This window comes from Actinomyces marseillensis, assembly GCF_900155605.1.
GTDB classification, from domain to species: domain Bacteria; phylum Actinomycetota; class Actinomycetes; order Actinomycetales; family Actinomycetaceae; genus Pauljensenia; species Pauljensenia marseillensis.
Genome location: NZ_LT707420.1, coordinates 1,019,683 through 1,076,207, shown reverse-complemented (window position 1 = coordinate 1,076,207; position 56,525 = coordinate 1,019,683). Strand labels below are relative to the sequence as shown.

Genomic DNA, 56,525 nt, shown 5'->3' with positions numbered 1-56,525 from the left:
CTGAGTGCTCCTGACAATCCCTGGGCACTCGCGGTCATCGACGAGGATTCCCCCACACCCCACTTCCTGGGATGGGTGACCCAGCAGGGCCTCGTGAAGGAAATTGCCGCGCAGCAGGGGCGCGCGATTGCCGCCGGACACCTCTCGTCTTGGGGATCTCGCTGGCAAGATCGCCACCCTCGCGCCTCTCGACACGTAAACTAAAACCATGTCCGACGAAGATCCTGAGCTGCTGGCCTTGCCCGCTGACGAAACCTCCGTTTCCATTTCCTCCCCCGAGTCCGGAGAATCGCTTGAAATTGACGGCGAAACTCAGGCACTTGAGTGGCACGCACCCATTTTGGTGCGAATCGACGAAAACACAACAATCCCCCATCTTCTTGCACGCCGCGTCCAGCGTTCGGCGCGCCGCCCTTTGATTGCCCGCAAACTCGAAATGGGCGATACCTGGCAGAACATGACCGCCGCGGAGTTCTACGAAGACGTTCAGGCAACGGCAGCGGGATTAATCGGGCTAGGCCTCGAACAAGGCGATGCGCTCGCGATCATGTCGCGCACCCGCTACGAATGGACGCTTCTGGATTACGCCTCGTGGTGCGCGGGGCTCCTTCCAGTGCCGATCTACGAAACTTCCTCAGGCGAGCAGATTGAATACATCATTCAAGACGCAAACGTCCGGGCAGTGATCACCGAAACCGTGACTCAACGCGAGCTCGCAGAATCAGCGTGCCGCCGCCTCGGACGCAGCGACATCACACTGCTTTCCCTTGATGCCGAGGCGATGCAAACCATCCGTGATGCGGGCGTGACGATCCCGCGCACAATGGTTGCCCAGCGCACTCAAGCACTGACGACCGATGATCTGGCGACAATCGTCTACACATCGGGAACAACCGGACGCCCCAAGGGCACAGAAATCACGCATGGGAATTTCACCGAGCTCGCGCTCAACGCCCACGCGTGGATGCCTGAGGTCGCGATGGGCAAAGACTCACGTCTCTTGCTTTTCCTCCCCCTTGCCCACGTATTCGCGCGCTTCCTCCAGGTTTTCCAGCTCAGCGGCGAAGGGATTTTGGGACACACTCCCGACACAAAGAATCTCCTTCCTGATCTTGCGACTTTCAGACCCTCATACCTCCTGGTGGTTCCTCGAGTTCTTGAGAAGATCTACAACTCAGCCGACGCGAAGGCCGGCCGTGGCGGTAAACAGAAGATCTTCCGATGGGCAGCCAATGTGGCGGTTCAGTATTCTCAGGCACTTGAAACCCCTGAAGGCCCCTCAAGGCGTTTGAAGATGCAGCACGCTGCAGCATCGCACTTGGTTTACTCGAAGATCATTCAGTTGGTTGGCGGAAACGCGCGCTTCATCATTTCAGGTGGTGCGCCCCTTTCGACCAGGCTGGCACATTTCTACACGGGACTTGGACTCCCCGTTCTCGAAGGTTATGGCTTGACCGAAACGGTTGGCCCGCTTTCGGTTAACACTCCCCGGCTGTCCAAGATTGGAACCGTTGGTCCACCTCTTCCCCCTCTCTCGGTGAGGATCTCCGACGAAGGTGAAATTCTCATTCAAGGCCCCTCGGTTTTCCGCGGTTATCACAACAATCCCGAGGCCACTGCCACCTCCTTCACTGAAGACGGCTGGTTCAAGACCGGAGACTTGGGTTCTCTGGACCGCGACGGATACGTCCGCATTACTGGTCGCGCAAAGGACATTATTGTCACCGCGGGCGGAAAGAATGTTGCGCCCGCTTCCTTGGAAGACCCCTTGCGTGGCCATCCCCTGATCTCGCAGGTCGTCGTCGTTGGCGATAAGCGTCCCTTCATCTCCGCGCTGATCACTTTGGATGCAGAGATGCTGCAACTGTGGCTGAAGAACCACGGTCTACCGCCGATGTCGATTGGTGAGGCCGCGACTAATATCGAGGTCCTCTCAGCTTTGGAGCGTGCGGTCGATCGCGCAAATGAGCATGTTTCGCGCGCAGAATCGATCCGAAAGATTCGCGTGTTAACCACCGACTTCACGGAAGCCAATGGTTTGTTAACGCCTTCACTCAAGGTCAAGCGAAAGGCTGTGCTTGAGCGCTACGCCGACGTTATCGATGACATCTACGGAGGTCCCGTTCAAAACGGCTAAGCAAGACTATTTGCCAAGAAAACCCGGTACATCGCTCACCACGACGATGCACCGGGTTTTCTTTTATTGCGAGGCCAATGCAGCAGTTGGCGGCGTATGTGCCGCCCGCAGGGCCGGGTAGAGCCCTGCAATTGCTCCAATGACCAAGGGAGCCCCGAGGCCAGCGGCGATGACGTACCACGCGATAGTGACGGGCCATCCGTATGCGAGACACATTCCCCATGTGACCGCCGCGCCAATAACACATCCCACGCATCCGCCAAGGAAGGAGAGGAGCAGAGCCTCAGCAAGGAATTGCATGCAGATATGTCCCCGTTTGGCTCCCAGGGAACGCCTCAGTCCGATCTCACGGCGACGTTCAAGGACGGAGATGATCATCGTATTTGCGACTCCGATCCCGCCGACCAACAGGGCGATAGAGCCAACGCCTGCCAGAAGGGTTGTCAGAGTCTGATCAGCCGCGTTCTTTGCAGCCAGTGCATCCGATGGACGTGAAACTTTCAGACCGGTTGCTCCCTGAGGAGCCAGGGTTGGACCAATGAGTTCTCGAACGTTTTCGACCTCAGAATCCAAAGATCGTTCATAAATCGTCGTTGGTGCTTGTCCTGCCCCGAAAAGCTGAGAAGCTACCGGGATTCCGATGAGAGCTGCGTTATCGAGTTCTTCGGCAAGAGGTGAGGGCTCAAGGATGCCGAGCACGGTGAAGGAGGTATTCCCCAGCCATACTTGGGTTCCCGGAGTGGTAATCCCCAAAAGATCCGCAGCTTTCGATCCCAATACGACACCCGGATACCGTGATGTCGCCTCGTTCAGCCAGGTTCCACGCGCAACTTTCGCCGAAACAACATCCAGCAGATTCGTTGGCGCAGCCATCGTCAAAATGCCACCCGTTGCATTTGGATCAATCAAACGCGAGCGGTACACCGAAACTCCTGACAAAGTGGACGTCGAGGAAGCATCGGTTACTCCCGGGATCATCCGCATGCGTCCCACTGAGTCTTCGGGAAGGATCAGGTTTGCACCGGAAAGATCAGCACCTGAGCGAGCCGTGAGCATGTTGGTTCCCAGCGCTTGGAGCTGTTCATGAAGACGTGCCTGGGACGAGGCCGACACACCGACGACGCCGACCATGGCGGCGATACCAATCGCGATCCCCAAGGCCGAAAGGATTGCGCGCATCGGCCTCGCGCGAAGGCCACTTACCCCCAAGCGCGCGACGTCACTGCCGCGCAGGCACGAGGCGTGGGTAATTGTGTCCCTATCAAGGCTCATTGGCTCACCTCGCCTGCAGAGTCAGAAACCACTTTCCCATCACGAATCATGACTTGGCGCGGAAGCGAGGCCGCGAGATCGTTGTCGTGCGTGATGACGATGATCGTCGTGCCCGAATCATTGAGTTCGCGTAACAGGGATACGATCGCTTCTCCTGAGCGCGAGTCGAGGTTACCAGTGGGTTCGTCAGCGAGGAGCAGCGCCGGCGAACCGACCAACGCACGAGCAATAGCCACGCGTTGGCGTTCACCGCCGGACATTTGGTGCGGACGGTGCTCGATTCGGTGTCCGAGCCCGACCTTTTCAAGAGCTTCTCGCGCTTTCTCGCGCCGTTTCGCGCGCGGGACACCCCGGTAGAGCAGTCCGTCGGCGACATTGTCCAAGGCAGTAACTCCCGGCGAGAGGTGGAATTGCTGGAAGACAAAGCCGATAAGGGATGCACGCACCCCGGACAGTTCTGCGTCACCTAGAGCACTGACGTCCATTCCTTCAATGATGACCGCCCCCGAATCTGGGCGATCCAGAGTGCCAATCAGGTTGAGGAGAGTTGACTTCCCTGATCCAGATGGACCGACGATGGCGACGAATTCTCCTTGTTCAACACTCAAACTCACTCCATCGCAGGCAGTGACGGGCGGAGAACCGTAGCTGCGACGAACCTCGCGAAGTTCAAGTAGTGGGCTCATCGGTTCGGCACCGCCACAAGTTGTCCCTCGTGGAGTTCATCGGAGGAGATCTCCACCCTGTCTCCAGCAAAGAGGCCGGTTTGCACCGGAACTCGCGTGACTTTCCCATCTTCACCAAGGAGCTCCACACCGAATTGGTCGGGAGTGATCGCCACGAGGGCCCCCAGAGGCACTGAAAGAACATTCGTTTTCGTCTGGGAGGTAATACCCAGCGAAACAGATGCCTCTTGAAGTTTCTCTGTTGCGGCAGCGTCATCAGGGGTGACGGTGATGGGGATGATGCGATCCTTGGTTGCCTGTGAGTCGCTTGCGCCTTCAGCACCTGCTTTTTCCTTGGGAGGCTCGACGGACGAGATCGTGCCCTTCGTTGTTTGCGCACCGGGGAGCCGGATGGTCACCTTGGTACCGACGACTCCCAAAGATTGGTCGGAAAGCTTAAGGTTTGCGGAAATGATCTGGCGCGACGACGAGGCGGAGAAGAGATCGCCCCCTTGGGAAACAGCGTCGCCAACTCGGGCTTTGAGACTACCGATACGCAAGTCTTCGGGAGCAAAGAGCACACGTCCAAGCGGAAGCGTACCGTCTTGGCTCAGCCCCCGTTCTTTTTGCCATTTGTTGATGGCAGCCTGGGTTCGCCAGTCGAAGTGAGCATCCGCTTGCCCATCAAAATAGCCAAGTTGAGACAGTGCCTCTTCGAGTTGGTGGATGTCTTCTCCATTGCTCATCCCCGCTTCGAAGCTGCGCCATGCGGGAGTGGAGCCGTGGAGAAGATAGCTGCTTTCGCCGCCCACCGTGTAGATCTTCTCTCCCTGTTTCAGGGTAGAACCGGGAGTTGGAAGAGCTGTGATGACACCATCGAAGCTCGATTTCTGAGTGTAGGAGTCGGCGTAGTGCAAGGTTCCTTGGACGGTTGTCTCACCGACAAGGTCTCCGCGAGTAATCTCTGCGCTTGCACCGCTAAATTCCTTGGCGTCATTTGATTCTGCGCTGTTGCTTGAGCACGCTGCAAGAGAGCAGACGATCATCCCCATCGATGCAGCCAGCGCACCTATACGACGGTATGTGCTGCGTTCACGAGTGGTCACTTGTTGCCTCCGACGCTTCCGAAGCATTTATTGACTGCTTCAGAGGGGACATTCCGAACGTCGACAACGCCATTTTGTCCCGGATCAGGAACGTCATAGCCCAGGTCGCGCAGGCATTGAGTCCCCTTTGTTAAAAGCTCACGTGCGTGCGGATCGTTTGTCAGGTCGTTCTCTTCTCCAACGAGTGAGGAAACCTCTTCCATACACGCGTTGACAGCGGAATTGAAGGCGTCGGTAGCATTGGCAAATTGGTCGGGAGTCAGACCCGTATCGGGCACGTCGAAGCCCTTGTTTCGCATGCACTGTCCGAAGGCGATGTTGGGGTCTTTTGATCCCTTGGCCTGGGCTGCGCTCTTCGAAGTGGTGGCTTTTGACCGTGCCGATGCTGACGATGAGGATGACGTTCCCTGCGAGCAAGCGCTAAGCGCAAAGACCAGCGTGAGTGCGCCGACTACGAGGGTGCGTGACGAGCGATTCTTCATCGAATCTCCTGGGAGAGTTTATAACAATTCGATATCTTTTGATAACGACTTGATAACATTCTATACCCAGAAGTTATCGATAATCAATCCCATTAATGTGATTCAGGCACACCTTCCGCCTGATCATAGGCGGCCTTAATATCCTCGTGGTGACGAATCACTTCGCGCACCATGAAGTTCAAGAATTTCTCAGCAAAATCAGGATCCAAACCAGACTCTGTAGCTAGTGAGCGAAGACGCGCAATCTGCACGCTCTCGCGAGCAGGATCCGCAGGGGGAAGCTCATGGACAGCCTTGATGAGCCCAACCTTTTGAGTGCAGCGAAAACGCTCGGCAAGGATGTGAATCAGGGCAGCATCAATGTTGTCGATTGTTTTGCGCGCTTCGATCAGTTCTTGAGGCAAAGACGTGTCCGACATGACTCCCCCTAGGCGCTCTGAACGCTTGCAGGATCGACCTCGTACAACTCGGCGCTCCCTTGCCCAAGCACAGCCTCACGAGTGACAACGACACGGGAGACGTCATCACGCGAGGGAAGGTCAAACATCAAATCTGACAAAGTTGCTTCCATAACGGAAGAAAGGCCTCGTGCCCCTGTCTTACGCTTGTTCGCCAGCTCCGCAATGGCAAGCAAGGCCTCGTGAGTGAACTCCAAGGTAATGCCATCAAGCTCAAAGAGGTGCTGGTACTGAGCAACCAAGCAATTCGTGGGCTCGGTCAGCACTCGAACCAGATCTTCCTCAGAAAGTTCCTTAGTCGAGGTCAGCACGGGAAGACGACCAATAAATTCCGGAATCATACCGAATTTGTGAAGGTCTTCAGCGGTAACGGACTCGTAGAGGTCGCCCATCTCAGCGGAAGACTTCAATTCCGAACCGAAACCGGTGGAACGCTGACCAAGACGAGCCTTGACGATTTCTTCAATTCCCGCGAATGCGCCGGCAGCAATGAAGAGAATTCCCGAGGTATCGATCTCAAGGAACTGCTGATGCGGGTGCTTGCGGCCACCCTGCGGAGGCACCGAGGCCACCGTTCCTTCGATAATCTTCAGAAGAGCCTGCTGCACGCCTTCACCTGAAACATCACGAGTAATCGACGCGTTTTCACCCTTGCGGCCAATCTTGTCAATTTCGTCAACGTAGATGATTCCGCGCTCGGCCTTCTTGATATCTCCGCCGGCTTCTTGGATCAAGCGGAGCAAGATGTTCTCAACGTCTTCACCCACGTAGCCGGCCTCGGTCAATGCTGTCGCATCCACGATCGCGAAAGGAACATCCAAAAGTCGAGCCAAGCAGCGCGCCAAGTGCGTTTTACCGGTTCCCGTGGGCCCTAAAAGCAAGATATTCGACTTGGTGCCGTACATATCTTCTTCGTTGCCAGCTTCGCGCGAACGCACGCGCTTGTAGTGGTTGTAGACGGCGACAGAAAGCGCACGCTTGGCGCGGTCCTGGCCGATCACCCAAGAATCGAGGAATTCGAAGATTTCACGAGGCTTTGGGAGAGGAAGACCCGAGGGCGCGCTCTGCGGTTCAGTGTCTTCGGCAATGATTTCGTTGCACAGGTCGACACACTCGTTGCAAATGTAAACGCCGGATCCCCCAATGAGCTTGCGGACCTGCTTCTGGCTCTTTCCGCAGAAAGAGCACTTGAGGGCCTCAGCTCCGTCGGTCAATCGACTCACGTATGCCTCCTGAAAAACTTCACCCAAATCGGGTCTTTTACTGAAATCTAGCCTAATTCACCCGGTGGTATACAGCGAATTGACGCGCGGGATGCACAATGTAAGACCGGTCATTCAATAGGAACGGGAGAGAGCGCCAAAACGCTCTCCCCCGCACTTCCTTAACAGCGACTCGCGTCGCATAGCTGTTAACTAGTTTTGAGCCTTACGTGAAGCCAAAACCTGGTCAATCAGACCGTATTCTTCAGCCTGAGCGGCGGTGAGGATCTTATCGCGCTCGATATCGCGACGAACCTCTTCGACCGGCTTGCCTGAGTGAGCAGCAAGGGTCTCCTCGAGCCACAGACGCATGCGGTCGATCTCGTCGGCGATGATCTGGATATCCGAGGCCTGGCCTTGCATTCCCTCCATTGCAGGCTGGTGAATGAGGACTCGAGCGTTGGGCAGTGCCAAACGCTTTCCGGGAGAGCCCGCGGCCAGCAGAACGGCGGCAGCTGAAGCAGCCTGGCCCAAGCACACGGTCTGAACCTGGGGCTTGATGTACTGCATGGTGTCGTAGATCGCCGTCATTGCGGTAAAGGAACCACCGGGCGAGTTGATGTACATGGTGATCAGCGAATCCGGATCCTGTGACTCAAGGACGAGGAGCTGAGCCATGATGTCATCGGCACTTGCATCGTCAACTTGCACGCCCAAGAAGACAATGCGGTCTTCAAAGAGCTTTGCGTAAGGATCTTGACGCTTGAAACCATAGGCGGTGCGCTCTTCGAAGTTCGGAAGAACGTAGCGCGCCTGAGGCATTTGACGGGCAACTGCGTCGAAATAGGGCTGAGTGCTCATCAGTTTTCTCCTCCACGGTTGCCAATTTCCTGCGGGCTATCAATCACACGGTCCACGAAGCCATATTCCAGAGCCTCTTGAGCGGTGAACCAGTGATCGCGATCGCCATCCGCCTCAACCTGCTCGACAGACTTACCGGTACGCGATGCGGTGATCTGTGCCAGCTCCTTCTTCATGCCCAAGATCAAATCCGCATTAATGCGAATATCCGTTGCGCTACCTCCGGCGCCACCTAGGGGCTGGTGCAACAGAACGCGGGTGTGAGGAGTGATGTAACGCTTTCCGGGAGCGCCAGCGGTGAGCAGGAATTGACCCATCGATGCGGCAAGCCCCATACCGACGGTCACAACATCGGGCTTGACGTACTGCATGGTGTCATAGATGGCCATGCCCGCGGTGACCGATCCACCCGGAGAGTTGATGTACAGGTAGATATCACGATCGGGGTCTTCAGCAGCCAGCAAGAGGAGCTGTGCGCAGATCGCATTTGCGTTGTCATCTCGCACTTCGCCGCCAAGCCAAATGATGCGCTCTTTGAGCAGGCGCTGGTAGACCGAATCTCCCAGTCCCATGGGCGTTTCATTTCCGCCCGAGGCTTGAATAGCCATTCACGCTCTCCTTCAATTTCAGGGTCCGGTTCCCGTTATGGAACCTCACTGAATCCAAACTTATCGGTTCTGACACCAGTTGGCGCTCTAAAAAAGCGCTTTTCGCTCACGGCGCATGGAAAGATCGCGGCAATCTCGCGCAGATATGACGTGTGGGCCGAACCCCTCAGGTTTCGGCCCACACCAAGTCATGAGCTTTACACAGCGGAAAGCTCAGTTGCGCTTAAACCAGCAGCTCACTTTTCCTCTGCGAGTTCTTCGCCGGCCTTCTCGACCTCGGCGACGGTCTCGGCTGCGGCTTCTTCAGCAGCAGCTTCATCCTCAAGGCCAAGGAATTCGCTCAGGTCAACGGGGTTGCCCTCGGTGTCCTTCACGGTCACCTCACGCAGAACCTCAATGAGGGCCTTTGCGCGGCCCAGATCGGCGACCACTGCGGAGATCTGCTGGGGATCAGAGAACAGGCGGTTGATGTCCATGCCGTAGTTCTGGGACATCTGGATGGCGTAGTCGAAGAGTTCCTGCTGGCCAACCTGAACCTCGTTCTTCTTGGCGAGCTCTTCGGCGAGGATCTCGGTGCGGTATTCCTTCTCGATGGCCGCGCGAGCTTCCTTCTTTTCCTTCGCGGAAGCGTCAGCGCCCAGTCGGTGGTTGAGCTCGAGCTCGATCACGGACTCGGGGAGGAGGATCTCGGTGCGGGAGAGCAGCTCATCAACGAGGCGATCACGTGCCTGAAGTGCCTGCTGCGAAGTCTTGGTCTGTGCGGCCTGCTTCTTGAGGTCTTCCATGAGCTCATCGATGGTGTCGAATTCGGAAACCATCTGCGCAAAATCGTCGTCGGCCTCGGGAAGCTCGCGCTCCTTGACGGACTTGACGGTGATGGTCACCTCGGCCTCTTCACCTTCGTGCTCGCCGCCCTTGAGGGTGGAGGTGAAGGTGACAACATCGCCCGCGTGGGTCTTACGAAGCGCAGTGTCCTGGCCGTCGAGCATGGTACCCGAACCGATTTCGTAGGAGACGTCGGAAACGGAGTCGACCTCTTCACCGTTGATGGTGGCAACCAGGTCAATGGTGGTGAAGTCGCCGGTCTTTGCCTGACGCTTGATGGGCTTGAGGGAAGCGAAACGACCACGCAGAGCATCCAACTCAGCCTGAACGTCTTCATCGGTAACCTCAACGGAGTCAACCTCGATGACGGTGTCCTTGCCGTACTCGGGTAGTTCGAAGGAAGGAACAACGTCGACCTCAGCGGTGAAAACGACCTGACCGGTCAGTTCGCCACTGGTCGAGGGGATCTCGGTGACCTCAACATCGGGCTGGGACATGGGGCGCAGTTCGTGCTCGGACACGGCAGCGGAGTACTGGCCGGGAAGAACCTCATTGACAACCTGCTCGATGACGGCTGCACGGCCGAAACGCTGGTCGATGATGCGAGCGGGAACGTGACCCTTACGGAAGCCGGGGATGGACACCTGATTGGCGATGCTCTTGTACGCCTTGTCCATTTCTGACTTCAGTTCCTCAACGGGGATTTCAACAGTCAGACGAACCTTGGTGGGCTCGAGGGTCTCTACAGTGCTCTTCACGTGGATTCTCCAGGTCTTTTCTTGGGACGCCAAAACGGCGTATTTCAACTGAACTAGTCTACGACAGCACCCGCCAAAGCTGCTAGCTGGCTGTGGGCTTCACAATTTTCGCCCGCGAGAAGCTGGCCAATTGACGAGGCCGTGGCCGGGCTGGCAATAAAAAGTCGGGGTGACAGGATTTGAACCTGCGACCCTCTGCTCCCAAAGCAGATGCGCTACCAAGCTGCGCTACACCCCGTGAGACTCTCGTCTGCGGATCCCATAATACGGGACTTCACCCTAAATTTCGCAATCGCGCAAACAATCAGGTAATATCGATCCGCACGCGGATGTAGTTCAATGGTAGAACCTCAGCCTTCCAAGCTGATGGTGCGGGTTCGATTCCCGTCATCCGCTCTGAAAAAGGAGCCCCGGTTTTCCGGGGCTCCTTTTGTTTTGCCGCGCATTCTTGACCAGAGGATCGCTAGGCCAAGATGCGCGCTAGAACGTCGAGGTATCAATGACGAAGCGGTAGCGCACTTTCGAGGCCACAACTTTGTCGTAGGCCTCGGTAATGGAATCACCGTCGATGATCTCAATCACGGGACGCACGCCGTGCTGGGCGCAGAACTCCAGCATTTCCTGAGTTTCAGCAATGCCACCGATCTGGGATCCCGCAACAACCTTGTTTCCGTTAACAACGGCGCGCATGGGGATCACCATCGGGTTCTCGGGCAGGCCCACGTCAACGAAGACACCGAAGGGCTTGAGTGCACGGACAAGTCCCGGGTAATCCAAATCGTCCGCGCTCACCGTGCAGATAATGATGTCAAAGGACGAGGCCAAAGATTCGATGGTGCCCTCTTCCGAGGTTGCGTGGAAGGCAGTGGCGCCAAAACGACGTGCATCTTCTTCCTTGGAACGCCCATGAGAGATCACCGAAACTTCCGCACCCATCGCAGCCGCGATCTGAACACCCATATGTCCGAGGCCACCCATGCCAACGATGGCGACCTTCTTTCCCGGTCCGGCCCCCCATCGGCGCAGCGGCGAATACATGGTGATTCCTGCGCACATCAAAGGAGCGGCATCACTGAGCTCCATTTCGTCGGGAACATGGCAGCCAAAATCTGCACGTACCGTCATTGCCTGGGCATAGCCTCCAGCGGTCGGCTTCCCATCAGGACCTGCGCGGAAAGTCCAGTAGGCATGAGGATTATTGCAGAACTGCTCGTGCCCGTCGGTGCAGTACTCGCATTGCCTGCACGAGCCCTGCAAACAACCGACACCGATCCTGTCCCCTACCTTGAAATTCGTGACTCCTTCACCGACCTTGGCCACCACGCCGGCAATCTCATGTCCACCCACAAAGGGGTACGGAATAGGCCCCCACTCGCTGCGCGCAGTGTGGATATCCGAGTGGCAGATTCCGGCATATTTAATGTCGAAGAGTACTTCTCCGGGGCCGGGCTCGCGGATATCAATGATGGTTGGGTGATAAATCGAGCGAGGATCATCGCAGGCATATGCGCGAACCTTGGGCATCGTGAACTCCTTCGTCAACGCTACGTGTGCCAACTGCGCATCAACGCATTGCCGAAACTTTAGCACCGCAACATGAGAAAAGTCCCGAAACCAAAGGTTTCGGGACTTTTCTATCCGGGTGGCTGACGGGACTCGAACCCGCGACGTCCTGGACCACAACCAGGTGCTCTACCAACTGAACTACAGCCACCATTGAGCGCTGCGAAAAACGCAACGGGGAAACTTTAACATCAGTGCACGCAAAGTGAGAAATCAGAAACGATAAGCGTGGCACTTACCACGAAGTTCACTCTCTCAATACGTAAAACCGGCTCCCCCATTGCAAAGGCAGGAGAGCCGGAATTCACGTTGAACGCGTCCTTACCGCGCTCTCACTCACCAGAAGGCGCGAGTCGAAATCGCGTCGGCGAAGTTATCCAGAGCGTCAGGCGTGGCAGAAAGGTACAGATCAGCATCGGTCGCTGAAACTTCCATGACTCGGAAGGAGCCTTCGCCGTCGGGGACCAAGTCCACGCGGTTGTACAGAAGAAGCTCGTCGCGTCCTAGGCGTGCACGCATGTACTTGTGTAGAACTTGACGAATCTGCTCGCCCCATTGCCATGACTCAGCATCTGCGGGGCGCGCGGTAACCACGGCCTCGTGCATAGAAGGATCCGTGACGGAGGAAGGATGGAGTACCGCACGCTTTTCGACCGCGTGCGAAAGCAAGCCGTTGAAGAACACCAGGGAAATTTCGCCGTGCACGTCGATGTCCTCCAAGTAACGCTGGAGCATGACGGAACGCCCCTCGTTCAAGAGGTCGATCGTCTGCGCCAAAGCAGCCTGACGCTGGAGAGTATCAATCGCTGTGTAGCGACCGATATCGCGGACACCAGAAGACACAGCAGGCTTGACAACGAAGTCACCGAGAGCAGGGAAACGTGAGTGCACCTGGTGCTTGGAGAATCCATGCGAAGGCTCAAGCCACGTCGTCGGAATGACGGGGAGGCCGAGTTCTTCCATGTCCTTCAAGTAGTGCTTATCGGTGTTCCACTCGACAATATCGGCGTTGTTGAGCAGGCGCGGAACCGACTGCGCCCACGTAATAAACTCCTGGCGCTGCGTCGCATAGTCAGAAACCGAACGAAGGACGCACAATCCAGCTTTTTCCCAATCAACGGTGGGGTCATTCCACACCGCGATCTGGGGATCCATTCCGCGGTCAGCTAACGCGTCGGGAAGCCCAGCTTCATCGGAGAAGAGTCCCGGCATGCTCGCGGAAGTAACAAGGGTGACCTTGGGTGTTTTCGTCATGAAGATATCCTACCTTAGTCCCAGGGGACGACTAAGAGCCTCTTCAAGCAGCGAGGTCACCAGTTCCGTGTAGCTCATCCCAGCCTCGGCCCACACTCGCGGGTACAGGGACAAGCGAGTGAATCCAGGCATGGTATTCACTTCGTTGACGATGATTTCGTGAGTTGAATCGTCGTAGAAGAAGTCGACGCGCGCCAACCCCTCACATTCCAAGGCCTCGAAAGCCTTCAGGGCAATGCTCTGGATCCTCTGCGCGTCCTCGGCGGGAATGTCAGCCGGACACATCAAGGAGATCGCATCGGTGTCGACGTACTTGAGTGCGTAGTCGTAGAACTCCCCTTCGGGAACCCCAATCTCACCCAAGGGCGCAGCCATTGCCTCGCCACCGGCGGGCACGCGTACACCGCACTCAATCTCGCGACCATGAGCCATGGCCTCGACAATGATGCGCGGGTCGTTCGCGGCTGCTTCCTTAATCGCAAGGTCCAGCTGATCGGGCGAATCAACGCGAGAAATACCCACTGAGGAGCCTGCACGCGTGGGCTTAACAAAGACGGGGTATCCCAAGGCATCAATGCGCGCACGCACGTCCTGCGGATCCTTCGACCATTGTTTTTCGGTGACCAATTCCCAACGACCAACCGAAATCCCGGCCTCGGCAAGGACAGTCTTGGTCAGGTGCTTATCCATCGAGGCCGAACTTGAAGTTACGCCACAACCAACGTAGCGCACATCGGACATCTCGAAGAGGCCCTGGATTGTTCCGTCTTCGCCGTAAGGACCATGCAAGAGAGGCAGAACGACATCGATCACACCCAAATCTTCAACTCCGGCAATTTGGGCATTGTGATCTTCAGGAGAGCGGTCATACGTGGTTTCAACAAGACGAGCAAGGCCAGGAAGCAGACTCACGCGGCTCAATCCCGGCACAATCGTCGTATCCGAGGCCGTGCGAAGATCCACCAACTCCGGGTTATCATCCACACGCACCCACTGCCCATCGCGCGTAATTCCAACGGCAAGGACATCAAAGCGCTCACGGTCAAGAGCATGAAGAACACCGGCAGCCGTCGCACAAGAGACCAAGTGTTCGCTGGAGCGTCCACCAAAAACAACAAGGACGCGAGGACGTTTGACTTCACTCATGGGGTCAAGATTACCGCGAGAATCGACCTTGCCCGCACTGTGCGCGCCTTCAGACCAGCTCAATTTTCCATCCATCCATCTTTCGTGGACGCGAGAGCAACATGTTCCCCATGTCGTTAATTCCCGCGCGTCCCTCAACAACTTCAACAACTGCTGTCGTAATCGGCATGTCTACGCCGATCGATTGGGCAAGCTGCAGAATTGGAATCGCCGAGGCCACGCCTTCCACGACGCCAGCAGAAGCAGCAAGAGCATCCTCAACGCTCATGCCCGTCCCAACTCGATGTCCGAAAGCAAAATTTCTGGACAGCGTGGTCGAACAGGTTGCGATTAAGTCGCCAATTCCTGCGAGCCCCGCAAAGGTTGCCGGATCTGCGCCCAGGGCTGTGCCCAGACGCGTCATTTCTGCGAGGCCACGCGTCATCAAGGTCGAGCGAGTGTTAATTCCTAAGCCAAGCCCTTCCGCCGCGCCAATCGCAACGGCGATAACGTTCTTGGTCGCACCGGCGATTTCTGTGCCAATCACATCCGAGGACAGATAGGGGCGGAAATAAGAGTTGTGGCAGACTCCCGCAATTTCTTTGGCCAATTCAAGATTGATCGATGCGATAACGGTTGCTGTCGGTTGGTGCACCGCAATTTCACGAGAGAGGTTAGGCCCGGAAAGAACCGCAATCCGATCGTGCCCCACGCCAGAAGCTTCACTCAAGACCTCATCTACTCGCTTAAGCGAGCCCAACTCAAGGCCCTTAGCCAGGGAAAGCAGAGCAGTTTCATTTCCGAGGCTGGGGCGCGCTGCCTCGAGAGTTGCGCGTACCGCTTTGACGGGGATTGCAACGATGAGAAGATCCGCGCCATCAACGGCCTGGCGAAGATCACAGGTCGCGGTAATTGACTCGGAGAGAAGCAGGTCGGGAACATAGCGAGGATTTTCATGCGAGTTGATCGCGGAGACGATCTCTGGATTGCGTCCCCACATAGTGACGGCGTGTCCAGCATCTGCAAGAACCTGGGCAAAAGTGGTTCCCCACGCGCCTGTGCCCAGCACGCTCATTCGTGTCATCATTGTCATTCCTCTCCCATCCGCCTCAACCCTACTAGGATAAAGACACGCGACGTGCCCAAGGAGGAGCTCATGTCTAAACGCACAGCCCTATCTGTCCTCGTTCTTGTGACGACAGCTGCATTGTGCGGGTGCTCCCCTACCCCATCGCGGAGCGACGCATCAAACACGCCCACGGCCTCGGCAAGCAGCCAAGCCTCCTCGCCTGCTCCTAGTGCCAGCGCACGTACATCGGCGACCCCCAGTACGTGGGAGAGCATTGAACCCCGCTTCCCACAGCAATCCCTTGGCAAAGAAGACGCCAACCACGCACCGGTCTTCCACGACATGCGCGTAGGAGACCACGATGGCTTCTACCGCGTTGTCGTTGAGTTCACTGGAAGTGACGACGTGGGATGGCTCGGAGGGTGGACCACTTCCCCACTCACCCAGGGCAAGGGAGATCCCATCGATTTGGGAACGCCCGTGTATCTTGATCTCAATCTTCAAGGCGGGGCTATGCCCGTGAGCGAGGAGCTAGCAGCCAACTACTACAAGGGCTCCAAAACCCTTGATATCGGGCCGATACGCGTACTTGAGGACGGAACTTTTGAGGCCGATACTCACATCGTCATCGGAATGGACCGAAAGCGTGAGGTCACCTTGAGTGCGCTCACCAATCCCTCGCGAGTCGTCATCGACATCGCGAAGTAACAAGGGCTCGCGCGCTAGTAGTCGACGCGTTCCTTGAGCTTGCGATCCCACACGCCGGCAGGGGCTTCTTCCCCGCGAAGCTGTGCAACGCTCTCGATCATGGCGCGCTGAATCCGTTTAGTTGCTTCTTCGACGGCCTCGTGGTCGGCCGAACCAGATTCGCGGCACAGGTCCTCAAGGGGAATCGGATCACCGATACGCACCGATACGCGCCTGCGAGGACGAAAATCAATGAGTGCAGAACCCGAGCGCATGATCTTCTGCTCTCCCCAGTGAATAAAGGGGATCACCGGCGCGCCCGTGTCCAAGGCAAGTCGCGCAGCGCCTGTCTTGATCCGCATCGGCCACAAATCAGGATCTAAAGTCAACGTACCTTCGGGATAAATGGCCACGCATTCGCCCTCGCGAAGGGCCTGAGCTGCCGAGGCAAGAATAGCGCCGGGATCCTTGGCGCGTCGGTTTACCGGGAGAAGCTTCATCTGGCGCATCGCACCGCCCAAGAGGGGCACTTTGAAGAGCTCTGACTTCGCCATGATACGAACGGGAATATCGGCTTTCATCATGACCCACAGCAGGCAGACCGGATCAATGTTTGACAGGTGGTTGCACACCAGAAGAAAACCGCCCTCGCGTGGAAGCTTATCGAGGCCTTCCACGTCGATTTTCGTCCACGGAACCATGAAGGTACGGAAGACGCCTCGCGCGAAACGGTAGAAACCTGTGAGCCGGTGAGTCATGTGTGTAGTCTAACGAAGCGGACACGCGGGTAAAAACGCTGTTCCTCACGCGCGAGTATTTTTCTAGGCAAAAACTCGAAAAACCCCAGGTTGGACCGAAATCTCAACGGACCCGCACGCAACTTGATCGCCGTCTCCCATTGCGATCAGTCCGGCGCTATCAAGGATTTTTACTCGGCTGACTGTTTCCACGTGCACGATCGGGTCATCGACGCGCCGGGTTGCAAGCACTCGCGTCAAAACGCGGATCGCTCGGTGTTTTGGCACCGGGTCGACGGTGAGAAGCTCAAGCTTGCCGTCGCTGGGATTGGACGTGGGAACGATGTTGATCCCACCGCCGAACCATCCCGAGTTTGAGACGGAGACCAACCACCCGCGGATACGCCGCACCTGGCCGTCGACCTCGATTTCCATGGTCCGAGGCTTGAACCTGGCCAGCGCGCATACCGCTCCCCACGCGTATGCAATAGTCCCGGAGCTAAAAGGCGATTCATTCGCAATCTGATTGGCAAGTGCATCAAGACCAAAAGAAACTAAGCCAAGAACCTGCGATGCCTCACCGGAGCGAGTGCCCTGTGCGTCTAAATTCTGCGCCTCGCGTGGAGGAACACAAGGCGTGACCCTCATGGCATCCACATCGCGAAAACGCTCAATGGTGCCTGCCTCCGACGAAACGATCTCCGAGGCCTGGGGAAGGTTACGGATATGCGCCAGTGCATCCGTCCCAATCCCTAGACAACGGCACAGGTCATTGCCCCGCCCACCGGGAAGAGGGATCACTGTCCCGCCTCGTTTCCCAACCTCAGAGGCGATGTGAGCGATATACCCATCGCCACCAAAGACTCCGACCCACTGGTGCGTCGACGCGGCAGCAAGCTGGCCTGGATCGTCCTCACGATGAGTAACAACCACCTCAACTTCCCATCCGCGTTCACGCAGGAGCGCAGCAGCTTGGGGTGCGAGGCGCAGCGCTCGGCCTCGGCCAGAAAGAGCAGAGACGAAGAGCTGTAAGGATGGCGCTGAAAGGTCCACGAAAGGCTCTTAGGAAAAACTCAGCGGTCCGTGTATTCGACGCGTGCGTCCAGCTCGCGCAGTTTGCGGATGAAATGCTCGTATCCGCGCGAAATCACGTCGATACCCGAAACGGTTGAGGTTCCCGAGGCGGCCAGGGCGGCAATCAAGTGCGAGAATCCACCGCGAAGGTCAGGAACAACGATGTCTGCAGCATGAAGAGGCGTCGGCCCCGAGATAACGGCTGAGTGATAGTAGTTCTTCTGGCCAAAACGACACGGTGTTCCGCCCAAGCACTCACGGTAAACCTGAATATTTGCACCCATTTGGCGCAGCGCAGAGGTGAAACCGAAGCGGTTTTCATACACGGTTTCATGAACGATGGACAAGCCTTCGGCCTGAGTAAGAGCAACGACAAGAGGCTGCTGCCAGTCAGTCATGAAACCGGGGTGAACGGCGGTTTCCAAAGCAATGGAATGCAATTCGCCGCCGGGATGATAGAAGCGGATACCTTCCGAATCGATGTCGAAAGCACCGCCAACCTTACGGAAGGTGTTGAGGAAGGTCGTCATATCCGGCTGGTGTGCGCCTCGAACGTAAATGTCACCGTGTGTGGCCAGGGCTGCCGCGCCCCAAGATGCGGCCTCGATGCGGTCAGGAAGTGCGGTGTGGCGGTATCCGCTGAGGGTTTGCACGCCTTCGATGCGGATGGTGCGGTCAGTATCGACGGAAATGATGGCGCCCATCTTCTGAAGAACGTTGATGAGGTCCATAATTTCGGGCTCGATTGCCGCGCCCTTCAAGGTCGTGATGCCATCGTTGCGCACTGCCGTCAGCAGGGTTTGTTCAGTCGCGCCAACGGAGGGGAAGGGAAGTTCAATGATTGCGCCGTGAAGCCCGGAGGAAGGGCGCTTGATGTGAACACCATCGGGCTGTTTTTCAACGATCGCGCCGAACTTACGTAAGGTCTCCAAGTGGAAGTCGATGGGACGGCCACCGATCGCGCATCCTCCCAGTTCCGGAATGAATGCTTCGCCGAGCTGGTGGAGAAGAGGCCCGCAGAACAGGATCGGAATGCGCGAAGCTCCCGCAAGAGTGTCAATATCAGAGCGCGAGGCCACGCGAACATTCGCGGGATCCATGCGCAATTTGCCGCGCTCTTGGTCGTAGTCAACCTTGACCCCGTGGAGGGACAATAGGTCAGACACCACGTCAACATCACGAATCAGAGGGACGTTGTAGAGCTCCGAGGGTGTGTCGGCCAGCAGCGATGCAACCATCGCTTTGGGAACAAAGTTCTTTGCTCCGCGCACGGTAATGGTGCCCTGAAGCGGGTGGCCACCTTCAACTCGCAGAATCGAGGACATCTTGCTGGTCTCCTAGCTGTCGACTTTCTGTGACCACTTTAGAGCAGCTCGCCCTCATCTGCGTGCGCTTCGGGCACCTTTTGCGGGTGGCGAACTACTCAGAGGCGACGGGACGTGCAGAAACAACCAGTTGCAGGGGAAGAGCCTTCGCAGGAAGTGTCTTCGGTTTGAAGGACGGCCTGCGCTCTTCGTAGGCGGTAATTTCTGCCTCGTGACGCAAGGTCAAGGCGATATCGTCTAGGCCTTCCATCAGTGTCCAGCGCACGTAGTCATCGATCTCAAAAGTGCAGGTGAAATCGCCGAGGCGCGCCGTCTTATCTTCCAAAGAAACCGTGATTTGTGCGCCGGGCTCAGCTTCGAGCAGTTCCCAGAGCTTCTCGCAGTCCTCCTGGCTGATAATTCCGGTAACGAGGCCTTGCTTGCCCGCGTTTCCGCGGAAAATGTCGGCAAACTTGGGGGCAAGGACCACCTTAAAGCCGTAGTCGCGAAGTGCCCACACGGCATGCTCGCGCGATGAACCGGTTCCAAAATCAGGCCCAGCGACCAAGACCGATCCTTGGTTGTAGGGTTCGCGATTCAAAATGAAGTCAGGCTCACGGCGCCATGCGTAAAACAGCGCGTCATCGAAGCCGGTCTTTGTGACGCGCTTCAAGAAGACCGCCGGAATGATCTGGTCGGTGTCGACATTTGAGCGGCGGAGCGGGACACCAATACCTGTGTGCGAAATGAACTTTTCCATGAGTTTTCCTTCGGTGTGTATCAGCGCTGAGCCGGTTCATCCAGGTCGGCGGGCGAGGACAGGGTTCCACGAATCGCGGTTGCTGCTGCAACCAGTGGGGAAACCAAGTGTGTGCGTGAGAGCTTTCCTTGGCGACCTTCAAAGTTACGATTTGAGGTCGACGCGGAGCGTTCTTGAGGCGCCAGCTGGTCGGGATTCATTCCCAGGCACATTGAACAGCCAGCATTGCGCCATTCCGCGCCGAAATTCGTGAAGACTTTATCTAGGCCTTCGGCCTCGGCCTGAAGACGAACACGTGCTGAACCGGGGACGACCAACATGCGCACTCCCGGGGCTTTTTCGCGGCCACGGATGATTTCGGCGGCGGCTCGAAGGTCTTCAATGCGGCCATTCGTGCATGAACCTAGGAAGACGGTGTCGACCTTGATATCGCGCATCGGGGTGCCGGCTTCGAGGCCCATGTAGTCCAGAGCCTTCTTTGCGGCCGCACGCAAGGTCTCATCGGTGAAGTCCTCGGGGTTGGGAACTCGTCCAGACAGAGGAACGCCCTGTCCGGGGTTGGTTCCCCAAGTCACGAAGGGTTCGAGGTCTTCGGCATTCAAAATAATCTCGGCGTCGAAAACCGCATCTTCATCGGAGTGGAGTGTCTTCCAGTATTCGACGGCGCGATCCCAGTCTTCGCCTTGAGGAGCGTGGGGACGTCCCTTGAGGTAGGCGAAGGTCGTCTCATCGGGAGCGACCATCCCGGCGCGAGCACCGGCCTCGATGGACATATTGCACACGGTCATGCGGCCTTCCATTGAAAGCTCGCGAATTGCCTGACCGCGATACTCGAGGACGTACCCCTGTCCCCCACCGGTTCCGATCTTCGAAATCACAGCCAAGATGATGTCTTTTGCGGTCGCGCCCTTGGGCAGAGAACCGTTCACAGTAATAGCCATCGTCTTGAAAGGAGCCATGGGGAGCGTCTGAGTGGCAAGAACATGCTCGACCTGGCTGGTTCCAATTCCCATTGCCAGGGCTCCAAAAGCACCGTGCGTCGAGGTGTGCGAGTCACCGCAGACGATTGTCATGCCGGGCTGAGTAAGTCCAAGCTGTGGGCCGACGACGTGAACGATGCCCTGATCGGCGTCACCCAGGGAGTGCAAGCGGATACCAAATTCCTTCGCGTTCTTGCGCAGGGTCTCGATCTGCGTGCGGCTGGTGATATCTGCGATCGGGAGATCAATATCGACGGTGGGGGTGTTGTGGTCTTCGGTTGCGATTGTCAGATCGGGGCGACGCACCTTGCGCCCAGCCATACGCAGACCGTCAAATGCCTGGGGGCTGGTCACTTCGTGAACAAGATGCAAGTCGATGTAGAGCAGGTCCGGGGCCCCGTCTTCCCCATGTACAACTACGTGATCAGCCCAGACCTTTTCGGCCAGCGTTCCACTCATTTCCCGCTCCTTCTTCGACTTCTTTCTTCCCATGATTGACACTTACAGTGGAGTTGGACTTGATATCTCATTTACTGAGATGTGAAAATAGCATCATGGAGGACTCAGAAGCCTTTGGAAGTGGAGTTGGCGTTCTAGATAAAGCCGCGTTGGTTTTGAGCGCCCTCGAAGCAGGTCCGGCCCCCCTTGCACAGTTGGTCGCAACAACGGGTCTTGCACGCCCAACAGCACACCGCCTGGCCGTCGCGTTGGAGTATCACCGCTTCGTTGCACGCGACATGCAGGGACGTTTCGTTTTGGGGCCACGTCTCCAAGAACTCGCCTCCTCTGCTGGCGAGGACCGTCTGCTTGCGGCCGCGATGCCTGTTCTGATTGCCTTGCGCAATCACACCAAGGAATCAACACAGCTTTTCCGTCGTCAAGGCGACTTCCGCGTATGCGTTGCCGCTTCTGAACGCGAAATGGGTCTTCGCGATTCCATTCCCGTTGGCGCGACCCTCACCATGAAGGCAGGTTCTGCCGCGCAGGTTCTTCTTGCATGGGAAGAACCCGACCGCTTGCACCGAGGCCTGTACGGCGCCACCTTCAACGCAACAATGCTTGCGCAAGTTCGTCGCCGAGGCTGGGCACAGTCGGTTGCAGAACGCGAGCCTGGCGTCGCATCGGTTTCCGCCCCCGTTCGAGGCCCATCCGGCCGAGTGCTGGCCGCGATCTCAATTTCTGGTCCCGTCGAGCGCATGGGACGCCAACCGGGACGCCAGCACGGCCCCTCCGCGGTTGCGGCAGCCAATAGGCTCTCTGATTTCCTCCGCTCCGCCGAGGGAATGGAAGACTAAGACACGGCAGCAATCGCGCGCCGGTAATACTCCTCCGTTGAGTCAATGACCTTCTCCCACGAGAAGGGGAAACTGGCGCTCATGTTGTGCGCACGAATGTCGCTGAGGCATTCGGGACGGTCGAGTACGCCCACGAGCGTTTCAATCATGTCCTCGTCGCTGTCAAGACTCCACCCATTCACGCCGTTCTCAACCACTTCGGCAAGTCCAGATTGTGAACGCGTCATCACTGCGAGTCCAGAGGCTAGGGCTTCACGTCCCGCGATCGAGGCAGATTCTTTGATCGAGGGGGCAAGGAAAATATCCGCTCGCGAATACAGGTCCTGTAGCTGACCGGCGCTCATACGTCCCGGAAGAAGAACCCACTCCCCCAGGTCATACTTGTCAACCTTGCGCACAGTGGCATTGAAAAGCGGTCCCTCACCCGCGATGACCGCACGCAAGGGGAAAACGGAAGCGTCGCCTCGGCGATAGTAGGAATTCCAGCGGCGAGAGGTCTCTGCGAGGATATCGATGAGCGCATCCACGCGCTTTCGAGGCGCAAAGCGGGTTGCCGTGACAGCAAGGATTCCCTCGTGAGCAAGGGGTGGACGCTGCCATGGAGACAGATCAACGCCGTTGTGCAAAGTACCGATCTGAACGCCCTCCCCCATGACCGCTCGAATCTGGTCATTGACGAGCTGTGAAACACCCGTCCAGATGATCGGAGCCGTGTTGAGCCCCGATCTACGCGCGATGGCAGTGAAGCTCGGAATTGTCAGGCGTCGATCCCACAGCGAGTGCACGGTGACGACCTGAGGGATCCCAGAGTCTTTGAGGCGCAGCACAAGGGATTGAACGACCGGCGTAAGTTCACCCATGTGGTAGTGGACGACATCGGGGCGAAAACGCGTAATGAAGTCACGGAAGCGCCGAGGCGCCTTCGGATCAACGGGGGCACCAAATGGATTCGACCATGTCGAGCGCAGAACCGTATAGGGGCAAGGCTCGACCTGCGTGCCCTCAGGCGTGCAGGTGAGAACAACTATTTCGTGGCCTCGGGCGTGGAGGTGGTCAGCAAGGGCACCCACCTGCGTTTCAATTCCGCCCATGGTGGGACGGAAAGTATCGGAGACCAAAATAATGCGCATGGTGTCATTCTTACATGCTTGACGGGCAGCACTTGGGTAGCAATCTTTGGATAACAAAAAAGCAGGGCCGAAGCCCTGCGAAGAGTTGTACCCCCAACCGGATTTGAACCGGTGTTAACGCCGTGAGAGGGCGTCGTCCTAGGCCGCTAGACGATGGGGGCGGCGCGCCACAACGTGCGCTGTTCTTTCACACAACAAAGCGTGGAAAAGAATCGTACCCCCAACCGGATTTGAACCGGTGTTAACGCCGTGAGAGGGCGTCGTCCTAGGCCGCTAGACGATGGGGGCCTTCTCGCAAATTTCTTTGCGATGGCTGGGGTACCAGGACTCGAACCTAGACTAAATGAACCAGAATCACTCGTGCTGCCAATTACACCATACCCCATGGCGCAATCCGTTCGGTCAGACCGAAGCGGCGACAAGAGAAAAGAATAGCGAACTGCGCTCTACTTGCCAAATCGCAGGAACGTGGCACTGATCATAGTGCGGCATATATGGAGAACCGCAGGAAGTGAGTCCTCCACCGGAGCCCTTAGGCTCCAGCTCCATCCCACTTCCTGCGGCCGATTATGGTGCTGGCGCGCGGCGTCAGCCATCTCAGGTGATGACCAGTTTAGCCCAGTCGGTTGCGCAATGAATGCAGACGATTGAGCACACTCTCACGACCCAAGATTTCCATGGATTCAAACAGCGGCGGTGACACCTGGCGTCCCGTCACTGCCACACGAATCGGGCCAAAAGCAATACGCGGCTTGATATCCATGCCCTCAACAATCAGCTCGCGCAACGCATGCTCAAGAGCTTCAGTTTCGAAGGGGCCGTCATAGTTCTCGATGAAGCGGATCGTTGTATCCAGAACCTCAGGAGCGTTCTCCTTGAGCTTCGATACGGACTTCTCGTCCAGTTCAAGCGCGTCATCCTCAGTGAAGAGGAAGCCCAGCATTCCGGGGGCCTCGCCCAGCAGCTGAATACGCGTCTGAATGAGCGGAGAAGCGTGCTGCATAATCTTCTGTTCGCCAGCGGTCAGCTCGTCGTAGGAATCAGCCGACACCAAACCTTCGCGGTGAAGGAAGGGGACGATGCGACCTCGGAAATCATCGGGCTCAAGCAGGCGGATGTGCTCAGCATTGATCGCAATGCACTTCTTGGGGTCGAAACGCGCGGGGTTCGGGTTCACGTCGGAAATATCGAAGGCCGCGGCCATCTCTTCCATGGAGAAGACATCATTATCGGGGCTGATCGACCATCCCAGCAGCGCGAGGTAGTTGTTCAGGCCCTCAGGGATCATTCCGGCTTCGCGATGCAGGAGCAGGTTCGATTCAGGATCGCGCTTGGAGAGTTTCTTATTGCCTTCGCCCATCACGTAGGGCAGGTGGCCGAAGCGAGGCATGAACTTGGCAATACCCAGTTCTTCCAGCGCTCGGTAGAGGACGATCTGGCGAGGCGTCGAAGAGAGCAGGTCTTCACCACGCAGGACGTGCGTGATTTCCATGAGCGCGTCATCAACGGGGTTGACCAGCGTGTACAGCGGGTGACCATTGGCGCGGACAATGACGTAGTCCGGAACCGAACCGGGCTTGAAGGTGATCTCGCCGCGAATCAGGTCGGTGAAGGTAATGTCCTCATCGGGCATGCGTAGGCGCAGAACCGGCTTGCGTCCCTCGGCGCGGTAGGCGGCAATCTGTTCTTCGGTCAGATCACGATCAAAGCCGTCGTAACCAAGCTTGGGATCCTCACCCTTTGCGATGTGGCGAGCTTCGACCTCTTCGGGAGTCGAGTAGGACTCGTAGGCATAGCCGGCTTCGAGGAGCTTTGCCGCGACATCACGGTAGATGTCCATGCGCTCGCTCTGGCGGTACGGCGGGTGCGGGCCTCCCTTACCGACGCCTTCATCCCAATCCAGGCCCAGCCAACGCAGCGAATCAAGAATCTGATCGAAAGATTCCTGGGAATCGCGAGCAGCATCGGTGTCTTCAATACGGAAGACGAAGGTGCCTCCGGTGTGGCGCGCGTATGCCCAGTTGAAGAGGCAGGTGCGGACCATTCCCACGTGAGGAGTTCCAGTTGGCGAAGGGCAGAATCGGACGCGAACATCGGCGCCACTTGCGGTAGTCACACTCATAATTTCTAAGTTTAGCTCCCAGAATTTGCCCCCGTGCACATTCTTTCCACCGGCGAGGCTGGTGGCGGGATAGGTGCGTCACTTTCCTTTGAGCGACAAGGCGAATTCCGAATATGAATCCAAAGCCATACAATGGGAGCCAGCTCACATTCCCGGCCTCGTCTGGAGGCCACCTCGAACGATCGTGAAAGAAGCTATGGCATGGAATTTCGTAGCGCTGAAGAGCTATGTCGCATCGGCTCGTTGAAGTGGACAGGCATTAAGCCCGCCGATGGCAGCGATGTTTTGGGTGCTTGGGTTGCTGAAATGGATTTCGGCACCGCTCCTTGCGTTGAGAAGGTCATGGTTTCGGCGATTCAGGACGGGCTTTTGGGCTACAACCCGACGTGGCTCGCCCCCGCAGTTTCCGAGGCGACCGCCGCTTTCCAGAAGAAGCGTTTTGGTTGGGATCTGGATCCGAAAGCGGTGAGGGTTGCTCCTGCGGTTCTTCCAGCCCTGGAGGCGATGATTCAGTACCTGGTTCGCCCAGGATCCCCGGTCATTGTCCCGACTCCCGCCTACATGCCTTTCTTGACGATCCCACCTGCACTGGGGCACTCCGTCATCGAAGTTCCTTCCCTCCACGGCGATGCCTACCCCGGCGGGTGGACGCTGGATCTTGATGGAATTAAGGCGGGCCTCGAGGCCGGCGCTGGCTTGGTCATCTTGTGCAACCCATGGAACCCAGTGGGGCGCGTCCTCACCGAGGCGGAAATGCGAGCCTTACAAGAGCTCGTGTCGCGCTACGACGCGCTGGTGTTTTCTGACGAGATCCACTCCCCCTTGGTTTTGAGTGGTCGCGATTTTGTTTCTTATGCGCGGATGGGCGCAGAGTTTGCTTCCCATACAATTACCGCAACCGCGGCGACAAAAGGCTGGAACATTGCGGGCTTGCCCAATGCGCAGGTCATCATTCCAGATGAGGGACTTCGCGAGCGCTGGGACTGCATCTGTCAAGAGAAACTCCCCCATTCAATGTCGACGATTGGTGCCTTGGGTTCGATCGAGGCCTACACGAACGGTGACGAGTGGCAGCGTGAGATTTTTGAGGTCATCGAAGGCAATATTCGCACTGTGGGCGAGGCACTTGCTTCCACGAAGATTGATTTCCATCCCCCGCAGGCAACCTACCTGACGTGGTGGGGATTCGAGGCCTATCCGCAATTTGGGGACTCCCCCGCGAGTGTGCTGCTTGAACGCGCACATATTGCGGTTAATGCGGGAATCACACTGGGCGCGAATTACTCGAAGTGGGCACGAATGAACCTCGCGTGCCCACCAAAGGTGGCCGAAGAGATGCTTTCGCGGGTTCTGGGAGTTCTTTAGCCCTTCAGTCCACGGCGAGCGCGGCCTCGATACCGGCAACGACCGTTGTGGATGCCTTTCGCGCGGCATCCACAACGTCTTGCGGGTCGGTTTCTGCCTGGGCGAAAGACAGGTCTGAGACAACTGACATACCGGCAACACGGACTCCGAGTGCATGAGCGGTTATCGCCTCAAGAACGGTCGACATTCCAACGCAATCGGCACCCAATTGCACTAAGGCTCGACTTTCTGCACCTGTTTGATACTCAGGCCCACGAAGGAAGGCGTAAGTCCCCTCTCGACCACAGTGCTCACGCATCCCCTTGCTCATCTCACTGTCCCAAACCTGTGAGATATCGACAAACAGTGGCCCATCAAATGGCGAGGAACCGCTGAGATTCATGTGATCCGTAATGATCATGACATCACCCAAGGACCAGTCGCGCAGGCATCCATTCGCATTGGTCACAATTGCGCGTTGGATACCCGCGCACGCAGCCGCACGGATCAGCGCGGTGACAGTAAGAGGCCCGTGTCCCTCATACAGATGAGTTCGTCCGGTTGCGACCAGAACGGGGCCGCATTCGCGCATGTAGACACGAAGTTCATTGCGGTGTCCATCCGCAACCGGGGCGCTCACACCGGGAAGTGACCCCAAAGGCTGCGAGGCCGATGGCACTCCCCACTGGTCATTAAGAGCATCCGCTAAGCCCGACCCCAAGACGACCAATGCGAAGGGAGCTCCCCCGCAAAGGGCGCGAATCTGCTCCGCGGCGGCAGTGGCCTCGGGGTCGAAAAGAACAGAAGAAAAACGGGGATCAGCTGTCAAAGCACACCTTCCTCAACTTTTAGCCGAGCGTGTGGGAAGGCGTGGCTTCCTGCGTACGAACGCGACGCGCACTGGTCAGCCAATATCCGCAGAAGCCTACGAGAAGGGCAAGAAGGATTCCGATGTTTGAACCGGCCCAATCTCCCTCTCGACCTCCGATCGGACCAAGGAGATAGCCCTGCCACGCGAGCCACGAGGCATTCGCATTGACAACAAAGCCCCAGCCAACGAAGGAACCGACAGCCAGTGTGACGATTGCTCCCCAGTTAACGGAACCGTAGCGTCCCGTTGATGTGAAGAGTGAGGGCTCGTCGTAGTCCTGATGACGGAGCGCGATGTCAGCAAGCATGACACCGCCCCAGGTGGCAATGACCACGCCAAGGGTTGTGAGGAAGGCAGTGAAAGGAGTGAGGAAAGAATCAGCGAAGAAGACAACGATGATCGTTCCGATGGTCATGATGGTGCCGTCGATTGCGGTGGCTACGGGGCGGGTAACCGGCACGCCAGTTGCCAACAGCGAAAGGCCAGAGGAATAGATATCCATAACAATTCCACCAACAAGACCAAGAATTGCAACGATCGCAAAGGGGATCAGGAACCAGGTTGGAAGAATTGTTGTCAGCGCGCCAATCGGATCGTTGCCGATGGCTTCAGAGAGAGTGTCATAGTTGGAGCCAACCAACAGCACACCGAAGATCACCAAGATAATGACAGGTAGCGCAGCACCTGCGGTCGTCCAGCCGACGACACCGGCGGTTGAGGCCTTACGAGGAAGGTAGCGCGAATAGTCCGCTGCTGCGTTAATCCATCCAAAACCAAAACCAACCATGAGCATGCACATCGCACCCAGGAGCATTGCGAAGGGCGCCGCGGGACGTGCAGAAAGGACCGCGAAGTTGATTGTCGAGGCCGAGAGCAGAAGGTAGACGATCGTGAGGATTGCCGTCGCCCAGGTGATCCACGTTTGGACCTTCATGATCGCTTCAAATCCGAGGATGCCCGCTCCTGCTGCAAGGACAACAACAACGACCAAGGCGATGATCTGTGCAAGCAGGTGGTTGCTGAAACCAAGCGCTCCCATGACGGTCGCGGTTGCCTGAACCGCCATGATGGCAAGGAAGGTCTCCCACCCAACAGTGAGGATCCAGGAGATTGCTGCGGAGATACGGTTTCCGTTATATCCGAATGCCGCGCGAGAGAGCACTAGGGTTGGTGCAGATCCTCGCTTGCCGGCGATAGCGATCAGTCCACACAGAAGGAATGAGAGTGCAACGCCAACAACGCTCACAAGGATCGCCTGCGTGAGCGAAAGGCCAAAGCCCAGCACCCACGAACCCCAGGAAATACCGAGGACAGAGATATTAGCGGCAAACCAAGGCATGAATAAGGACGATGGTGTGCCTTTTCTTTCGGATTCGGGGATCACATCTAGGCCGGCCATCTCGATGTTTAGACCAGACGAAACCTGAGTGGTCTCACTCATGAACAATGCTCCTCTGCATTCGTGTTGCCGCAGTTCATGTGGCTCTCAATCCACACTATGAACTATAGGGAAAGCGAGCAGACCAAGGTCAGATACTCACGAAACTGATTCGAGGGATTGCCCACACCTTCGCAGGAGGAAAAAGCCGCCGGATGAACTCAACACGCCCACCCGGCTGCCTCGGCCTCGAAAATCAAACAACTAACTACGACGAACCCAGTTCCGCAGAATTCCACCATCTTCAGACATATACGCGTCAAGAAGCGTCTGCGAATCAAGGGTCGCAATATGCGCAAACGCAGTGAGTTCTCGATGGGTGGGGAACACTGTGCGGACGGTCAAAGGCAGGACTTTTCCATCCAACTCAAGCCCTCCAACCCACGGAAAGAACTGCGAATACACGTAAGGATGAGCAACGGGATCAGAATCAACCTGCGGAATGATGATCGGATCCCAACCTCGATAACTACGTGCGAACTCGCCCACGTGGATAATCGCGCCCTTCGCCGTCCAATCCTCGAAGGGCGAAGCAACGAAAGTCGAGCGATCCTCCCAACGCTCACTGGGACCATACTTGTACAGCAAAGTGCCCTGATCATCGCTTTCGGTCCACAAATTATGCCAGTAAATACCGCTATCCCACGTCAGCGCGATACCAGTGCCGCGATTCATCCAGAAAGCGCCAGAAGATTTAGCGAATTCAATCAGTTGACTGGTAGTACTCATGACAGAGACCGTCCCTTCAAGATACCCAGTTCAACGCACTCGGCGACTGTGAGAAGCTCACCACCGTAGATAAAACGTACCTCCCGCGCGCCGCCTTTCGCACCGAAGTTCGGTGCAGTCACTCCGGTCACGATCAACGCATATACGGGAAGCTTCGCAATCGTATACGCGTAGTAGGGCGAGTGGACATCGGTGATTGCCAGGCAGCGCTGCTGGAAAGAATAGGGCTTACCATTCGGGTCGACCTGCCACACGCGCGAAAGATAGGGGTAGCCGATCATATCGACCATGTCGCCGTACTTAGAGGTGTAGGCCTCCAAGCTGGTGAACTGCTCAATGCTGGAACGCAGCAGTGAAGAACTCACCTCTTCACTGTCCATCAACCAACGCCAAGGACCCTGCGGTTCCTTAGGCTCTGGTGTCGTTGAATCCATGTATTTCACCTTTCCGCGAGCTATTCCCCATCATATGCCACGAAACAGGTCATCCTGCGGGCTTCAAAAGCCACTGCGATAAAAGCGGCGCAGCATCCTCACGCAAGTAACAGTCCAACACGTCGAGCGGCGAATACTCAACCACGTGAGAAAGACCTGCAAGCAGGCGAAAATCGCTCGTTTCGCACGGATAGAAGGTCCCGTCGTCTGAGCGAATCCCCAGGTAATCATGTCGAAGCGAAGAACCCGTGTGATCCATTGTCCACCCCGAACGGATCGAAGCAGTGTCTCCCAGTGTCAATTTGGGAAAACCGTATCGACTGCGCAGAGGATTTCCATAGTACTGAAGTAGACAGTGGTCGAAAACGTTCCGATTAGTCGTCTGGAACAGGGCAGCACCTCTGGAGCTACGCTCGCAGTAGTAGAAGGAATAGACACCCTCTTGGTAATCGGCCTCTTCGTGGGGAGCAGCAAAAACGCCTGCATTGAAGACAAGCTCGCCGGCAGCGGCGAAGCTCCCAGTGACCTTCATACCCCAGGCATCATAAAGCACCTCGGCGAGACGATCAGCAAAGTCCATTAGGCACCTCCTCAGGCATCCTTGTCTTCACCGAAACGTAGCGTCTTTTAAATGTGCTCAAACCCGACAAAGCTGCCATGCTTTTACGCTACATCCACAGAGCGACTCTCTACCAAATTTCAAGAGATTTGACGTCACAATGTGGCCATCAAAAACCTTGGGGTGACCGTGTTAAGCGGCCACCCCAAAGAAAACTACGAGTAGAAATAATTGCTACATCGCCAGGTTTGTCAGCGATCCAATGCCCTCAATCTCAACTTCAACGCGTTCACCGGAATTCAGGCGGCCTCCGGCAGGAGTGCCCGTCAAGATCACATCACCGGGCAGAAGAGTGAAAATTCCCGACACATAGGACACGATCTGAGCGATTGAATATCCCATCTGCGAGGTGCTCCCGCTCCCCCGCTCTTCCCCGTTAATACGCAACGTAATCTGGGCATTATCGGGGTCGAAAGAAGAACCGACCGTGATCCATGGCCCCAGAGGGCACGCGGTATCCCAGCTCTTGGCACGACCAAGTGCGCCACCGTCCTCGCGTGCAGCATCCGCCGCGGTCAAGTCGTTTGCGCAGGTATAACCCAGCACCACCGAGGGAGCATCCTCAACGCTCACGTCCTTGGCCAAGGTTTTAATGACCACCGCAAGCTCGGCCTCGTAAAAAACTTCCTGTCCCCAGGAAGGAAAGACGATCGGGTCATCGGGGCCAATCACCGTAGTATTCGGCTTCAAGAAAACGCTGGGGCGCGCAGGCGGATCGCTCGGAAGCGCACCCGGAGCCGGGTAATTCCCGCCCAAGCCAATAACCTTGGAACGAGGAATAACAGGCGAGAGAAGTCGCACTTCGTCCAGCTCGAAAATCTGGCCCGAGGGCTCAGCAGGCGAAAACAGTGGGTCACCCTTCAAGCCAACGATTCGAGTCGATTCATCCTCCAAAGCTCCGTAGTAAATCGAGCTTCCTTGAGAAAAACGAGCGATACGCATGACGACCTCCTTTGTGTCGCAAGTAGCCTATCGCGAAGTAGTCTCCCCATCCCACACATCGCCGGGAAGGTCGCCAGGAAGGAGCGGATTGTCCTTCGCGACAAACACTGGATCGGCAATTCCGCGCTTGCGCTGGGCCTCGTAATCGCGTAGGGCACCCAAGCCCCAGGGGGCGAGGACGATCAAGGCGACCAGGTTCGTCAGGGTCATAATGGCCATGGCAATATCAACCGCGTTCCAGACCAGATCAAGGGTGGTCAGCGAACCGATGACGACCGAGGCCACGGAAATGATGCGTACTGCCCAGGTTGCAGCCTTGGACTTGACAACGAACGACAGGTTGATTTCGGAGTAGACGTAAGCCGCAATGACGGACGAGTAAGCAAGAACGAAGATCAGGATCGACATGGGCATGATGGTCCATTGTCCCAGTTGATCGGCAACCGCAAGGGTTGTCAGGTTTGCCGGATTTGCCTCGGGGTTGGACCAAACCTTCTCGCCGGCAATCAAGATGACGAAAGCGGTTGCAGTACAGACGATGATCGTGTCAACGAAAACGCCCAGAGACTGGATGAGACCCTGGCGAACGGGGTGCGATACGGTCGCGGTTGCCGCGGCGTTGGGGGCGGTACCCTGACCGGCCTCGTTCGAGAAGAGGCCGCGCTTCGTACCGTTGATGACCGCGGCGAGGATTCCACCACCTAATCCCGCAAGGGTCGGTTGCGGGGCGAAAGCTGCGGCAAAGATCTGACCGATGACAGCGCCGAACTTGGGCAGGTTCAGCACACAGATCACGGCAACCATGATGACGTAGACGGTGGCCATGATCGGTGCCATCCACTCAGTCACGCGAGCAACGGTCTTAATTCCGCCGAAGATCACCATTGCGGAGAACACAAAGAGAAGAGCAGCGATGACTAGGTGTGCGCTGGACAGGCCTCCCAATCCCGCGATCGGTTCACGGGCCGAGGGGCTCAAAGCGGACAGAAGAGTCGAAGCGATCGCGTTGGATTGCACCGACGTAATGACGAATGCGCAGGTCACAACGGTGATGATGGCGAAAACGCTGGCCAGAATCTTGTTCTTCATACCGCGGGCAATGTAGTACGCGGGACCGCCGCGGAAGGTTCCGTCAGCGGAGCGAACCTTAAAGACCTGGGCAAGCGTGGCCTCGAAGAAGGCGGTCGCCATGCCGACGAGGGCAACGACCCACATCCAGAAGATTGCACCCGGGCCACCCACGAGAAGAGCGACGGCCACGCCGAAAACGTTACCGACACCCACGCGCGCGGCCAGAGAGATCGTGAAGGCTTGGAAGGAAGAAATCCCTCCCTTTGCACCGCCGCGGGATCCCGAGATCGACCGGATCATCTCGGGGAATTGGCGAATTTGCATGAATCGCGAGCGCAGAGTCAAGTACAGACCGGTTCCGATGAGGACCCACACTGTGATGTGCAGGGTGATCCAGTCAGCAATGTTTTGGATGGACTGTGCGAGGTTCGCCATTCGTTTCTCCAATACGTACGAGGCCGTGGTGCGCAAGCGCCGGTGCGCGGTGGCCGATCGGGTGGTGTGTGCCCAGCAGTTTACAGGTCTTGACGTATTTTCTTTGAACGCGGCCGGAAACTGGACGCAAATGAGGGGACGTCTGGGAAGATAGAAACATGAGCGCGCCATTGAATGAACTCCTCGATGATCTGGAAGATCGCGGTGTATTGACCGACGACGATGCCCTGTATGAGGCATTTTCATCGTGGGCATCATCAACGGGGCGTCCCCTGTACCGTCACCAAGATGAGTCTCTCATTGAAATTTTGTCGGGAAACCACGTCATTGCGGCAACGCCCACGGGCTCTGGCAAGTCAATGATTGCTTTGGCTGCGCATTTTGTGTCGATGGCTCATGGTGGTCGCTCGTACTACACGGCGCCTTTGAAAGCACTGGTGTCAGAGAAGTTCTTTGATCTGGTGGCGCTTTTTGGCGCTGAAAACGTTGGCATGGTGACAGGCGACGTGTCTTTGAATGCGGACGCTCCGATTATTTGTTGCACCGCGGAAATCTTGGCGAATCAGTCCTTGCGTGAGGGATCGACTTTAGACGCGGACATGATTGTTATGGATGAGTTCCATTTCTATGCCGATCCCCAGCGAGGCTGGGCATGGCAGGTTCCACTCCTTGAGCTCACGCGCCCGCAGTTCATCGCAATGAGCGCGACGCTTGGGGATACCACTGTTTTCCGCAAGCAATGGACAGATCGTACGGGACGGCCGACGGTAGAAATTACCGATGCGCAGCGGCCTGTTCCCTTGGAATACGACTATGTTGTGGATACTCTTCAGGACACGGTCGAGCGCCTGCTTTCAGAGGGACGCCACCCGATCTACATCGTCCATTTCTCCCAAAAAGATGCGGTTGATACGGCCTCTGCTCTGACCGATCGCAAGCTCATTTCTCCTGAAATTCGTTCCCAGATTTCGCGTGAGATTTCTACAGTGTCGTTTACGAAGGGTTTTGGGCAGACTTTGCGTGGCCTTCTTTCTCACGGGATTGGGGTTCACCACGCGGGAATGCTGCCCAGGTATCGCCGACTTGTTGAGCGCCTGACCCAGCAGGGACTGCTTCCGGTTATTTGTGGAACTGACACCCTTGGAGTCGGTATCAATGTCCCAATTCGCACGGTTTTGCTCACCTCCTTGGTGAAGTTTGACGGAAGCAAGATGCGTCATCTGCGTTCACGTGAATTCCATCAGATTGCTGGGCGCGCGGGGCGCGCTGGTTTCGATACCGTTGGTTTTGTTCGTGTTCTAGCCCCCGAGCATGAAGTGGAAACGGCGCGCGAAAGAGCTCGTTTAACTGCCGTTCAGGAGGCGGCTCGTGATGAGCGCGAGGCGAAGCGGGCTAAGAAGAAGGCGTCGAAGAAGCGCAGCGGTCCGAAGGAAGGCCAGATCACCTGGTCGCGTTCAACTTTTGAGCGTCTACGCGATGCTGACCCCGAGGCATTGCAGTCTCACTTCGAGATGACTCACGCGACGGTTCTGAACGTGTTGGGCGGCGCAGCGGATGCTGGGCGAGATCCTGCAGAGCATCTCGTTCATTTGGCCCTTCACAACGATGATCCGCAGCTCCCTGCAAACCCTCATATTCGTCATCTTGCAGATATCTATACTTCTCTTCTCCAAGCCGGGGTTGTCGAGCATCTCTCCAGTGCTCAGGCTCGGGAGTTGGGTGTCTCTAGGCTGCAGTTGGTTGCGGATCTGCCGGATGATTTTGCGCTCAATCAGCCGCTTTCTCCCTTTGCTTTGGCTGCCTTCGAGCTGCTCGACCCGGATTCACCGTCTTTTGCCCTTGACGTGATTTCCATTGTCGAGGCCGTGCTTGAGGATCCCCGGCCCCTGCTGTATGCACAGGAAAACCAGGCGAAAGCTGCAGCGGTTGCCTCGATGAAAGCGCAGGGGATGGAGTATGACGAGCGTATGGCTGCCCTAGAAAAGATCTCGTGGCCAAAGCCTTTGGAAGAACTCCTCTCCCCCGCATTCAGTGTCTATGCGCGTTCAAACCCGTGGGTGGGAGATCTTGAACTCTCACCGAAGTCGGTGATCCGCGAAATGATTGAAAACGCCATGACCTTCACCGAGCTCATTTCCCGTTACGACGTGGGGCGCTCAGAGGGAGTCATTTTGCGCTATCTCAGTGATGCCTATCGGATGATGCGTCAAGTGATCCCAGTAGAAATCATGACCGAGGAACTTGAGTCGATGATTTCGTGGTTGGCTGATCTGATCCGCAGCGTTGATTCTTCTCTTCTGGACGAGTGGGAAGCAATGATGAACGGCAAAGAATTGGTCGAGGCCGAAGGGGTTCCTTCTGCCGTCGGAGCTGAGCGCGCATTTGGAGCCGATGAGTCCGGCGCAATCGCTTTCACGGCAAATCGTCATGCGTTCCGCAATGCCGTACGTCGAGCGCTCTTCACATTTGTTGAGTTGATGAGTCGCGATGATGTTGATGGAGTTGAGCGAGCAACTGCGCAGGCCACGGATGCCAATGGATTCTTCGCTGAGGCGGCGCCGTGGACTGGTGAGGATTGGGATCACGCCCTGGAACGCTACTGGGCCGAACATGATTGGATCGATATCAATCAAAGTGCGCGTTCCCAGGCGCTCTGCGCTTTGGAGGAAGAGATCAGCGGCGAAGATATCTTGGCTCTGATGCCCTTCTCCGCCAGAGATAATGCCAATCAGCGCAGTCGTTTCGAGGCCCTTGCGCGGGCCGTCGATGACGTTCCCACCGGTTCGGTCTGGCTGGCGACTCAGACCATCACGGATCCGGAAGGCAATATGGACTGGCGAATTGCCGCACTCGTGGATCTGGCTGCCTCGGACAAGGAAAAGCGGGTGGTTCTGACAGTGCTCACGGTCGACGCGCGGTAGGGGCCTACTTCGATACCTGCACGGCCTCTGGTTTCGGCATAGCTCTCAGTTGTTACCGCGACTGCTTCATAGATTGCTGCGAGCACTCTCCCCCGCAGAGCGCTCGCCAATCTCCTGCTGAAGACGCAGGAGATAGCCGTCGGGATCCTGAACCAAGAACTGGCGGACGCCGATCTCAATATCGCCTGCCCGATACCACTTCTCTTCAGGCTCAACGAAGATTGGCCAGCCTGCGTTCGTGATACGCCACAATGCGGTATCCAGGTTCTCGACCTGCACCTCGAAGTTGATCCCCCGACCAAGCGGCGGCTCAAGGGCGCCGGTCTCCCACGTCCTCCCCCGGTTGATCTGATCAAGCATCAGGTGCGCATTACCCAAGACAAGGTAGCCAAATCCCTCTTCGGGTCGCTCATAGCGGATAGAAAAACCGACCAAATCGCACCAGAAATGCCGGGAGGCCTCGTAATCGGTGACAGAAAGTTCAGGAACAAGCCCGGGTTCGCAGGTCATGGCCACACTCTAGCAGGCAGCCCAGATACAGAAGGTGAACTCGATCGCATCAGTCAGAGAGCGCAATGAAAATATACAAGTGCGCCACTCCGGACGATTAGGCCTGGGCTGCAAGGTCGACGACCTCGGCACCAACAATTTCTGCTAGGTCAAGCGGGCTCAGCTCTACACTCACTCCCCTGCGACCTCCCGATACCAGCATCGTTTCATGATCCAAACATGAGGAATCAATAAAGATTCGATGCTTTGTTGTTTGCCCCAAAGGGCTAATCCCGCCAACGACATATCCCGTACGGCGCTGCGCAACGGCAGGATCAGCCATCGCAGCGTTCTTCGCCCCGGCAGCTTTGGCAATGAGCTTCATTGACAGGTGCGCAAGCGCGGGAACACACCCCACCACGAACTCCCCTGTTGGCTCAAGCTTGACCATCAAGGTCTTGAAAGCAATCGCAGGATCAATCCCCAATTTCTCAACGGTTTCTTCACCGTAGGCACGCGCGGAAGGATCATGCTCGTACTCGTGAACAACGAAAGGAACCCCGGCCTCGTTTAATTCCTCAATTGCGTGAGTGGGTCCTGAAGCGTGATCTTTAGAGTGTTTGCGAGCCATACCCCCCAGTGTAAGTCCCACGCAGGCACTCTCTTGGCTTCAGTGACATAGAAAGCGACCGGGCTGATGGAAATCAGCCCGGCCCTGAGTTTCACCGCAAATAGCGGAGCGAGACTTTAGACGAAGGTCGCCTGCGGGTCATCGATGACCATCTTGCCGAAGGGGAAGCAAGTGATCGGAATGAGCTTGAGATTGGCAATCGCCAAGGGAATACCGATGATGGTAATGGCCTGGAAGAAAGCAGTGATGACATGTCCGATTGCCAACCAAATACCGGCAACGAAGAACCAAATCAGGTTCATCAGCGCCGAACCGGCACCCGCTCCGGGCATCGGGACAACTCGCTTACCGAAGGGCCACAGCACGTAGGACGCGATGCGGAACGAGGCGATACCCGCCGGGATCGTCACAATGAAAATGCACGCGAGCAATCCGAAAAAGATGTAGTCCAAAAACAGTGCGAAACCGCCGAAAACCAGCCAAATAATATTGAGCCAGAAGCGCATCTCTTTCCTTCCATCAACTTGTGTTCAACAAGTTTCGCACAGCCGTCCCTCAATTCGCGCTCGTTTTCCCCTGATTCTCCCCTGATTTCCCCCTGAGTCGTGTGGCTACACTGAGAGTATGACTATTCCTTCAGCGATTGCCGAGGCCATTGACCGTATTGACCGCGCGCGCCAAGCCTGCGGTCGCACCGATCGCGTGGACCTGGAACTCGCAGTGAAGACTCGCACTCCCGAGGAATGTCGCGAGGCTGCCCAGGCCCTGAGTGACCTAGGTCAGCCAATCCTGTTGGGGCATAATCGCGTCCAGGAAGCCACGGCAACAGTCGAAGCGATAAGGCAAGTGCCCGGAACACAGGTCCACTTGATTGGCCCGCTCCAATCGAACAAGATCAATCAGGCCTTGGCCTGCGTCGACGCAATTGAATCGATTGATTCCATCCCACTTGTCCAAAAAATCGATTCACGCCTCGACCGCGAACTCCCCGTCTTCATTGAAGTGAACATCTCTGGAGAAGAGACCAAACACGGCTGCAGTCCCACCGATGTCCCTGCCCTCATCGAGGCCGTCTCCACCTCGGCACACCTGAGCCTCGCAGGCTTCATGACCGTCGGTCTCAACTCCTCCGCCGAAACAGATGTGCGCCGCGGATACTCCCAGCTGCGCCAGCTACGTGACCGCAGCGCCGAAGAGCTTGACCTCCCCACAGGCACCCTCGAGCTGTCGATGGGGATGAGTAATGACCTCGAATGGGCGATCGCAGAAGGGGCAACAATCGTCCGCGTCGGAACCGCGGTTTTTGGCGCCCGGCGCCTAGCTACGCGCGGATAGAGCCTTCCCAGCCACCCAGTCGATCCCAACGATCGCACCGAGAAATACCAGCGCCCCGCACAAAATTGCGACGATATTGATGCATACCTGCTGGTATCCCAAGACCGTCACATTGACGAAATCGTAAGGGTACTGGTGGACGAAAGCGCCGCGAACCAGCGTGTAGATCATCCACACAATCGGAATGACCAGAGCCTTAAGGACGACTCCGCCACTCACTCCTCCGCGCGGCCCGCATGCCAATGCAACGACGACCATCAGAAGTGGAACAACGACGTGCTGGAGCGGATTCGTCAAGACAGACCAACCGCTTAGGACCTCAGTTGGACGAATCAAGAAGTGGTAGACGATCGCCGTCACCGTGATCATCATGAGCGCGCACAGTTGAAGTGCGCGTCCCCACGAGCCGATCTCACTGCCACGAAACGCGATGAGCGTTGCGACAATCGCAACCAGAATATTCGACCACTCCGTGAAGTAAGACAGACATTCAATCATTCTCTGGCCGAAGCCGGCCCAGCCAAAGGGAGCTCCACCGAACATCCCAGGCCGGGCCACGGCCTCGCGAGAATACCCGTCGACAGCGGTAATAATCAGCGTCAGTACGACACCAAGCCACGCGGCGATTGCCACAAGCGCATAGCCCCAACGGCCAGCGGTCGCCAGAGTCATCTGCTTTCCTCTCACTGGTCCTATGCCCAGTCGGGAAGAATACGCACGCCACCCTTATCTGCAGACGCGGCAAGCATTCCGTAGACCTTCAAGGCGTCAGAGACGTGACGCGAACGAGGCTTGGACGGCTTCCACGGAGTGGCCCCCTTCTCAGCGCGACGACGCTCAAGTTCCTCATCACTGACATTCACGCGAAGCAGACGCTTGTTGACGTCGATCTCGATCTCATCGCCCGTGCGAACCAAGCCGATTGCACCGCCGGCAGCGGCCTCGGGAGAGATGTGACCGATCGAGATACCAGAAGTGCCGCCGGAGAAACGACCATCGGTGATCAGCGCGCACTTCTTACCCAAGCCCAGTCCCTTGAGGTACGAGGTCGGGTAGAGCATTTCCTGCATGCCCGGCCCTCCCTTGGGGCCCTCGTAAGTGATGACGACGACGTCGCCTTCCTGAACCTTCTTGCTCAGAATCGATTCAACTGCCTCTTCTTGAGACTCCACGACGAAGGCGCGACCCACGAAGTGGAAGAGCGACTCATCAATACCCGCGCTCTTAATGACCGCGCCCTTCTCGGCGATGTTGCCGTAAAGGACCGCAAGTCCACCGTCCTTTGTGTATGCGTGCTCGACGTCGCGAATGCACCCGTTCTCGGAATCCGTTTCCAAGGACTCGAAGAGGTTCGCAGTCGAGAAAGCATGGGTCGTGCGCACGCCACCGGGCGCGGCGAGGTAGCGATGCTTGGCCTCGTCGCTCGCACTGCCACTGCGGATATCCCACTTGGCAAGCCATTCCTCCAAGGAAGGAGCATGGACGGAGTGAACATCACGCTGCAGCAGACCCGCACGGTTAAGCTCGCCGAGGAGAGCGGGGATACCACCGGCACGATGCACGTGCTCGATGTGGTACGTCGTCGAGTTCGGGGCCACCTTGCACAGGCAAGGGACCCGGCGCGAAATCGCATCAATGTCGTCCAGATTGAAATCAACCCCGGCCTCGTGAGCGATCGCAAGAATGTGAAGAACGGTGTTAGTGGAGCCGCCCATCGCAACGTCCAAGCTCATTGCGTTCTCAAAGGCGTGCTTGGTGGCGATGGAACGGGGCAGAACCGAATCATCATCGTTGTCGTAGTACGCGCGGCACATATCGACAATGCGGTGGCCAGCTTCCAAGAAGAGCTTCTTGCGCTCGACCTGCGTGGCCAGGGTCGTTCCGTTTCCGGGCAGTGCCAAGCCAATTGCCTCGTTCAAGCAGTTCATCGAGTTTGCAGTGAACATGCCCGCACAGGACCCACAGGTAGGGCAGGCATTGGCCTCAACCTGAGCAAGCTGGGTATCCGAAACCGAATCATCCACGGCCATGACCATTGCGTCGATCAGGTCGAGGCGGTGCTCGACAACGCCTTCAATGGAGGCACCAGACTCCATCGGGCCGCCCGAAACAAAGATCGTCGGGATGTTCAAGCGCATGGCAGCGATGAGCATACCGGGAGTGATCTTGTCACAGTTCGAGATGCACACAAGAGCGTCCGCGCGATGAGCGTTCACCATGTACTCCACCGAGTCCGCGATCACCTCGCGCGAAGGCAGCGAGTAGAGCATGCCGTCGTGGCCCATGGCAATGCCGTCATCAACGGCAATGGTATTGAATTCCTTTGCGACGCCGCCCGCCTCGCGGATTGCGCCAGCGACAAGCTCGCCCATGTCCTTGAGGTGAACGTGGCCGGGAACAAACTGGGTGAAAGAGTTCGCGATCGCGATGATCGGCTTGCCGAAATCTCCGTCCTCCATACCGGTTGCGCGCCAGAGCGCACGTGCTCCGGCCATGTTGCGGCCTTGAGTTGATGTTGCTGAACGCAAGGGCTTACTCATCGTTTACTCCCCCAATGACATTTTCGTAACTGTTTCAACCCTAGTTCCGCATGGGGGCTAGTTCTCGCTCAGATCAGGAAATGGACGAGGTCTTGCGTACGCTTTTCGTCATGTGGCGCGGTTTTGCGGTGCTTACTAAGGCTTTGCGAGCTGTCCACTTTTTGACCGCCCACACCACAAGCGCGACTCCTGCGAGGGCAAAAACGATAAGCTGATATCGCGAAATCCATTCTTCGACGAGTGCCCAATTCGCGCCGAGCGCATATCCGGCACCAATGAGGATCGAATTCCACACCGCTGAGCCAATTGCCGTGTACACAGTGAAGGGCAGGAGTTTCATTCGTTCAATACCTGCCGGAATCGAAATCAAGGAACGCACGACGGGAACGATGCGCCCCACGAGAACTGCCAGCGGGCCTCGGCGCACAAACCACGCTTCAGCGCGCTTGATGTCAGCTTCCTTAACAAAAGGAATCTTCGCAGCCAGGAAGTAAAAGCGCGCCCGGCCAAACCACGCGCCCAAGGCATACAGGGCGAGCGCACCAGCAAGCGAACCGAGCGTCGCCCACACGATTGCGCTGATCAGCCCCATACTTCCCGAGGCCGCAGCAAAGCCCGCGGAAGGCAGGATCACTTCGCTGGGGATGGGCGGGAAGAGGTTCTCTGCAGCAACAGCAATACCGACGCCGGGGGCACCAAGGGCACCAACAAGCGTAACAACGGCTTGGACAATAGGTTCAAGAAGATTACTCATGCCTGTAGCATCGCGGTGCTAGGCATGGAAGAGTTTTGCTCACCCTTAGCGCGGGCTGTGAAACCTGATCACGGGGCGGAGCACTGAACGAGCTCGCCCTCGCCCGCGATACGCAGGTGGTGCTCCGCGGCAGAGATGAAGACGGCCTCGCCCTGGCCCAGGGTGCACTCCCCCGCTTCGGTCGACAAACTCAGGCGGCCGCGGGTGACAAGGGCAATGCGCGGACCCTCGCCCGGGACACGCAAGGCGGTCAGGTCGGGAGTGCAGGTCGTGACGGTCAGCTCGAATTCCTGCGCGGGAGCGAGGAAGCGATCCGAGTGTGGGCTAGGGTGCTCGGGAGCGAGGCGAATCGGCGGGAGCGCCGAAAATTCAGCGATTTCCACCAATTGCGCGCTGTCGACGTGCTTGTGGGTCAGCCCCGCGCGAATAACGTTATCCGAGGCCGCCATGACCTCAACGCCCAGACCCCGCTGGTAGGCATGGATTTGGCGCGGCGGAATGTAGGCCGCTTCGCCTGCACGCAAAGACACAGGATTCATGAGGAATGCCAGAATGATTCCCGCGTCACCACCGTGCGCGGCCTCAAGTTCACACACCAGTTGGTCGGCACGAAGCGAGGGCGATTCCCCCGCTTCGAGACGGCTCCGGCAGGCGGCGACAAATTCTTCCACCAAGGGCGGAGTCACTGGTGAATCGATATCGAAGACCCACGAGGCCAAGGAACGCAGGCCCCCGCGGACCGTGGAGAGGTTCAGGCGACGGCGGAGCAATTCGGCCAGTTCCCCGTCCAGTCCTTCGAGGAGTCGCCGGGCCTTACGGGGAACTCGAAAACCGATAAGCGCATCAAAATCAGTTAATGCGTAGAGCATCTCGGGCTTGTGGTTCATGTCCCGGTAGGAACGGTTCGGCGCGGTACGCTCGATTCCAAGGACTTCTTCGCGCAGGTAGCCCTCACGGGCGATTTCCTTGGTGGGGTGAACCTGAAGGGAAAGCGTCTCGTCGGGTGCAATGACTTTCATGAGGAAGGGCAGGTTGGTTCCAAAGGCGTAGAGGATGCCCGAGCCAAGTGCTTTCTTCGGGTCCTGCGCGATGAGGTCACCCAGAGTTGAACCGTCCTGGAGGAGGGTTGGACCATCTGGGTGATTACCGAACCAGAGTTCAGAAACAGGCCTGGGTCCTGGGGTCTCACCCAAGAATTCAGCGATTGCGCTCTGCGAGCCCCAATCGTCAAACTTGCGCCAGCCCTGCAGCTGTTCCATCTGGTCTCCTCAGCCTTTCCATGACACCGAGGTCCGTCCGTCGTTGGAGAACAACGAGTGGACGGCGTTTTTACGAAACGCTCGGTATGTGTGAAAAGTTTAGCGTGTCCCTTCTTCGCGTTCAGCTAGAGCGCGTAATGCTCCACCCGATTCGTAGAGTTCATCCCAGGTTCCGCTCTCCACAATGCGGCCCGAATCCATGACGATGATGCGATCAACATCGCGAATGGTGTCCAGGCGGTGAGCGACGACGATCAGGGTCTTATCACTGGTGCGCCTGCGAATCCCGGCCAGCACGCGTACCTCAGTTTCGCGATCAACTTGGGAGGTGGCCTCGTCAAGGATCATGATGGGGGTATCGCGCAGGAGCGCGCGGGCAAGGGCCAGCCGCTGGCGTTGTCCGCCGGAAATGCGCTCGCCCATTTCGCCGACCTGGGTGTCGATTCCTTCGCTTTCCGAGGCGACCCAGGCTGTCAGGTCAACCGCTTCCAAAGCCTCGCGGAGTTGGGCATCGGTAGCGTCAGGGCGCGCAAGAAGAAGATTCGCGCGAATTGAATCGTTAAAGACGTGTGCGCGCTGCGGAGCCAAGGTGACGACAGAGCGAATATGGTCCTGGGTGTCCTCACGCAGGTCCACTCCCCCGATACTGATCGATCCGGAGTCCGGATCCCACACGCGGGCAAGCAGCCCGGCAAGCGTCGATTTCCCGGAGCCCGAGGCACCAACGATTGCAGTCGTCGAGCCGGCCCGGATCGTCAAAGTGACATCGTGAAGGACTTGGGGGCGATGCTTCTCGTATTCTTCCGCGTCATCGTGAAGACCTGAAGCTATAGCAACCTGCGGGTAGGTAAAGTCCACGCCCGTAATCTCAAGATCACCGCCGCCATCAACGGGACGGGGACTTTCCGGATCGGGAACCAGCGGTTCACGGTCGGTCACGGCAAAGATTCGCGCCGCCGAGGCATAGGCCTGATCCAGATCCGCAGTCAGATCTTCAACCGCCAAAACCGGTGCAAAGGAGGCCAGTGCAACGCCCAAGGACATGGTGACTTGAGCAATGCTCAAAGCACCCGAAGGAAGCGCAAAGACGGCGACAAGAAGCTGGGCAACAACTGCTAGGGGAAGCAGTGCTTGGTTGAAGCCTCGGCGAATAGCAATCCAGAAAGACGTCTTGTACTGAGCGTGGAAAATGTATTCTTCCAGCTCGTCAGCCATTTCGTCCATGCGGTGTTCCTGCGCCCCGAAGGCAATGACTTCGCGTACGCCCTGAACCGAGTCTGTAACGTGGTGCGAGAGCTTGCCGCGAGTTGCGCGAAGCACTTGCGCTGCTTCGCCGGTGGTCTTGCCACCGACGGTCGGAACACAAATCCCTGCCAGGACAAGGAAAGGCGCAAGGACAAGCGCATTGAGCGGCGAAATTGCAAATGCCATCCACACGACAGTCCCGATGGGAACGATTACCGCTGTTGCCAGGGGCACCAGGGTGTGAGCGAAGAAGACCTCGACACGATCGACGTCTTTCGTGACTCGCGAGAGAAGGTCACCGGTATCTGCCCCCTCGGTCATCGCCGGAGCTTGGGGTTCTAGCGAATCAAAGAAGTAGTTGCGCAGGAGGGCCAAAGAACGGAAAGCAACGTAGTGTCCCGCGTATTGCTCGAGGTAGCGGAAGATGGCCTTGAGCAGGGACATGATCACCAGCGCCCACACCACCCATGACAGGGTGACCGAAGCCGGATCCGAGGCATACGAACCCAATGCCCATGTTCCCACCGCAAAGAGCGCGATCCCCAAAACCAGCGCAACGATACGCGCAAGTAGAGAGAAAACAAGCGGGAAAAGGACGGGACGCGCAACTCGGATTAGACGGCGCGAAAGATCCATGCGCGTGAAGCTCTGGGGGTTCATCGAAGTTCCCCTTCCTTCAGTTCAACTTGGCGGTCTGCGTGAGCGATTGTTGCTCCTCGGTGGGAAATCGTGATGGTTGTGCGCCCGCGTGCGACGGTATCGATAGCGTTAAGAATCTGTCTTTCGCTTTCCAGATCGACGTGTGCAGTGGGTTCATCAAGCAAAAGGATTGGGGCGTCTTTGATGAATGCCCTGGCAAGTGCGACGCGCTGCGCTTCACCGCCCGATAGTGCCAATCCCTTATCGCCGACGCGGGTATCCAAGCCCTCGGGAAGCCTCGCCAGAAGATCGTCGAGGCCGACGGTGCGCAGCGCCGTGAGGATATCCTCATCGCTCGCTGCAGGGTTGGCGATCAAGATGTTCGCGCGCAAAGTGTCAGAGAAAAGGTAGGTGGTTTGTTCGACGACAGCGATTTGCGAGCGAACCCATTGCAGGGGTGCCTGGGAGATATCAACGCCATTAATGCAGATGGATCCTTCGCTGGGACGGTGGTGCGCCTGGATCAGGCTTGAAAGCGTTGATTTTCCAGCGCCCGATGTACCAGTGATGGCAATGTGCTCACCGGGGGCAACACGAAGGGAAGCATTTTCAAGGATCGGGAGGTCGGCCTCGTAAGCGAAAGAAACGCCGTTGATACGTACTTCTCCGGGGATGGGAAGCGAAGTCGGAGCAAGAACGCCATCTTCTGCCGGGTCGACGACCTCAGGAGTTTCGCTGGTGAATCGCTTAATTTCGCGGGTTGCAGCGATACCTCCCATGCCGATGTAGAAGAACTGACCGATTCGATCCAAAGGATCCAGCATGATCGAGGACAACAGAACAAGGGTGACGGCCTGGCCCACACTGAAACGACCATCGCTGAGACGCCAGTAAGCAAGAGCTGTCGCGCCGGTGATCATTCCAAGCGAAAAGACACCGTCAACAACCAACAGGACCATTTGGTTTCCCGCAAGGTAACGCATGACCTTGACGCGCACGTTCTCTGCCGCATCAGCGAGGGTGCGACCAACGGCTTTTCCTGCACCAATGTAGGACAGCGTTGAAAGCCCCTGGATCGCGTCAAGTTCTTGGGCCGCGAGCGCTCGCGATGCTGTGCGGTAGCGGTTCGACACTGAACGGAAAGCTGCTTGGAACGCGCCAACGGTCAGCGGAACCAAAGGAATCGAGATCGCGAGAAACGCTCCTGAAACCGGATCCATAGTAAAAACGACGACAACAACAAGAAGCGGGGTGAGCAAGGAGGCCAACATGGGGGCAATGAAAGTGCCCCGATAGTTCGAGCTACGTTCCACTCCGTCGGTCGCAGTGTTGACGATGCGACCCGAACGTTCCTTCGTGCGCTCGCTGACACCCAAGCGGAAAACCTGGGCGACCATGGCGTGACGTAGACGTGGTTCTTCTGCGCGCAGGCGTGTACCCCCCGAGAAGGAGGCGCTAAACGCCATCATTCCTGCTGCTAAGGCTAAGAGTGAAAGGTATCCCAGTGACGGGAGACTGATATTGCCGCTGATGAGAGCATCAATGACTGAACCGAGCTCGATGTAGAGAATGATCAGGAACATCGCAGGCAGCAGATTTTTGATGATCTCGATAACGTTCGCCATCCGCTGTTTCGGGAAAGGCTGCGGTAGTGCGCTTGGCGAGGCGTTGAGCTCCGGTCCCATCGATTCGCTCTCCTCATTCGGCTTTATGACGTCATTTCATTATGACTCTACTTAGGACTACCTTAGCTTCTTAATGACAGAAAGTCATATAGAAGGTTGGAGCAAGTAAAGAGGGTGCATAAAGGGGCGTTCGGATTACTCCGAACGCCCCTTTATTAAGGTTTACAACGCAAACTCGCGGGCACGCCCACGCTTAAGTGCGCGGGAAGGCGGCCACGGCCTCGTCAATCGAGTCAGGCCAGACGGTACATCCAGCCGAAGGGATCTTCCGCGCGGCCCATCTGGATGTCCGTGATGTCCTTCCAAATCTGATGGGTGACAGGACCCGCGGGAAGCTCGACGTCGAAATCGTCCGAGGCGAGGCGTGCAATCGGGGTCACGACAGCAGCGGTACCACAGGCAAAGATCTCAGCGACCGAGCCATTCTTGATGCCCTCAACCAGGTCGGCAAGAGCAATGGATTCCTCGGTTACCAGCACACCACGCGAACGCAGCAGGCGGCAGATCGCGCTACGGGTGCCACCCTCGAGGATCACGCCGGTGAGCTTGGGGGTACGCACGCTTCCATCGGCCATGACGACGAACATGTTCATTCCGCCGAGCTCTTCGAGGTACTTGTGCTCGTAGGTATCCAGGTAGCAAACCTGCTTGAAACCGCGCTCTGCGGCCAAGTTCTGCGGGAGTAGCGAGGCCGCGTAGTTACCGCCAGCCTTCGCGGAACCGGTTCCGCCAGGGCCAGCGCGGTGGTAGTGCTTCTCAACCCAGATCGACACGCCGGTCTGAGTGCCCGACTTGAAGTAGGGGCCAACCGGGGAGCCGATGACGTAGAAGTCAACCTGGTGAGCGGAGCGCACGCCAAGGAAGGGCTCAGACGCGAAAGTAAAGGGACGCAGGTAGAGAGAGGATCCTTCAGCACCCGGAACCCACTTCTCATCTGCACGCACGTAGTTGACGAGCGCGCCCACGAAGTCCTCACGGTCCATCTGCGGCATGGCCAGACGCCAATTCGAGTGGTTCATACGCGCGGCATTAAAGCCGGGACGGAATGTCCAAATGCTGCCGTCGGAGTGACGGTAGGCCTTGATGCCTTCGAAAGCAGACTGGCCGTAGTGAAGGACAGCGGCCGCGGGAGACAGATCAAGAGGACCGAAGGGAATGACCTCGCGCTGGCCCCATCCGGTTTCGGGCGTCCAGCGCATGTGTGCCATGTGATCGGTGAAAACTGTTCCGAAGTTCAGTTCCTCCATGGCCTTTTCGTAATCCGCCTGCGGGGTCGGATTCGGGTTCTGGGTCAGCGGGAAACGACCAGCCAGTTCATCTGCAGAAGGCAGAGGCTCCTCCCCCAATCGCTCCAATTCGGTGGGAGTGTGCTGCGTTTCTGTCATCGTGTCCTCCTCAAAAGCTGAAGTGCTTTCAGAATATTCCCCTTGCGGGGGTCAAGCATAAGGTGGTCCGCCATCTGACCCGTTGGGGGCGGTGCGCGCGACTCTCGGCTCCCGCTCCCCCGGGCCTGGTTCGCATTCCTCTAGGGTGAGCGGTGCCGGCGGAGTGGGTCTTCTGGTTTCTGCTCCCCGGGCGTCGGGAGTCTTCCGGCTCCCACTCCCCCGGGCGCGGCCTCGTCAGCGGCGAATCAGCGCGACCAGGTCGTTGCCGATCTGCTCGGTCGTACGTACCAAAGGGTCGCCAGCGGCATTAGCGGCCGCACGGTTGCGCATGTCTTCTTCAATCGCGTCCATGATCGCGCGCGACTGATCGGCATAGCCGAGGTGATTGAGCATGAGCGCAACAGAGGCAATGGTTGCGGTCGGGTCCGCCTTGCCCTGACCCGCAATGTCGGGCGCGGAGCCGTGGACGGGCTCGAACATTGAGGGGTGCGCGCCTTCGGGGTTGATATTTCCCGAGGCCGAAAGGCCAACGCCGCCGGTGACAGCTCCCGCCTCATCGGTCAAGATGTCGCCGAAGAGGTTATCGGTGACGATGACATCGAAGCGACCCGGATCAGTCACCATGTAGATCGTTGCGGCGTCAATGTGACAGTAGTCGACGCGGACCTGCGGGTATTCGCGGCCCACTTCCTCAACGATGCGGCTCCACAGGCCACCGGCAAAGACCAAAACATTGTGCTTATGGACCAGTGTCAGGTGGTGAGCCGGACGGGCTGCTGCCTGTTCAAATGCGTAGCGCACCAGGCGCTCAACGCCAAAGGCCGTGTTGACGGAGATCTCCTGTGCGACCTCGTGAATCGTACCCTTTCGCAGGGTTCCGCCGTTTCCGGCGTAAAGGCTTTCAGTGCCCTCGCGCACGACGATGAAATCAATGTCTCCGGGGTTCGCCAGTGGGGTCGGGACACCCGGGTAGTAGTGCGAGGGGCGCAGATTGACATAGTGGTCCAGCGAGAAACGGAGCTTAAGGAGCAGGCCGCGCTCAAGGACGCCTGAGGCGACCGATGGATCGCCAATCGCACCCAAGAGGATGGCATCGTGCTGGTCGATGACCTCGAGGTCCGTGTCGGTCAGGATCTCGCCAGTGCGGTGATAGCGGCGCGCGCCAAGATCGAATTCTGTGTACTGCAGTGTGACATCAGAGGGAATGACAGCTTCCAGAGCCTTGATGCCTTCGGGGATGATTTCCTGCCCGATGCCGTCACCGGGGATTACTGCGAGTTTCAGATGTGTCATGCTGCCATTGTTGCGCGGGGGGCGGCAGGTCGGCAGAAGGTGTCCATATTTCGGGGTGCGCGAGGCGGGGCCTCGTTCCTGAACTCAGCTCCCCACGCCTCCCCTATCGACACCACTTGGCGGCATTGACGCTACTTGGCGGCATCGCATAGCCCAAAAAGCGCAATGCCCGTCCTCCAAACGGTGTCAATCGCGCCAACCGGTGTCAATCCGATCGGACGACACCGGATTTCACCGTGAATACCCGACACAAGCCACTCCAAGCAGCGTGAATCCGCGTCGAAGTCACCGAATTTCACCGTCAACACCACACACGAAGCACGAAACAGCTCTAAACCGACCCAACACCACCCGAAAGTCTCGCTTCGCACGCAACGAACTCATCCACAGCGCAGGATTTCAACGATTCATCCACAGGTTTCGCTCGAAAAACGCAAAGCCCTCTCCCCCGCCCCACACTGTCCACTATGAGCACACAACTGCCGCACGTGACCTTGAGCTATCGCGGGAGCTCCTCCAGAAGTTCCCCTCTCAAGGGGCAATTGCGCTTACACCGCGGCGCCTACGTCCAGCTGCCTTTTGATCCGAGCAGCGCAAAACCATGGGATATCTGGAAGTCAATTGCGATGGCACGCATTATTGCGTCAGTCCAGCAAGGAGATCCGATGCCGCTTGTCGTTGGCACCTCGGCGCTTCTACTCCACGGCGTACAAGGCTGGATCGCGAACCCGAATGTCGAGTTATATCAGCCGCAGCGCCGGACAAGTCAGCTCATTCCGCCGTTTAGATGCGCGGCAAAGCCCGTGCCCGCGGTTCGGCGAGTCTATCGACGTGGCCCGCCGATTACCTCGGAACGCGCGCGGGTTTCAGGGATATTGACCGAGCACCCCTACGACGCGCTGATCCGTTGCGCAATGCACGATGACGCGCTGCAAGCATTTGTACTGGGATGCGGCGCCCTCCACAAGTGGTCTGGATTCAGTAATTTTTCGCAAGATGCCTGCCGAGGCCGTGCGGAAGACATACGGAAAGAGATCCTTTCGCGTTTGGAACGCGCGAAGGGACGCCGCGGCTATGCCCGCGCGCAACGGATACTGAGCACAATCGACCCCGGGTGTAGCAATCCTGCCGAGGCCGCGCTTGCGTGGGTGGTTCGCTCTCTATGCCCCTACGACTTTTCGACGCAGTGTGAGCTATCTGCAGGTGGACGACCTCTCTTCGCTGATATCGCGATTCCGCGGCGCAAACTCATCATCGAGTTCGATGGGATTGAGAAACTGGGATCAACACAGGGGGAATTCGACCGCGCGAAGCGCTCGTGGGTTCAACGCGAGCAGGCACTACAAGACCAGGGCTGGCGTTTCCTTCGAGTCAACTGGCTGGATTTCAACGATTGGAGTGAGCTGCGCAGACGAATTAACTCTGCGATCGGGGTAGCCTCGAAACCTATTCCCGCTCGTTACGCACTGTTGTGGGAGCCGCCAAGTGAGCGGTGTGATGGAGAAGGACGGCGCTTTCGAGGCCACGAGTGGCATGAGTCAGACGAAAGCTGGACTTAAAATTAGTTTTCCGCATGTGCGCCAAACAAGCACGAATTGAAGGCGGGAGTCAGTAGCATAATCCCATGTCGACAACCATTGATGTTTATCCGACAGTAGATGCTCTGCCTCTTGTTGAAGAGATTCGTAGTCGCACACAAGAGTTATTTCAAACATTGTTGAACCGTCACGGTATCGGTTCAACAATAGAGGTTAAAGCTTTCTATCCTTCTCGGGCAGATATACCAATTAAGTACGTTGAAATCGACACGGTGTGGACACCAGATTTGTATCTGGGCTTCGAATATTCGATTGATGGGATCTGGGATTCGGATTCTTGGCCTAGTTGTTCTTTCGTCGAAGATGACGATCGAATTAGCGAAGAAGACTTGACTAACCCACCTGACTACAAACCGGAGCACCTTGGCTTGTGGTACATCGTTGAAGAATTCGAAGATATTGTTCCTCCAACTCGACTAGCAAAAATTCTGGCACAAGACCACTACTGGTCCGACGAACGTAACTTTGGTGGCCCTCCCGTTGCTTCAACCGGTTACGGATTGGTTTGCGCGGCTCTGGCTGAAGCAACCGATGGAATCATCGCCTCATTTGACTGTGCATTCGACGAAGAGCACAACGGTGAAACCGCTGAGGAGTTCCTTTCCTGGTGGGGCGACAGGCAAATCAATTTCTATGGCGAGGACGCATTCAGAAATCCGCGAAGGAAAAGATACCAACTAGTATTTTGGTAGAGAGCTCGCATATCTGCCCCCGGATGGGAGTGCTTCACAGTAAAGTGAAAGCATGCTTGACGATGCGGTTGCACAGAAATTACGCGCGTTCTCCGAGGAGCGCGACTGGGACCAGTTCCACACGCCCGAAAACTTGGCGAAATCAATTTCGATCGAGGCCGCTGAGCTCTTAGAGTGCTTCCAGTGGTCGCCCGATGGGGATCCTCAGGCTGTCAAGGAAGAGCTCGCCGATGTCCTCACCTACTGTTATTTCCTTGCAATGAAGATCGGGCTTGAGCCCGATCAGATCGTGTTGGAAAAGCTTGCTGTGACGGCGCAGAAGTATCCAGTTGAAAAGTCGCGTGGGAGCAGCATGAAGTATGACCAGCTCTAAAAAGAAAATTGCTGAGGCACGCAGACATATCGAAATTCGGGAGTTTTCTTTCAGCGATGATGGTGCGACCGATGTAAAGACAGATGCCAATTCCCGTCTTCATAATTGGCCAGTCGTCTACATCATCAATAATGACGAACGACTCTATGTCGGCGAAACGACAGATTTCCTCAGTCGTACACGTCAGCACCTGCAGAATCCACAGAAACAGGGCTTGAGAGAAATTCGCGTCATCCTTGACGATACTTTCAACAAGTCAACTTGCTTGGATTTGGAGTCCCAACTAATCATGTTGTTCTCCGGAGACGGAAAATACCAGGTCATTAACAGCAACGCAGGTATTGCTGATTGCGATTACTTTGATCGCGAACACTACCAGGTCACTTTCGATCAGATTGTTGAGAATCTTCGGGTTTTAGGGTTGTTTAATCAGAGCGCCCTAGACATTCGAAATAGTAACCTCTTCAAGTACTCCCCCTACAAGGCACTGAATGACGATCAAATCCAAGTGACCGAGGCAATTATTGACGACTTATGGCAGTCGCTTGAAGAAGGAGAATCATCAGTCCACGTCGTCCAGGGAAGCGCGGGGACAGGAAAGACGGTCGTTGGTATCTTCCTGACAAAGTTACTGTCAGATCTGGGAACCCCGAATCAAGCACCCACCGGTGAATCAGTTTTTGACGAGTACTACCAAGAAGGTTACAAACAGTTATTTGAGGGGCGAAGGATTGGGCTTGTTGTTCCCCAGCAATCGCTCCGCGCATCTGTCAAAGACGTCTTCTCAAACATTTCGCACCTTTCCCCCAGCATGGTTCTGACACCATTCGATGTAGGTGAGTCTAACGAACGCTTCGACATCCTCATTGTCGATGAGGCCCACCGTTTAAATCGATATTCCGCACAGGCAGTTGGGAAGTTGACAAGACAGTATCGAAAAATCAATGAGCGCCTCTTTGGTAACCCTAAGTCGGGAAACAGCCAGCTGGACTGGCTGAGAAAACAATGTGATCACCTGATTTTGCTTCTCGACCCAGAGCAGAGTGTGCGCCCGCAGGATCTCACGCCCAAAGAAATTAACGCCTGCCTTGATTCAAGTCGTGCTTCTGGTCGAATCCACGCATTACATTCACAATTGCGAATCCAAGGAGACTCTGCAGAATACGGAGAGTTTCTTGATCAATTGTTGTCTGTTGGCCCGTGTTCCCCCATCGAGGTGCCACATATTAAAGACTACGAACTTCGCGTTTTCACAGATTTAAACGAAATGATCGGCGAGATTCGTAAGAAAAATGAAGAATACGGCCTTTCTCGACTCGCTGCCGGATACGCATGGGAGTGGGTTTCTAAAGACGATCAAGTGACTCCGGATATTGTCATCGGCGACTGCGAACTTTTTTGGAACAGCACTACCAAAGATTGGGTCGGAAAAGGAAATCCTGATGAAGTCGGTTCTATCCACACACTTCAGGGATATGACCTGAACTATGCGGGAGTAATTATCGGCCCCGACATCGAGGTCGGCCCCGATGGCTGCCTCAGGGCCAATCGCAGCCGTTACGCAGACAAGCGTGGAAAAGCGAATGTTGGCCTCGCATTGGAGCCCTCAGAGCGCGAAACTACTGATGACGATCTTCTTAGGTACATCCGCAATTGCTACCGCGTTCTACTCACGCGCGGAATCCGTGGAACCTATATCTATGCTGGTGAAAGCACGCTTCGCGAGCGCATCAAGGGCGCATAAAACGCGGTCAAAAGTCACCGAAAAGCACTGTACCCGAGAACTGTCGACTAATCGTCAGTTCTCGGGCACACGTTCTATCAGGGACTACCCTCACGAATTCGGGTCGGCGTCGATCGCGCCTTGAACGTCGTTGAACAGCAGGTTCGAGATCTCAACCTGCACGATCTCCACATTCGGCACATCGTGCAACAGCAGCGGGTCGTCCGCCGAGGTCTGTAAGGCCAGAGTTCCACACCCAAACAGGCGATCATTCAGATCCTTCACCATCTGAATGTCCGAGATACGACTGAGAGGCAAGTCGTGCCCCGTGCGCTGGAAAATGCCCGAGCGCGTGATGATCCGCTTCGTCGTCACCGTATAGGTCGCGGCCATCCACTTGGCCCACGGCACGACAAATAGCGGAACCGCAATAATGACAAAGACAATCCAAATCGCCGGCAGCGCCCACTTCCGCGAGTCCACAGGCACAAACACCGATCCAACAATTGCGGCAACAAGCAGCAGCACAAGCGCCACAATCCGCCACAGCAGCACCTTGATGTGCGTGTGCATATGGCGGACGACAACTTCATCTTTGCTCAGGAGCTTTTTCGACAAACCCATACCCTCATTCTGCCAGACCGCGCCCCGCCCTTCTGACAATTTCCTCTCTCTTCGAGCCTGCTAGTCTGGAACAGTCGAGAGGAAACACATGAACACCCTGGTCACTATCCTTCTGGTTTGCGCCGCACTCATCGTTGTCATTGCCGGCCTCCACCTCTTCGTGACCGGGCTTCTGGTCCGCAACCAAGCGGTTCGTCCACCTCTTGGCCTGTATCTGCGCGATATCCCGGTTGGCTCGCACGCATGGAACGCCGGCCACCAAGCCGTCTGGGTCCTCCTCTTCATGGGCGGAGTCCTGGGCACCGCGCAAGGAATTGCGGTCATCGCGATGGCCTTCATGCACTCCTCCGGCTCGACCTCGACCAGCCTGATTTTTCTTGTGATGGGCGCGCTCACCGTCGCAGTCCTCGGTTGGAATGCGCGAGCAGGCGCCACCCAAGTTGCGCTTGCGACGATCGAAGAAGACCAATCCTCCACTGACGAGGCCTAGCGGCACCCCCAAACACACGAAGTCGGCAAATGCCATGCCTTATAGCCTGTGTCTTTTAGTGACTTCGTGTGGAGGATAAGGGAGAGTCCCTGGGCACCCAGCCTTCTTTCAGCTATTTTCGTTGGAATGACCACATTTTCGCAAAACTGTATGGAACTGCAGGCTCGCTGCGTTACAGTGGAAACCTACCTCAAGAAAACCTGATTTTTCTCTGGAGTTTGCATGATTCTGTCATTTATTCGTCAGCGCACAGCGCTCGGCGTGGCCGCAGCGCTCATCACTGTCCCCCTCGCGGGCGCAGCACTGCTCGCTCCCACTCACGCAGCCTCGGCCACTGATGGAAGCACGGCCTCGGCAATCACGCGCCCCGAAGTTTGTCAATCCCCCAACACCGTCATCAAGAGTGTCTTCTCCCCCGACGGCGACGTTGACAACTCGCTCACCATCAACCACAACCCGACCGCGACAACCGCAACCGACGAAGCGGACCGCTTCGGTGAAATTGAGATCGCACAAGGCTCGACACTGACGGTTTCTGGCGAGTTTTCCAAGTACACGACCTCGCGCCCTCTGGGTGGCACCTTCAATGTCAACACAACGATCATCGCTGCATCGCCCTCGGGGATTGGCGGCGACTTTGATCCCGACCTGATCGGCGTCATCAACACCTCAACCGACCCGATCTCGCAGGCAAACAACGGCGGCAAGCTCTCCTACATTTTCAAGGCAACGAATCGCGCCGAGGTCGGTAAGACCTACATCGCGTACTTCCACCACACACTGATGGGAAACTCAGACTCCCCCATCAACACCGGCGGGAACACGAATCACCTGTTCTACACGGGTTTCCGTGTAAAGGTTGTTGCGCCGAAGAATTGCGCTCCCATCGTCTATGACGCAAACGGCGGCACCATTAAGGGCCAGGCAACCTACACTGACGCGGTGGCCTCGACCGGTACTTCAATTACGACGCGCACAAGCCTCCTGGCTGAAGAGCCCGTTCGCGATGGCTACACCTTCGTGAACTGGACGAATAGCACGACGCTGCTCGGCACAACCTACACCTATACCTACAAGGCGGGGGCAAATGTCTCCGTATGGACGACCGCTGCCACCACGAAGACCTGGGAGCAACTGCTCGAAACGAACACCTTCAAGGCAGTGTGGGCGCCGAAGTACTCTCTGCGCTACGACGCGAACGGCGGCTCGACGACGCCACCAAGTGTTGAGGGCAACTTCGAGGTTGATCGCAAGACCGGTGACGTTACACAGCCTTCGGTCACAAAGACCGCTGCTGACGCAATCACTCGCGACGGCTACACCTTCAAGGGCTGGAAAGACCAAGCAAGTGGCGAGGAATTCACTCCCGGTGACGCGGTCGAGCTGACCACCGCGAACCCGAACCGCGTGCTGGTTGCACAGTGGGAGCAAAACGTTGTTCCTACCCCCACCCCCACGACCCCGGCGCCTTCAGTAACCACACCGGCGCCAG

52 protein-coding genes and 6 tRNA genes (2 of these 58 only partly in view) are annotated in these 56,525 nt (G+C 57.0%); 14 read left to right on the top strand and 44 right to left on the bottom strand.

Annotated features, from left to right (window positions below; translation table 11 throughout):
• Both BQ8011_RS04720 and BQ8011_RS04715 read left to right on the top strand, forming a co-directional pair.
• A protein-coding gene (locus BQ8011_RS04720) for a chloride channel protein (protein ID WP_072457647.1) crosses the window boundary here: on the top strand, positions 1-204 show its final stretch. 1,635 nt of this gene lie to the left of the window's left edge; only the last 204 of its 1,839 coding nucleotides appear in the window; its start codon lies beyond the left edge, outside the window; it ends in the stop codon at positions 202-204.
• 4 nt (positions 205-208) lie between these two features.
• Positions 209-2,137, top strand: a complete 1,929-nt coding sequence (locus BQ8011_RS04715) for an AMP-dependent synthetase/ligase (RefSeq protein ID WP_072455276.1) — start codon at positions 209-211, stop codon at positions 2,135-2,137.
• A gap of 63 nt (positions 2,138-2,200) precedes the next feature.
• Here BQ8011_RS04715 and BQ8011_RS04710 read toward each other — a convergent pair whose 3' ends face one another.
• The 10 genes from BQ8011_RS04710 to BQ8011_RS04665 form a co-directional block, all read right to left on the bottom strand.
• Positions 2,201-3,409 carry an ABC transporter permease gene (locus BQ8011_RS04710; RefSeq protein ID WP_072455274.1) on the bottom strand — a complete coding sequence of 403 codons (1,209 nt, stop codon included), beginning with the start codon at positions 3,407-3,409 and terminating at the stop codon, positions 2,201-2,203.
• Complete coding sequence (locus BQ8011_RS04705) at positions 3,406-4,095, bottom strand: ABC transporter ATP-binding protein (protein ID WP_072455272.1); 690 nt, start codon at positions 4,093-4,095, stop codon at positions 3,406-3,408. The genes BQ8011_RS04710 and BQ8011_RS04705 overlap by 4 nt, the downstream gene beginning before the upstream one ends.
• Positions 4,092-5,126, bottom strand: a complete 1,035-nt coding sequence (locus tag BQ8011_RS04700; RefSeq protein ID WP_407639768.1) for an efflux RND transporter periplasmic adaptor subunit — start codon at positions 5,124-5,126, stop codon at positions 4,092-4,094. The genes BQ8011_RS04705 and BQ8011_RS04700 overlap by 4 nt, the downstream gene beginning before the upstream one ends.
• Before the next feature lie 50 nt (positions 5,127-5,176).
• Positions 5,177-5,662 (bottom strand): hypothetical protein, encoded by a 486-nt coding sequence (locus BQ8011_RS04695; protein ID WP_072455270.1) that lies wholly within the window; start codon positions 5,660-5,662, stop codon positions 5,177-5,179.
• 92 nt (positions 5,663-5,754) lie between these two features.
• On the bottom strand, positions 5,755-6,081 hold the full coding sequence (locus BQ8011_RS04690; protein WP_072455268.1) for a chorismate mutase: 327 nt from the start codon (positions 6,079-6,081) through the stop codon (positions 5,755-5,757).
• A gap of 8 nt (positions 6,082-6,089) precedes the next feature.
• A complete protein-coding gene (clpX, locus tag BQ8011_RS04685; protein ID WP_072455266.1) occupies positions 6,090-7,343 on the bottom strand; it encodes an ATP-dependent Clp protease ATP-binding subunit ClpX in 1,254 nt (417 codons plus the stop codon).
• Between the two features lie 192 nt (positions 7,344-7,535).
• The gene (locus BQ8011_RS04680) at positions 7,536-8,183 is read right to left on the bottom strand and encodes an ATP-dependent Clp protease proteolytic subunit (RefSeq protein WP_072455264.1); all 648 of its coding nucleotides are present in this window, start codon (positions 8,181-8,183) and stop codon (positions 7,536-7,538) included.
• A complete protein-coding gene (locus BQ8011_RS04675) occupies positions 8,183-8,791 on the bottom strand; it encodes an ATP-dependent Clp protease proteolytic subunit (protein WP_034502683.1) in 609 nt (202 codons plus the stop codon). Before BQ8011_RS04675 ends, BQ8011_RS04680 begins: the two co-directional genes overlap by 1 nt.
• Before the next feature lie 236 nt (positions 8,792-9,027).
• Positions 9,028-10,374 carry a trigger factor gene (tig, locus tag BQ8011_RS04670; RefSeq protein WP_072455262.1) on the bottom strand — a complete coding sequence of 449 codons (1,347 nt, stop codon included), beginning with the start codon at positions 10,372-10,374 and terminating at the stop codon, positions 9,028-9,030.
• A gap of 164 nt (positions 10,375-10,538) precedes the next feature.
• Positions 10,539-10,612, bottom strand: a tRNA-Pro gene (locus BQ8011_RS04665).
• Between the two features lie 87 nt (positions 10,613-10,699).
• Between BQ8011_RS04665 and BQ8011_RS04660 the strand changes: the two genes are divergently transcribed.
• Positions 10,700-10,770: transfer RNA gene (locus BQ8011_RS04660), tRNA-Gly, on the top strand.
• A gap of 84 nt (positions 10,771-10,854) precedes the next feature.
• Here the strand turns inward: BQ8011_RS04660 and BQ8011_RS04655 are convergent.
• From BQ8011_RS04655 to BQ8011_RS04635, 5 genes are all read right to left on the bottom strand, one after another.
• Positions 10,855-11,898, bottom strand: coding sequence for an NAD(P)-dependent alcohol dehydrogenase (locus BQ8011_RS04655; RefSeq protein ID WP_072455260.1), 1,044 nt, complete (start codon positions 11,896-11,898; stop codon positions 10,855-10,857).
• A 117-nt stretch (positions 11,899-12,015) separates the two neighbouring features.
• Positions 12,016-12,088, bottom strand: a tRNA-His gene (locus BQ8011_RS04650).
• 185 nt (positions 12,089-12,273) lie between these two features.
• Positions 12,274-13,191, bottom strand: a complete 918-nt coding sequence (locus tag BQ8011_RS04645) for an ATP-grasp domain-containing protein (RefSeq protein ID WP_072455258.1) — start codon at positions 13,189-13,191, stop codon at positions 12,274-12,276.
• Between the two features lie 9 nt (positions 13,192-13,200).
• Positions 13,201-14,337 carry a D-alanine--D-alanine ligase family protein gene (locus BQ8011_RS04640; protein ID WP_072457642.1) on the bottom strand — a complete coding sequence of 379 codons (1,137 nt, stop codon included), beginning with the start codon at positions 14,335-14,337 and terminating at the stop codon, positions 13,201-13,203.
• 49 nt (positions 14,338-14,386) lie between these two features.
• Positions 14,387-15,403 (bottom strand): NAD(P)H-dependent glycerol-3-phosphate dehydrogenase, encoded by a 1,017-nt coding sequence (locus BQ8011_RS04635; protein WP_456047818.1) that lies wholly within the window; start codon positions 15,401-15,403, stop codon positions 14,387-14,389.
• 69 nt (positions 15,404-15,472) lie between these two features.
• Between BQ8011_RS04635 and BQ8011_RS09010 the strand changes: the two genes are divergently transcribed.
• Positions 15,473-16,093, top strand: coding sequence for an AMIN-like domain-containing (lipo)protein (locus BQ8011_RS09010; RefSeq protein ID WP_072455254.1), 621 nt, complete (start codon positions 15,473-15,475; stop codon positions 16,091-16,093).
• A 14-nt stretch (positions 16,094-16,107) separates the two neighbouring features.
• Here BQ8011_RS09010 and BQ8011_RS04625 read toward each other — a convergent pair whose 3' ends face one another.
• From BQ8011_RS04625 to leuC, 5 genes are all read right to left on the bottom strand, one after another.
• A complete protein-coding gene (locus tag BQ8011_RS04625; protein ID WP_072455252.1) occupies positions 16,108-16,830 on the bottom strand; it encodes a lysophospholipid acyltransferase family protein in 723 nt (240 codons plus the stop codon).
• 63 nt (positions 16,831-16,893) lie between these two features.
• Positions 16,894-17,862 (bottom strand): diacylglycerol/lipid kinase family protein, encoded by a 969-nt coding sequence (locus tag BQ8011_RS04620; RefSeq protein WP_072455250.1) that lies wholly within the window; start codon positions 17,860-17,862, stop codon positions 16,894-16,896.
• A 20-nt stretch (positions 17,863-17,882) separates the two neighbouring features.
• Positions 17,883-19,208 carry a UDP-N-acetylglucosamine 1-carboxyvinyltransferase gene (gene murA / locus BQ8011_RS04615; RefSeq protein ID WP_072455248.1) on the bottom strand — a complete coding sequence of 442 codons (1,326 nt, stop codon included), beginning with the start codon at positions 19,206-19,208 and terminating at the stop codon, positions 17,883-17,885.
• A 94-nt stretch (positions 19,209-19,302) separates the two neighbouring features.
• Complete coding sequence (leuD, locus tag BQ8011_RS04610; RefSeq protein WP_072455246.1) at positions 19,303-19,947, bottom strand: 3-isopropylmalate dehydratase small subunit; 645 nt, start codon at positions 19,945-19,947, stop codon at positions 19,303-19,305.
• 20 nt (positions 19,948-19,967) lie between these two features.
• Entirely contained in the window at positions 19,968-21,386 is a 1,419-nt protein-coding gene (gene leuC, locus BQ8011_RS04605; protein ID WP_072457640.1) for a 3-isopropylmalate dehydratase large subunit, read from the bottom strand.
• Positions 21,387-21,481: 95 nt separating this feature from the next.
• On the opposite strand from leuC, the gene BQ8011_RS04600 reads away from it, so the two are divergent.
• Positions 21,482-22,222 carry an IclR family transcriptional regulator gene (locus BQ8011_RS04600; protein ID WP_034502660.1) on the top strand — a complete coding sequence of 247 codons (741 nt, stop codon included), beginning with the start codon at positions 21,482-21,484 and terminating at the stop codon, positions 22,220-22,222.
• On the opposite strand, the gene BQ8011_RS04595 is transcribed toward BQ8011_RS04600, so the two are convergent.
• The 5 genes from BQ8011_RS04595 to gltX form a co-directional block, all read right to left on the bottom strand.
• Positions 22,219-23,352 (bottom strand): glycosyltransferase family 4 protein, encoded by a 1,134-nt coding sequence (locus tag BQ8011_RS04595; RefSeq protein WP_072455244.1) that lies wholly within the window; start codon positions 23,350-23,352, stop codon positions 22,219-22,221. The genes BQ8011_RS04600 and BQ8011_RS04595 overlap by 4 nt on opposite strands.
• Before the next feature lie 88 nt (positions 23,353-23,440).
• A tRNA-Glu gene (locus BQ8011_RS04590) sits at positions 23,441-23,513 on the bottom strand.
• Between the two features lie 54 nt (positions 23,514-23,567).
• A tRNA-Glu gene (locus tag BQ8011_RS04585) sits at positions 23,568-23,640 on the bottom strand.
• A gap of 22 nt (positions 23,641-23,662) precedes the next feature.
• Positions 23,663-23,737: transfer RNA gene (locus tag BQ8011_RS04580), tRNA-Gln, on the bottom strand.
• A gap of 228 nt (positions 23,738-23,965) precedes the next feature.
• Positions 23,966-25,474, bottom strand: coding sequence for a glutamate--tRNA ligase (gene gltX / locus BQ8011_RS04575; protein ID WP_072455242.1), 1,509 nt, complete (start codon positions 25,472-25,474; stop codon positions 23,966-23,968).
• 201 nt (positions 25,475-25,675) lie between these two features.
• On the opposite strand from gltX, the gene BQ8011_RS04570 reads away from it, so the two are divergent.
• Complete coding sequence (locus BQ8011_RS04570) at positions 25,676-26,839, top strand: MalY/PatB family protein (RefSeq protein ID WP_072455240.1); 1,164 nt, start codon at positions 25,676-25,678, stop codon at positions 26,837-26,839.
• A 4-nt stretch (positions 26,840-26,843) separates the two neighbouring features.
• On the opposite strand, the gene BQ8011_RS04565 is transcribed toward BQ8011_RS04570, so the two are convergent.
• The 7 genes from BQ8011_RS04565 to BQ8011_RS04535 form a co-directional block, all read right to left on the bottom strand.
• Positions 26,844-27,647 (bottom strand): purine-nucleoside phosphorylase, encoded by an 804-nt coding sequence (locus BQ8011_RS04565; protein WP_072455238.1) that lies wholly within the window; start codon positions 27,645-27,647, stop codon positions 26,844-26,846.
• A 19-nt stretch (positions 27,648-27,666) separates the two neighbouring features.
• Positions 27,667-29,130 (bottom strand): purine-cytosine permease family protein, encoded by a 1,464-nt coding sequence (locus BQ8011_RS04560; RefSeq protein ID WP_072455236.1) that lies wholly within the window; start codon positions 29,128-29,130, stop codon positions 27,667-27,669.
• A gap of 201 nt (positions 29,131-29,331) precedes the next feature.
• A complete protein-coding gene (locus BQ8011_RS04555) occupies positions 29,332-29,856 on the bottom strand; it encodes a hypothetical protein (protein ID WP_072455234.1) in 525 nt (174 codons plus the stop codon).
• On the bottom strand, positions 29,853-30,290 hold the full coding sequence (locus BQ8011_RS04550) for a glycohydrolase toxin TNT-related protein (RefSeq protein WP_072455232.1): 438 nt from the start codon (positions 30,288-30,290) through the stop codon (positions 29,853-29,855). Before BQ8011_RS04550 ends, BQ8011_RS04555 begins: the two co-directional genes overlap by 4 nt.
• A 49-nt stretch (positions 30,291-30,339) precedes the next feature.
• The gene (locus BQ8011_RS04545) at positions 30,340-30,870 is read right to left on the bottom strand and encodes a hypothetical protein (RefSeq protein ID WP_072455230.1); all 531 of its coding nucleotides are present in this window, start codon (positions 30,868-30,870) and stop codon (positions 30,340-30,342) included.
• 213 nt (positions 30,871-31,083) lie between these two features.
• On the bottom strand, positions 31,084-31,851 hold the full coding sequence (locus BQ8011_RS04540) for a fumarylacetoacetate hydrolase family protein (RefSeq protein ID WP_072455228.1): 768 nt from the start codon (positions 31,849-31,851) through the stop codon (positions 31,084-31,086).
• Between the two features lie 27 nt (positions 31,852-31,878).
• Positions 31,879-33,357 (bottom strand): alanine/glycine:cation symporter family protein, encoded by a 1,479-nt coding sequence (locus BQ8011_RS04535; protein WP_072455226.1) that lies wholly within the window; start codon positions 33,355-33,357, stop codon positions 31,879-31,881.
• 158 nt (positions 33,358-33,515) lie between these two features.
• Between BQ8011_RS04535 and BQ8011_RS04530 the strand changes: the two genes are divergently transcribed.
• A complete protein-coding gene (locus BQ8011_RS04530; protein ID WP_072455224.1) occupies positions 33,516-36,278 on the top strand; it encodes a DEAD/DEAH box helicase in 2,763 nt (920 codons plus the stop codon).
• Between the two features lie 66 nt (positions 36,279-36,344).
• Here BQ8011_RS04530 and BQ8011_RS04525 read toward each other — a convergent pair whose 3' ends face one another.
• The 3 genes from BQ8011_RS04525 to BQ8011_RS04515 all read right to left on the bottom strand — a co-directional run bounded on the left by BQ8011_RS04525 (position 36,345) and on the right by BQ8011_RS04515 (position 37,904).
• Positions 36,345-36,788 carry a bleomycin resistance protein gene (locus BQ8011_RS04525; RefSeq protein WP_072455222.1) on the bottom strand — a complete coding sequence of 148 codons (444 nt, stop codon included), beginning with the start codon at positions 36,786-36,788 and terminating at the stop codon, positions 36,345-36,347.
• A 97-nt stretch (positions 36,789-36,885) separates the two neighbouring features.
• A complete protein-coding gene (gene ybaK, locus BQ8011_RS04520; RefSeq protein WP_009409047.1) occupies positions 36,886-37,398 on the bottom strand; it encodes a Cys-tRNA(Pro) deacylase in 513 nt (170 codons plus the stop codon).
• Positions 37,399-37,514: 116 nt separating this feature from the next.
• Positions 37,515-37,904: a YccF domain-containing protein gene (locus BQ8011_RS04515; protein ID WP_072455220.1), complete on the bottom strand. Its 390-nt coding sequence runs from the start codon at positions 37,902-37,904 to the stop codon at positions 37,515-37,517.
• A 118-nt stretch (positions 37,905-38,022) separates the two neighbouring features.
• On the opposite strand from BQ8011_RS04515, the gene BQ8011_RS04510 reads away from it, so the two are divergent.
• Positions 38,023-38,733: a YggS family pyridoxal phosphate-dependent enzyme gene (locus BQ8011_RS04510; protein ID WP_072455218.1), complete on the top strand. Its 711-nt coding sequence runs from the start codon at positions 38,023-38,025 to the stop codon at positions 38,731-38,733.
• Here BQ8011_RS04510 and BQ8011_RS04505 read toward each other — a convergent pair.
• The 8 genes from BQ8011_RS04505 to BQ8011_RS04470 all read right to left on the bottom strand — a co-directional run bounded on the left by BQ8011_RS04505 (position 38,716) and on the right by BQ8011_RS04470 (position 49,533).
• On the bottom strand, positions 38,716-39,405 hold the full coding sequence (locus BQ8011_RS04505; protein WP_072455216.1) for a Pr6Pr family membrane protein: 690 nt from the start codon (positions 39,403-39,405) through the stop codon (positions 38,716-38,718). The two genes, BQ8011_RS04510 and BQ8011_RS04505, sit on opposite strands and share 18 nt — an antisense overlap.
• A gap of 20 nt (positions 39,406-39,425) precedes the next feature.
• Positions 39,426-41,273, bottom strand: a complete 1,848-nt coding sequence (ilvD, locus tag BQ8011_RS04500; protein WP_072455214.1) for a dihydroxy-acid dehydratase — start codon at positions 41,271-41,273, stop codon at positions 39,426-39,428.
• Positions 41,274-41,346: 73 nt separating this feature from the next.
• Positions 41,347-42,027 carry a DedA family protein gene (locus BQ8011_RS04495; RefSeq protein WP_072455211.1) on the bottom strand — a complete coding sequence of 227 codons (681 nt, stop codon included), beginning with the start codon at positions 42,025-42,027 and terminating at the stop codon, positions 41,347-41,349.
• A 68-nt stretch (positions 42,028-42,095) separates the two neighbouring features.
• The gene (gene manA / locus BQ8011_RS04490) at positions 42,096-43,286 is read right to left on the bottom strand and encodes a mannose-6-phosphate isomerase, class I (RefSeq protein WP_072455209.1); all 1,191 of its coding nucleotides are present in this window, start codon (positions 43,284-43,286) and stop codon (positions 42,096-42,098) included.
• 99 nt (positions 43,287-43,385) lie between these two features.
• Positions 43,386-45,191, bottom strand: a complete 1,806-nt coding sequence (cydC, locus tag BQ8011_RS04485) for a thiol reductant ABC exporter subunit CydC (RefSeq protein ID WP_072455207.1) — start codon at positions 45,189-45,191, stop codon at positions 43,386-43,388.
• A complete protein-coding gene (locus BQ8011_RS04480) occupies positions 45,188-46,855 on the bottom strand; it encodes an ABC transporter ATP-binding protein/permease (RefSeq protein ID WP_072455205.1) in 1,668 nt (555 codons plus the stop codon). Before BQ8011_RS04480 ends, cydC begins: the two co-directional genes overlap by 4 nt.
• Before the next feature lie 233 nt (positions 46,856-47,088).
• Entirely contained in the window at positions 47,089-48,240 is a 1,152-nt protein-coding gene (locus BQ8011_RS04475; protein ID WP_072455204.1) for a branched-chain amino acid aminotransferase, read from the bottom strand.
• 234 nt (positions 48,241-48,474) lie between these two features.
• Entirely contained in the window at positions 48,475-49,533 is a 1,059-nt protein-coding gene (locus BQ8011_RS04470) for a 3-isopropylmalate dehydrogenase (RefSeq protein ID WP_072455203.1), read from the bottom strand.
• A 467-nt stretch (positions 49,534-50,000) separates the two neighbouring features.
• Between BQ8011_RS04470 and BQ8011_RS04460 the strand changes: the two genes are divergently transcribed.
• The 4 genes from BQ8011_RS04460 (at position 50,001) to BQ8011_RS04445 (ending at position 53,940) form a co-directional block, all read left to right on the top strand.
• Positions 50,001-51,092: an endonuclease domain-containing protein gene (locus tag BQ8011_RS04460; protein ID WP_231945263.1), complete on the top strand. Its 1,092-nt coding sequence runs from the start codon at positions 50,001-50,003 to the stop codon at positions 51,090-51,092.
• Positions 51,093-51,157: 65 nt separating this feature from the next.
• Complete coding sequence (locus BQ8011_RS04455) at positions 51,158-51,823, top strand: hypothetical protein (protein ID WP_072455200.1); 666 nt, start codon at positions 51,158-51,160, stop codon at positions 51,821-51,823.
• Between the two features lie 52 nt (positions 51,824-51,875).
• Complete coding sequence (locus BQ8011_RS04450) at positions 51,876-52,196, top strand: nucleotide pyrophosphohydrolase (protein ID WP_072455198.1); 321 nt, start codon at positions 51,876-51,878, stop codon at positions 52,194-52,196.
• On the top strand, positions 52,183-53,940 hold the full coding sequence (locus tag BQ8011_RS04445) for a DUF2075 domain-containing protein (RefSeq protein ID WP_083429927.1): 1,758 nt from the start codon (positions 52,183-52,185) through the stop codon (positions 53,938-53,940). Before BQ8011_RS04450 ends, BQ8011_RS04445 begins: the two co-directional genes overlap by 14 nt.
• Before the next feature lie 90 nt (positions 53,941-54,030).
• On the opposite strand, the gene BQ8011_RS04440 is transcribed toward BQ8011_RS04445, so the two are convergent.
• Positions 54,031-54,543, bottom strand: coding sequence for a PH domain-containing protein (locus tag BQ8011_RS04440; protein ID WP_072455196.1), 513 nt, complete (start codon positions 54,541-54,543; stop codon positions 54,031-54,033).
• A gap of 88 nt (positions 54,544-54,631) precedes the next feature.
• Here BQ8011_RS04440 and BQ8011_RS04435 point away from each other — a divergent pair, with 88 nt between their 5' ends.
• Positions 54,632-55,033 carry a hypothetical protein gene (locus BQ8011_RS04435; protein ID WP_072455194.1) on the top strand — a complete coding sequence of 134 codons (402 nt, stop codon included), beginning with the start codon at positions 54,632-54,634 and terminating at the stop codon, positions 55,031-55,033.
• A 222-nt stretch (positions 55,034-55,255) separates the two neighbouring features.
• Positions 55,256-56,525, top strand: the 5' portion of a protein-coding gene (locus BQ8011_RS09235) for an InlB B-repeat-containing protein (protein WP_072455192.1). 356 nt of this gene lie beyond the right edge of the window; the window shows 1,270 of its 1,626 coding nt (coding positions 1-1,270); it begins with the start codon at positions 55,256-55,258; its stop codon lies off the right edge, out of view.

What these genes read in the sequence shown, in the direction of transcription:
- BQ8011_RS04535 (WP_072455226.1), bottom strand. Translation starts at nt 33,357, where the DNA reads ATGGCGAACCTCGCACAGTCCATCCAAAACATTGCTGACTGGATCACC.
- BQ8011_RS04690 (WP_072455268.1), bottom strand. Translation starts at nt 6,081, where the DNA reads ATGTCGGACACGTCTTTGCCTCAAGAACTGATCGAAGCGCGCAAAACA.
- BQ8011_RS04675 (WP_034502683.1), bottom strand. Translation starts at nt 8,791, where the DNA reads ATGGCTATTCAAGCCTCGGGCGGAAATGAAACGCCCATGGGACTGGGA.
- BQ8011_RS04545 (WP_072455230.1), bottom strand. Translation starts at nt 30,870, where the DNA reads ATGGACTTTGCTGATCGTCTCGCCGAGGTGCTTTATGATGCCTGGGGT.
- BQ8011_RS04495 (WP_072455211.1), bottom strand. Translation starts at nt 42,027, where the DNA reads ATGAGTAATCTTCTTGAACCTATTGTCCAAGCCGTTGTTACGCTTGTT.
- BQ8011_RS04695 (WP_072455270.1), bottom strand. Translation starts at nt 5,662, where the DNA reads ATGAAGAATCGCTCGTCACGCACCCTCGTAGTCGGCGCACTCACGCTG.
- BQ8011_RS04600 (WP_034502660.1), top strand. Translation starts at nt 21,482, where the DNA reads ATGGAGGACTCAGAAGCCTTTGGAAGTGGAGTTGGCGTTCTAGATAAA.
- BQ8011_RS09010 (WP_072455254.1), top strand. Translation starts at nt 15,473, where the DNA reads ATGTCTAAACGCACAGCCCTATCTGTCCTCGTTCTTGTGACGACAGCT.
- BQ8011_RS04505 (WP_072455216.1), bottom strand. Translation starts at nt 39,405, where the DNA reads ATGACTCTGGCGACCGCTGGCCGTTGGGGCTATGCGCTTGTGGCAATC.
- BQ8011_RS04460 (WP_231945263.1), top strand. Translation starts at nt 50,001, where the DNA reads ATGAGCACACAACTGCCGCACGTGACCTTGAGCTATCGCGGGAGCTCC.
- ilvD (WP_072455214.1), bottom strand. Translation starts at nt 41,273, where the DNA reads ATGAGTAAGCCCTTGCGTTCAGCAACATCAACTCAAGGCCGCAACATG.
- BQ8011_RS04510 (WP_072455218.1), top strand. Translation starts at nt 38,023, where the DNA reads ATGACTATTCCTTCAGCGATTGCCGAGGCCATTGACCGTATTGACCGC.
- cydC (WP_072455207.1), bottom strand. Translation starts at nt 45,191, where the DNA reads ATGAACCCCCAGAGCTTCACGCGCATGGATCTTTCGCGCCGTCTAATC.
- BQ8011_RS04635 (WP_456047818.1), bottom strand. Translation starts at nt 15,403, where the DNA reads ATGATGACACGAATGAGCGTGCTGGGCACAGGCGCGTGGGGAACCACT.
- murA (WP_072455248.1), bottom strand. Translation starts at nt 19,208, where the DNA reads ATGTCCTCGATTCTGCGAGTTGAAGGTGGCCACCCGCTTCAGGGCACC.
- BQ8011_RS04595 (WP_072455244.1), bottom strand. Translation starts at nt 23,352, where the DNA reads ATGCGCATTATTTTGGTCTCCGATACTTTCCGTCCCACCATGGGCGGA.
- BQ8011_RS04475 (WP_072455204.1), bottom strand. Translation starts at nt 48,240, where the DNA reads ATGACAGAAACGCAGCACACTCCCACCGAATTGGAGCGATTGGGGGAG.
- BQ8011_RS04445 (WP_083429927.1), top strand. Translation starts at nt 52,183, where the DNA reads ATGACCAGCTCTAAAAAGAAAATTGCTGAGGCACGCAGACATATCGAA.
- BQ8011_RS04570 (WP_072455240.1), top strand. Translation starts at nt 25,676, where the DNA reads ATGGAATTTCGTAGCGCTGAAGAGCTATGTCGCATCGGCTCGTTGAAG.
- BQ8011_RS04525 (WP_072455222.1), bottom strand. Translation starts at nt 36,788, where the DNA reads ATGACCTGCGAACCCGGGCTTGTTCCTGAACTTTCTGTCACCGATTAC.
- BQ8011_RS04480 (WP_072455205.1), bottom strand. Translation starts at nt 46,855, where the DNA reads ATGGGACCGGAGCTCAACGCCTCGCCAAGCGCACTACCGCAGCCTTTC.
- BQ8011_RS04515 (WP_072455220.1), bottom strand. Translation starts at nt 37,904, where the DNA reads ATGCGCTTCTGGCTCAATATTATTTGGCTGGTTTTCGGCGGTTTCGCA.
- BQ8011_RS04550 (WP_072455232.1), bottom strand. Translation starts at nt 30,290, where the DNA reads ATGGATTCAACGACACCAGAGCCTAAGGAACCGCAGGGTCCTTGGCGT.
- BQ8011_RS04710 (WP_072455274.1), bottom strand. Translation starts at nt 3,409, where the DNA reads ATGAGCCTTGATAGGGACACAATTACCCACGCCTCGTGCCTGCGCGGC.
- ybaK (WP_009409047.1), bottom strand. Translation starts at nt 37,398, where the DNA reads ATGGCTCGCAAACACTCTAAAGATCACGCTTCAGGACCCACTCACGCA.
- BQ8011_RS04470 (WP_072455203.1), bottom strand. Translation starts at nt 49,533, where the DNA reads ATGACACATCTGAAACTCGCAGTAATCCCCGGTGACGGCATCGGGCAG.
- BQ8011_RS04655 (WP_072455260.1), bottom strand. Translation starts at nt 11,898, where the DNA reads ATGCCCAAGGTTCGCGCATATGCCTGCGATGATCCTCGCTCGATTTAT.
- BQ8011_RS04450 (WP_072455198.1), top strand. Translation starts at nt 51,876, where the DNA reads ATGCTTGACGATGCGGTTGCACAGAAATTACGCGCGTTCTCCGAGGAG.
- BQ8011_RS04455 (WP_072455200.1), top strand. Translation starts at nt 51,158, where the DNA reads ATGTCGACAACCATTGATGTTTATCCGACAGTAGATGCTCTGCCTCTT.
- BQ8011_RS04680 (WP_072455264.1), bottom strand. Translation starts at nt 8,183, where the DNA reads ATGAGCACTCAGCCCTATTTCGACGCAGTTGCCCGTCAAATGCCTCAG.
- BQ8011_RS04715 (WP_072455276.1), top strand. Translation starts at nt 209, where the DNA reads ATGTCCGACGAAGATCCTGAGCTGCTGGCCTTGCCCGCTGACGAAACC.
- BQ8011_RS04640 (WP_072457642.1), bottom strand. Translation starts at nt 14,337, where the DNA reads ATGAGTGAAGTCAAACGTCCTCGCGTCCTTGTTGTTTTTGGTGGACGC.
- gltX (WP_072455242.1), bottom strand. Translation starts at nt 25,474, where the DNA reads ATGAGTGTGACTACCGCAAGTGGCGCCGATGTTCGCGTCCGATTCTGC.
- BQ8011_RS04530 (WP_072455224.1), top strand. Translation starts at nt 33,516, where the DNA reads ATGAGCGCGCCATTGAATGAACTCCTCGATGATCTGGAAGATCGCGGT.
- leuD (WP_072455246.1), bottom strand. Translation starts at nt 19,947, where the DNA reads ATGGAAAAGTTCATTTCGCACACAGGTATTGGTGTCCCGCTCCGCCGC.
- BQ8011_RS04700 (WP_407639768.1), bottom strand. Translation starts at nt 5,126, where the DNA reads ATGGGGATGATCGTCTGCTCTCTTGCAGCGTGCTCAAGCAACAGCGCA.
- BQ8011_RS04560 (WP_072455236.1), bottom strand. Translation starts at nt 29,130, where the DNA reads ATGAGTGAGACCACTCAGGTTTCGTCTGGTCTAAACATCGAGATGGCC.
- leuC (WP_072457640.1), bottom strand. Translation starts at nt 21,386, where the DNA reads ATGAGTGGAACGCTGGCCGAAAAGGTCTGGGCTGATCACGTAGTTGTA.
- BQ8011_RS04625 (WP_072455252.1), bottom strand. Translation starts at nt 16,830, where the DNA reads ATGACTCACCGGCTCACAGGTTTCTACCGTTTCGCGCGAGGCGTCTTC.
- BQ8011_RS04705 (WP_072455272.1), bottom strand. Translation starts at nt 4,095, where the DNA reads ATGAGCCCACTACTTGAACTTCGCGAGGTTCGTCGCAGCTACGGTTCT.
- BQ8011_RS04540 (WP_072455228.1), bottom strand. Translation starts at nt 31,851, where the DNA reads ATGCGTATCGCTCGTTTTTCTCAAGGAAGCTCGATTTACTACGGAGCT.
- BQ8011_RS04645 (WP_072455258.1), bottom strand. Translation starts at nt 13,191, where the DNA reads ATGACGAAAACACCCAAGGTCACCCTTGTTACTTCCGCGAGCATGCCG.
- BQ8011_RS04555 (WP_072455234.1), bottom strand. Translation starts at nt 29,856, where the DNA reads ATGAGTACTACCAGTCAACTGATTGAATTCGCTAAATCTTCTGGCGCT.
- BQ8011_RS04435 (WP_072455194.1), top strand. Translation starts at nt 54,632, where the DNA reads ATGAACACCCTGGTCACTATCCTTCTGGTTTGCGCCGCACTCATCGTT.
- BQ8011_RS04440 (WP_072455196.1), bottom strand. Translation starts at nt 54,543, where the DNA reads ATGGGTTTGTCGAAAAAGCTCCTGAGCAAAGATGAAGTTGTCGTCCGC.
- manA (WP_072455209.1), bottom strand. Translation starts at nt 43,286, where the DNA reads ATGGAACAGCTGCAGGGCTGGCGCAAGTTTGACGATTGGGGCTCGCAG.